The sequence below is a fragment of the Rhizobium terrae genome (genome assembly GCF_003425685.1).
In the GTDB taxonomy this organism is placed as follows: Bacteria; Pseudomonadota; Alphaproteobacteria; order Rhizobiales; family Rhizobiaceae; genus Neorhizobium; species Neorhizobium terrae.
Map to the genome: position 1 here is coordinate 341360 of NZ_QJKM01000006.1, position 56278 is coordinate 397637.

The window sequence follows — 56278 nt, forward strand, 5'->3', positions numbered from 1 at the left end:
CCGGGCTGGCGCTCGACGCGGACGAGGACGCGGTTGTTGCCGCCGAATTCCTGCAGCGCCACTTCGCCCAAGCCCAGTTCGCCGAGGCCGGATCGGAAGGCTGCGAGGTCCGTCTCGTGCGCAGTGGTGACTTCCATCTGGATGCCGCCGCGGAAGTCGACGCCGTAGTTGAGGCCCGGCGCGAAGAACAGCACGACCGATGCAACCGACAGGATGACCGAGACGCCGATGCCGATGAAGCGGCCCTTCATGAAGTGGATATGGGTGCCGTCCGGAACGAGGTTGATCGGCAGGAGCGGCTTGATTTCGATCTTCTTCAGCTTGCGGCGGGCGGCAATGAAGACCATCACGACGCGAACGACCGAAACGGCGGTGAACATCGAGATCATGATGCCGAGGCCCATGGTGACGGCGAAGCCGCGCACCGGACCGGAACCGAACCAGAAGAGCAGCACGGTGGCGATCAGGCTGGTGACGTTCGAATCGACAATGGTCGAATAGGCGCGCTGGAAGCCTGCATCGATCGCGGCAAAGGCACTCTTGCCCTTGCGGGTTTCTTCCTTGATGCGCTCGTTGATGAGGACGTTGGCGTCAACCGCAAGGCCGATGCCGAGCACGACGCCGGCAATGCCGGGCAGCGTCAGCGTCGAGCCGATCAACGTCAGGCCCGCAAAGGTCAGGATGACGTTGATGAACAGCGCGATGTTGGCGAGGATGCCCCAGGCTCCGTAGAGGAACAGCATGAAGCCGACCACGAGGCCGAAGCCGATCAGGCCGGTGAAGATGCCCATTTCGATGGCGTCCGAACCGAGGTCGGCACCGACGGTGCGTTCTTCGATGACGGTCAGCTTGGCGGGCAGTGCGCCGGCGCGCAGCAGGGCGGAAAGCGTGTTGGCTTCCGAAACCGAGAAGCCGCCGGAGATCTGGCCCGAGCCGCCGGTGATCGGTGTACGGATGACCGGCGCGCTCAGCACCTTGTTGTCGAGGACGATCGCGAAGGGGCGGCCGACATTCTGCTGGGTGATCTGGGCAAAACGGTTGGCGCCGGCCGAATCGAAGCGGAAGTTGACGACCGGTTCGTTGGTCTGCTGGTCGAATGCGGCGCGTGCATCGGTAAGGCGGTCGCCGGAAAGCTCGACGCGGTCGAGGACCGGATACTGGTTGCCGCGCTCGTCGGAGAGCATGGTGACGCCGGTTTCGCCCTGCTGACCGAGCAGGTGGAAGCTCATCTTGGCGGTGGAGCCGAGGAGTTGGCGCAGCCGCGACGGGTCCTGTTCGCCCGGAAGCTGGACGAGGACGCGATCGGAGCCGACGCGCTGGATGGTCGGTTCGGCGACGCCCACCTGGTCGACACGCTGGCGGATGATTTCCAGCGACTGATCGACGGCTGCGGTGATGTGCGAATTAATGCCGGCTTCGGTCTGGGCGATCGAGATCGTGTTGTCGGTCGGCGTCGTGATGTTGAGATCGCTGCCGCCGACCGTCGTGCCGAAGCCGACCGGATTGGCGAGCGTCTGCAGTTCGGTGACCGCAGCACCGCGCTGGGCGGGGTCGCGGAGCGCGACAGTCACCGTCTCGCCGGCGCGGCGGATGGCGGTCGTGCTGATGTTCTTGTCGCGCAGCACGCGGCGGGCGTCCTGCAGGAGGCTCTGGACACGTTCGTTGATCAGGTCGGCACGGTCCACTTCGAGCACGAGGTGGGAGCCGCCGCGCAGGTCGAGACCGAGCGAGACGCGGTTATGCGGCAGCCAGCCGGGCAGGCGGTCGAGCGCCGACTGGGGAATGACGTTCGGAAGCGCGATCAATATGCCGACCAGGATGACGATGATGTAGGTCGTCACCAACCATGGGGAATTTCTCATGTATCTAATCCTGCTGAGCCCGCATCAAGCTTCGTGAGCGACGGGCGGGAAATCTTGTCGTCTGGGCGCCGAAGCGCGGTCTCTCAGGCAGCAGCCGGCGGGGCGCGCGGCAGCGGGGCGGGCCAGTGGGAAAGGGCCGGGTGGATGATGGAGAGAGCCGGCGCGATCGCCGCGGCATAGACGGGAAAAGTGGGGCTGATCGTGCCCGCGAGCAGGGCGCCGTCGCTGCTCGATGCATAAGCGCCCGCTCCGTCCTTGCGGTCAGCGGCGGCGAGTGCCCTGATCGGCTCGCGTTTCGAAAGATGCGGGGTTTCCGTTCCCTTGCCGGCCGACTGCAGGCCGCGCGGAAACTGTGCGTCCTTGACGGCGCCGGAAAGAATTCCGAAGAGGGCGGCGATCAGCAGGGCGGCGGCAAAGACCGGCCAGCGCGACCAGAGGCGATCCTCTTCGCGTTCGCGTCTCATCCGCTTGTCCCGCGGAAACGGCGCCATCCGCATCAGCTCCGGAGCTTGAATGTTCCGAAGCCATGCCTTCGGAACGAATTGCCGCCTTCTAAAGGAGAGGCTTGAGGCGGTCAATCGCAAGTCGTCGCGAACTTAAACGCCGATTGCGGCGGCATTTCAGACGGTCGCGGCCTTTCCCGCCGGAAACGGCGGTTACCGGTGGATCGGGTCCTTCCACAGGACTGCCTCCGGCTTTTCGACCGGCTCTATGTCGAGGTTCACCACGACCGGCTCCTGGCCGGAACGTACCAGCACGCATTCCAGCGTCTCGTCGCGGCTGGCGTTGATTTCCTGGTGCGGCACATAGGGCGGTACGTAGATGAAATCGCCGGGACCGGCCTCGGCGACGAATTCCAGGTTGTCGCCCCAGCGCATGCGCGCCTTGCCCTTGACGACATAGATGATGCTTTCGAGATCGCCGTGATGATGAGCACCGGTCTTGGCGTTGGCATGGATCGTCACCGTGCCGGCCCAGATCTTTTCCGCCCCGGCACGGGCATTGTTGATCGCCGTCGCACGGTTCATGCCGGGGGTCTGCGCCGTGTTCGGATCGAGCGAATTGCCGGGAATGACCTTCACGCCGTGCTCGCGCCAGTCCACGTGATGGCCGTCATCGTCATGATCGTGGGAATGATGATCGTCGTCGTGGCTATGGCTCAAGGTCCGCTCTCATTCGCTTGGACGGGGCTCACCAACTCTCGCGAGAAGGGGGTCCGCGAGCCCCTGACCGGCTTCATGCCGGCTGGGCGCCCACGTAGCTTTGCTTCCCCCGCATGATCAACGGGAACCTGGCGAAAGTCAAAGACTTGGTAAGAAAAGGTTGACCTTGCCGTTCCGGATCGGCACAGGCCGGAGGGTGTGGGACAGGTTCACCGATCAGCTCCGGGCTTGTTCTTCATGCGTTGCCGGCCCCCAATGGAAAGACCCTGCCGATGCAATGGGCATCGGCAGGGTCCAAAGAGGGGCCTGAGATTGGTTTGTGGGGCTTGTTTCGCTCAGATGTTTCGAATGAGCGGCAGGACTTCAAAGATGCCGTGATAAATCATTTCGACGGCTACGTAGACGATGACGGCAAGACCGAGATAGGCGATCCAGCGGAATCGGGAGAGCAGCTTGGCGACGAAGTTGGCAGCGACGCCCATCAGCGCAATCGAAACGATCAGGCCGATGACAAGGACAATCGAATGTTCCTTGGCGGCGCCGGCGACCGCCAGAACGTTGTCGAGAGACATGGAAACGTCGGCGACGACGATCTGGGTCGCTGCCTGGAGGAAGGTTTTCTGAGGCGTATTCTCTTCCGCGACGGCGACGGCATGGGCGTCGCCGTCCTGGCCTTCGCGCAACTCGCTCCACATCTTCCAGCAGACCCATGAAAGCAGAAAGCCGCCGGCGAGCTGAAGCCCCTTGATCGCCAGAAGGTAGGTGGCGACGACCGCAAACACGAGGCGCAGCACGGTGGCGGCGGAAATGCCGAACAAGATTGCTTTCTTTCGCAGCGAAGCGGGAAGACCGGCTGCGGCGAGACCGATGACAATGGCATTGTCGCCGGAAAGAACGAGGTTGATGGCAATGACCTCGATAAGGGCAGCAAAGCCGGCCGCTGTGAAAAGTTCCATCATGAAGCTTGAACCTGAAGGCGTGAATGGACGAAATGAAGGCTGGAATTCTAGTCACATTTTAGTGGCGATTGGTACAGGATGTTTCCAGACGTTTCGCAAGATAATTTTGCATTCTATCAAATCGCATTATCCATGATCGAAGAGAAGATCGCGGCATCGGGCCTCGCCGCCGGCGTGACGGCGTCCCCGCTCCGCAACCGCCTATGCTTGCCGCCGACTCACCAGTCTCCTATATGGCCGTCGGTAAAGCAGGACGGGGTTGCTCGTCCGCTGCGATCTGCAGGGAGACTTCCATGCCGCAAAATGCCGTGGTTCTGATCGTCGAAGATGAGCCGCTGATCCGATTTACGACGCTCGACGCTCTGGAAGAGGTCGGGCACAGGGTTCTGGAAGCGGGCAATGCCGATGAAGCCATGGTGTTGTTCCGCAACCGAACGGATATCGACATCGTCTTCACCGACGTCAACATGGCCGGCTCGATGGACGGCATTCAGCTCGCACAGCGCATCCGGGCCATCCGTCCAACGGTCGGCATCATCATCACCTCTGGTGTCGTCAATCTCGATCCCATGCTGTTGCCGGCCAATACCGTTTTCCTGCCGAAACCCTATCGGCACGACAGGCTGCTGTCGTCGATCCACGAAATGATGCCGTGAAGAGGCCAAGGCGGCGGAACCAAGCGGGGCCGATTTCGGTTATCGTCCGATCAACCGGAGGCATCAAAAGATGTTCATGAGGTTTGCCGTATTTTCTCTCATCACGCTGGCTTTTACCGGCGCTGTTTCGGCGCAGACGTCGGAAGGAGATCCGGCGACATTGCCGGGAGCCGCTCCGACCGCCCCCGGCGCCGGTCCGACCCGTTCGAACGCGCCCCTTCCGCCCGGCGTGACCGACCCGATGGCGACCAACAGCACGACGGGCACTGTCGATCAGGAAGATCACTGTCAGCCGCCGGGCACAGCCGCCAACAGCAATCCGAGCGCCGAGGCGCCGACGCTGCCGCGGCCTGAGCCGGCCTGCAACTGAGGTTCTCAAAAACCTCTTTACTCTTCGGTAATCTCTAGTAACTTAGTAGAGATTGAAGCGATGCCGGGGGAAGCATGTGTCCCGCGTCCCGGCGGCTTGCAAGACGACCCTTTCGCCCAATCTGAAACGGACGAGGAGTGTGTGCTTGATGACCTATGATGTCGCAGTCGTCGGTTCCGGTTTTTCCGCGATCGCCCTTACCATCAATCTCCTAAGGTTCCTGCCGTCATCCGCCTCGATCGCGGTTGTCGGAGACGATCCGGGTTTCGGCCGCGGCACCGCCTACCGCACCGAATTCTATCTGCATCGGCTCAACGTGCCTGCGGCGCGCATGAGCGCCTTTCCGGACAGGCCTGACGATTTCGTCGAATGGCTGCGGCGCCAGGGCAGGGCGGTCTTTGCGGAGGATTTTGCCTCGCGCGGCGATTACGGGCTTTATCTGCGCGATACGCTGGCTTCGCTGCTGAGGCCGCGTGAGCGGCGGGCGCATGTCGATTTCATCAAGGCGAAGGCGACGGCCTGTGTCGAATGTGAACGCGACGGCCTTGTCTTCTGTCTCGACAATACCGGAGAGCTGAAAGCGCGCAACGTCGTCCTGGCGCTCGGCGTCGGCAATGCCGACCTACCCTTGCCGGCGACGCGCATCGATCGGGACGTCCATTCGAGGATCGTCGAGAACCCCTGGCGACTCGGCTGGCTGTCGCGTGTCGGACGCGAGGACGAGATCTGCATATTCGGTTCGGGCCTGACGATGATCGACCAGGTGCTGTCGCTGCGCGCCCAGGGCCACCGCGGCCGTATCCACGTCCTGTCGCGCCGCGGGCTCGTGCCGCATGCCCATCCCTTGCGGCGCGCGGCACCGGTGCCCCCTGAATTGGCGGAAAGCCGGGAGATCAGCGCACTGCTGCATGCCCTGCGCCGGCAGGCGAGAGCGGGTGCCGACTGGCGGGGTGTCGTGGACGGGCTGCGGCCGCAGACCCAGGCTTTGTGGCAAAGTCTCAGCCGGGACCAGCGTTCAAGATTTCTGCGCCATGCGCTTGCCTGGTGGAATATCCATCGCCACCGGATCGCACCGGACGTTTCTGCCCGCTTCGACGCATTGCTGAAGGATGGTACCGTCACGGTTCATGCCGGTTTCCTGCAATCCCTCGATCGCGAGGGCGAGGGGGCCGGTATCCGCTACCGCAAGCGCGGAACGAAGGAGATCGTTTCTTTCCGCGCGGACTGGATCGTCAACTGCACCGGCATGGAGCGGGCCGGCATCGGCCATTCGCCGCTTCTGCGGGCCATGCGAGATCGTGAGATGATCGCAATGGACGATCTCGGCCTCGGCATTTCCGTCGATGCTCAGTCGCGTGTCGTCGATCCGCAGGGAAAACCGCAGCCTGGCCTTTTTGCGGCAGGCGCGCTGACTGCGGGGCAGTTCTGGGAAATCACGGCAGTGCCCGATATCCGCGTTCAGGCCAAGGCACTTGCCGAGACGATCGCCGGCGATATCGCCCGGAACTTGCCGTGGCCGGCCCGTATCGCGTGATTCTTCGCCTGTATAGGATGATTTTCTCCCAAGCCGATGCAGGCGGCAGGTTCCTTGCTTTCATATAGCAATGTGCGCGCTAATCTTGAGCAAGTCATTGCGCAGAAAGGAATTTTCATGGCTCTGAAACTCATCGGCCTCGCGGGTAGCTACAACCGTCCCTCCAAAACCTTTGCGCTGGTCAATCATGTCGCGGCAATCGCCGCCGATCACTATGGTTTCGATGCAAAGATTTATGATCTCGCCGATGTCGGACCGTCGCTCGGACAGGCCCAGCGTCAGAGCGATCTCGAGGCGGACGCCAAGAGCGTGCTGGCGGATGTCGTCACCGCGGATTTCCTGATCGTCGGGTCGCCCACCTACAAAGGCAGCTATCCCGGCCTCTTCAAACATTTCATCGATCTGATCGACCCGGAACAGCTGCGCGCCAAGCCGATCCTGATCACGGCGACAGGCGGTGGCGACCGGCACGCGCTGATGGTGGAGCACCAGCTTCGCCCGCTCTTCGGTTTCTTCATGGCGCATACGCTGCCGACCGCGATCTATGCGTCCGACCGCGATTTCACCGATTACCGGGTCGCATCGGAGGCTCTGCAGCAACGGATCGGCTTTGCCGTAAAGGAGCTTGCCGCCTTCTTTCCCGGCCGTGCCCTGGAGGCGGCCGAGTAACTTTACTTTCCCCCGCTTTGCCGTCATCAATGCCCGCGCAATGGTGAGCGAGAGGGGAAGTCGATGACGACAGCTGAAGAACGGGATATGGCCAAGATCGCCGAACAGGAGAAGGCGCTCGTCTTCGACCGGTTCGATCTGACGACCGCCTGGGAACTCGGGTCGATGCTGCGCGACATGGCGCTGGAACGAGGGGTCGGCATCGCCATCGATGTGAAGCTGCATTCCATGCCGGCTTTTTATCTCGCCATGCCGGGCACGTCCGCCGACAACGAGGGCTGGGTGCGCCGCAAGCGCAATCTCGTGCTTCGCTTCTTCCAGTCGAGCTACGCGATCGGCCGCAAGCTTGCCCATTTCCAGGATACGGTGGAAAACCGCTACGGCCTGTCTTCGGCGGATTATGCGCCGCATGGCGGCAGCTTTCCGATCACCGTGGCGGGCGTCGGCTGCATCGGCGCCGTAACCGTCTCCGGGCTGCCGCAGCGCGAGGACCACAATATGGCGGTCGAGGCGCTTGCCCGTTTGCTGAACAAGGATATTTCCTCCCTTCGTCTCGATTGAGTGAGGTGGATGATGGCCGGCCCGAATATAAAAACACCGAGGGAAGTCTTTTCCTTCTGGTTCAAGGAACTGACACGCAAGGACTGGTTCGAGAAAAACGACGCGCTCGACGAGGCGATGCGCAGGCATTTCTCAGCCACGCATCTGTCGCTCGCCCGCGGCGAACTCGATGCCTGGCGTGGATCGCCCGAGGATCGGCTTGCCGCCGTCGTCGTGCTCGATCAGTTTTCCCGCAACATGTATCGCGCGACGCCGTTGGCGTTTGCGGCAGACTGGCTGGCGCTGCGAGAAGCCAAGCTTGCGATCGAAGCGGGGGCTGACATGGCGGTTACCGCAGATGAGCGCTGCTTCTTCTATCTGCCGTTCGAACATTCCGAAGTGCTCGCCGAACAGGACCGCTCGGTCGAACTGTTCACGCTTCTGGGGGATGCCGATTATCTGGATTACGCGGAACGTCACCGGGCGGTGATCCGCGAATTCGGCCGCTTCCCGCATCGCAATGCGGTCCTCGGCCGGGAATCGACCGGCGCCGAGCTGGAATATCTTTCGAAGCCCGGCGCCGGTTTTTGATGCTTGTAATTTAGCGTCTGAACATTCGCGCAACGGCAATCAGGATGCAGGCGCCGATGAAGCCGGCAATGAGATAGCCGATCCAGCCGCCGAGCACGATGCCAAAGACGCCGAGAATGGCGTTGGCGATGATGGCGCCGACGATGCCCAGAATGATGTTCATGATGAGCCCCATGTTGCTCTTCATGAACTTTTCGGCGAGCCAGCCGGCAATGCCGCCGATGATGATGGCTGCGATCCAGCCGATGCCTGCTTGTTCCATGATCCTGCCCTCCATTTTGTTGGCACAAGGAAACGCGGGGAAATGTTCCCGGTTCCCGATTTTGTTCCAATTCCGTCGAGCGCGATAGTGGTTTCCTTTTCTTCGCCCAGAAGTCACTCTATTTTTGCCTTGCGAATCCGATCGAAAGACAAAGAGCAGACAGTTGGCAAAACCTTTCACGACCGGCCCTTCCTCCATATTGCGCCAGTTCCGCATCGCTTTCATGACCGTCGTCATGGGAGTTTTCGTCGCCGCGCTCCTGAATGCGGCCCCTGCGGTGGCGCAGGCTCAGGCGCCGCAGCAGCAGGCTGCGGATGTGACGATCGACTCCATCAACATGGAGATGAAGAACAAGATCGACGTCATCCGCAAGCGGCTCGATTCCTTCAGGAACCGCATCCAGAGCGACACGCAGGACGATGCGCGGCTTGCCGAACTCAGGGTTCAGGCGGAAGAGATCGTCGCCGAAATGCGGGCCGCCTCGGATGCGATGAAAACCCGCGTCGAGCAGATCCAGGCGCGTCTCACCAGTCTCGGCGACCCCCCCAAGGAAGGGCAGCCGCCGGAGGCGCCGGCCGTCGTAGAGGAGCGCAACCGGCTTCTCAACGAAAGGTCGGAGCTCAATCTCATCGTCGATGATGCCGGCAGCCTGTCGAACAGCGCCACGCAGATCGCCAACACGATCACCAATCTGCGCCGTACGCTGTTCACCCAGACGCTTTTCCGCCATACCGAACTGACGGGCGAGCTGTTTTCCGATGCCGGCAAAGCCTTCGTGGTCGAAGTGCGCAATTTCGGGGCGACGTTCGGAAGCTGGATCGGCTTCGTCTGGAAATTCAAGAAGCTGCAATTGCTGGGCGCGATCGCGTTGTCGATCGCCGCAGGCATGCTGTTCCTCTCGGGCGGCTATCGCCTCTTCGGGCGGTTCATCCGCCGCAACGGCCAGGAAACCCCGTCCTATATCCGCAGGCTTTCGGTCGCCTTCTGGTCGACGGTCATACAGACAATGTCGCTTGCGGCGTTCCTGCTTGCGTCCTTCCTTTTCCTCGACGGCTTCAACGTCCTGCGCGCGGACGTGTCGCCGATCGTCGCGACATTCTTCGGTTTCGTGTGGTTCGTCTATTTCGTATGGAAGCTCACTTACGGTGTTCTGGCGCCGGGTGAGCCGGAATGGCGGCTGGTGCGGATCACCAATCGCGGCGCCCGCCTGCTGACGGTCGCAGTGCTTGCGATGGCCATCGTCAACGGACTCGACTACCTTCTCGGAGCCATCAGCGAGGCGCTCAATTCGCCGCTGGTACTGACCATCGTCAAGACGCTGTTCGCCTCTGTCATCATCGGCCTCATCCTCATCGCGATCTCCTTCGTCAAACCGCGGCTTGTCGAAGGCGAGGATCCGGACGGGCCGGGGCATCAGTGGCCGCGCTTCTTCCCGCTTCTGCTGCGGCTCATGGGCGGATTGCTGATCCTTTCGGTCCTGACGGGCTATGTGGGCCTGGCGCGCTTCGCCTCGACCCAGATCGTGCTGACCGGCGCCGTCCTCGTCCTCATCTATGTCGGGCTTCTCTCCGGCAAGGCGATCTCCAAGCAGGGGGCGTTCACCGACACGTCCGCGGGGCGGAGGCTTGCGGAGCGGTTCAAATTCAACGAGGTGGCGCTCGATCAGGCGGGCCTTGTGGCGGGCCTCGGCATCTATGCCTTCGCGCTTCTCTTCGGCATCCCGCTGATCCTGCTCACCTGGGGGTTCCAGATCGCCGACATCGAAGCCTGGATCTATCGCTTCTTCACGGAGATCCGCATAGGTAACATTTCGATCTCGATCGTCGGCATACTTGGTGGCGTGCTGCTCTTCGGCGCAGGTTTCGTGCTGACCCGCTGGGTACAGAAGTGGATCGACGGCAATGTGCTGGCCCGCAGCCAGGTCGATCTCGGGGTCCGCAATTCGGTCAAGACCGGCATCGGTTATCTCGGCGTGGGACTTGCCGTGCTCGTCGGCGTTTCGGCGGCCGGGATCGATCTGTCGAGCTTTGCGCTCGTCGCCTCGGCTCTTTCGGTCGGCATCGGTTTCGGCCTGCAGAATATCGTGTCGAATTTCGTCTCCGGCCTCATCCTGCTCGTCGAGCGGCCGTTCAAGGTCGGAGACCACGTGGTGACGGGGGCGACGGAAGGCATCGTCAAGCGCATCTCCGTGCGCGCGACCGAGATCGAGACCTTCCGCAAGCAGTCGATCATCGTGCCGAATTCGGACCTCATCAATTCGCCGGTCGGGAACTGGACGCACCGCAACAAGATCGGCCGTTCCGAAGTGCCGGTTTCCGTCAGCGTTCATGCCGATCCGCAGAAGGTGATGGACATCCTGCTCGAGCTCGTGGATCAGGTTCCGGAAGTGCTGCGCAATCCCGAGCCGCATGTGGAATTCCTGAGCTTCGGTCCCTCGTCGCTGAATTTCGAGCTGCGCTTCCATCTGGCCGACATGGGGGACGGCTTGCGCATCCGCAACGATCTCAGGATCGCCATCCTGAAGCGCTTCCGGGAGGAGGGCATCGAGATTCCGTTCCCGCAGCAGGAGATCGTCCTGCACCGCGGCAGACCGATCCTGCCGGAGGAGGGCGACAGGCGGGGCGGGGCGTGAGCGCTTCCGTTTCCACCATTGTCACGGTCGTCGCGGGCGGGCTTTTCGCATGTCGTAATCAGGCGTTTGGACTGCCTGCCGGAATTGCATAGTCCCCAAAAGTTTTCGACATGGCCCGCAAGGCCGAAAAGGGGTTCATTCCATGAAGACACATGCACGGGCGGTGGTGATCGGCGGCGGCGTGGTCGGTGTTTCGACGCTCTATCATCTGGCCCGAAAGGGCTGGAACGACGCGGTGCTGATCGAGCGCAAGGAACTGACTTCCGGCTCGACTTGGCATGCGGCAGGCCTTCTGCCGCTTTTCAACCTCTCCTATTCGGTCGGCCAGTTGCATAAATATTCGGTGCGGTTCTATCAGGAACTGCAGGAGGAGACCGGCATGAATGTCGGTTTCTCGAAGGTCTCCAACATCCGTCTCGCCCGTACCAAAGATCGCTGGGACGAATACATGTATTATGCCGGGATTGCCGAGACGATCGGGGTCAAGGTGAACCTGCTCACGCCGGACCAGGTGAAGGAGATCTGGCCGCTCTGCGAGACCGACGGCCTGCTCGGCGCCATCCAGCATCCGGACGACGGGTATATCCAGCCGGCGGATCTCACTCAGGCGCTCGCCAAGGGTGCGCGTGATCGCGGCGCCACGATCTACCGCAACACGACCGTCACGGCGATCGAGCAGCAGCCGGACGGCCTCTGGAAGGTGACCACCGACAAGGGCGAGATTACCGCCGAACACGTCATTTCCTGCACCGGCAATTTCGCCCGCAGGACCGGCGAGATGGTCGGCATCAATATCCCGGTCATTCCCGTCGAACACCAGTATATCGTCACCGAGCCGCATCCCGCAATCCAGGCGCGCAAGGCCCAGGGCCTGCCCGAAATGGGCGTGCTGCGTGAATCGGACAGCGCTTGGTACATGCGCGAGGAGGCCGGTGGTCTGATCCTTGGGCCCTACGAAGTCGGCGCGCCCGTGTGCTACGTCGACGGTCCGTCCGACGAGAGCGAATACGAACTTTTTCAGGAAGATCTCGATCGGCTCATGCCGCATATCGAAGCGGCGATCGCCCGCGTCCCGGCCTTCGGCGACGTCGGCATCAAGAAAGTCTACAACGGTGCGATCGCCTACACACCGGACGGCAACCCGATCGTCGGCCCGGCGCCAGGCCTCAAGAATTTCTGGCTCAACGAAGGCCATTCCTTCGGCATCACCGCCGCCGGCGGCGCCGGCTGGCAGCTCGCCGAATGGATCATCGACGGCGAACCGACCGTCGACCTAATGGGGGTCGATCCGCGCCGGTTCGGGCCTTACGCAACGGAAGGTTATCTCATCGCCAAGAACGAGGAAGCTTATTCCAACGTCTTCACCATGCACTATCCGGACGAGGAGCGGTCCGCTGCGCGGCCGCTGAAGACCACGCCGATCTACGACCGTCTCAAGGCGCTCGGCGGTGTGTTCGGATCGGTCTATGGCTGGGAGCGCGCCAATTGGTATGCGCCGGCCGGTTATGAAGTACCGAAGGATCAGCTAGGGGTCGGGGCCGACGTCATCACCAATCACAACTACGCCGCTCCGCTGGAGGACGGTCGTATCGTCGAAAAATGGTCGTTCCGTCGTTCGAACTATTTCGAGCATGTGGGCAACGAGGTGAGACACGTGCACGAGAATGTCGGCGTGCTCGACATGTCGCCCTTTGCCAAGATCGAGGTCTCCGGTCCCGGTGCGCGGACCTGGCTGGACTCGATCTTCGCCAATGCCATTCCGAAAAAGCGCGGCCGCATAGCGCTCTGCCACATCCTGACGCCCGCGGGCGGCGTCAAGGCGGAGTTTACCGTCTACGAGTGGGCTCCCGGCCGTTTCTACATGGTTTCCGCCGGTGGCCTCGAAGCGCATGACCATGATCTCCTTTATCGCCTGGCGCCGAAGGACGGCGGCGTCATCCTGCAGCCGATCACCCAGAAATATGGGGTATTGGTTCTCGCCGGCCCGAAATCGCGTGATCTGCTCAGGAAGCTGACCCGCACCAGCCTGGACAACAAGGATTTCCCCTGGTTGACGGCAAAGCAGATTTCCGTCGGCGTGGCGACCGCCCATGCGCTGCGGGTCAATTTCATCGGCGAACTCGGTTGGGAACTGCATCACCCGATCGAGATGCAGACCTATATCTTCGACAGGCTGATGGAAGCGGGCGCCGAGTTCGGCATCAGGCCGTTCGGCATCCGCGCCATGAACGCCATGGCAGTCGAGAAATCCTATCGCAACATGGGCCGCGAACTGTCGATCGAATATAACGCCTATGAGTCGGCTCTCGATCGCTTCATTCGCCCGGAAAAGTCCTTCATCGGCCGCGATGCATTGCTGGCCTACAAGGAAAAGGGCCTGAAGTGGAATTTCGTGACGCTGGTGGTCTCCGGCAACAACGATGTCGATGCGCGCGGGTCCGAGGCGATCTACAACGAGGACGGGGAACTCGTCGGCCGGGCCACGGGCGGCGGCTTCGGCTGGCGTATCGGCAAGTCCGTGGCGCTCGCCATGGTCAAGCCGGATTATGTCGCGGCCGGCACCAGACTGAAGATCAAGATACTCGGTACCCGCTACGATGCGACGGTCGTGCCCGAAAGCCCCTTCGATCCGGACAACGCGGTGCTGCGTGCCTGATGTCCTCCGGCAGGGCTATATCCGGCTAAAAGTAAGAAATCATTGACGTTAACGGGCGGTCTTCAAGCCGCCCGTTCTATTTCGGGACCGGAGGCGCCCCCGATTAACGGTTCTGCAAATCGTTTGCATTACGGATGTTCCAGAGGGGATAATATCTGATCGATAGGGGCACCATGACATTCCTCGGCATTTCCGGGATGCAGTATTCCGGCCAATCACTGGCAGACTCCCGCATCCTGCTTGCGGAGGATTCCAACGTCTTCACCTCGATGATCGGCACCCGTCTCAAGGAGCTGTTCGGTATCAGCGTCGAAATCTGCCGGAATTTCGAGGATTTGCAGCTTGCCTACGACCACTCCTCGGAGCCGGTGACGCTGGCGATCTCCAATATCAACCTGCCTGGCGCCGAAAACGGCGAGGCCTTGGAATACCTGGTCGATCTTTCGATCCCGACGATCGTTTTTACCGGCACGTTCCATCAGGAAACGCGCGACAAGCTTCTCGCCAAGGACATCGTCGACTACATCCTGAAGGACAATGTCTTTGCGGTGGAGATGCTGGCCGAATCGGTTTGCCGTTTCCTCACCAACCACCGACATCACGTGTTGATCGTCGACGACAGCCCGACTGCGCGGGCGCTGCTTTCGAGCCGCCTGAAGCGCTACAATTTCCGCGTCAGCGTCGCCGAGAGCGGAGCCAGAGCCCTTGAGATTCTCAAGAAGAGCCCGGATATCGGCCTCGTCGTCACCGACTACAACATGCCCGACATCGATGGTTTCGAACTGACGCGCCGCATCCGTTCGGTGCGCGGCTCCCACGAACTCAGGATCATTGGTGTGTCGTCCTCCTCGAACCGGCTGCTTTCAGCCCGTTTCCTGAAGGCCGGCGGCAACGACTTCATGCTGAGGCCCTTCATCGACGAGGAATTCTACTGCCGCGTCAATCAGAACCTGGATACGCTGATCCAGATCTGGTCGATGCAGGCCAAGCGTCCCGAGTCGGTGGTCAAGAGCGTCGCCTGACCCCGAGGAAATTCGCATGCCCTATCTTCAGAGCCAGCATTTTCGCGACACGGAACGTCTGGCCTATGGCTGGGCTGCACCTTCGCCGGTGCAGATGGAAGCAGCGAATCTGACGGCCGATCCGCTGACGGGATTCCCCAACCTCAAGGAGTTTTATCGGCTTGGACCTCCCATGATCGCAGAATGCCTGACGGAGGAAACGCCCTGCGCCGTGGCGATCATCGATATCGACCACTTCCGGCGACTGAACGACAGTCACAGCGAGGAAATGGTCGGCCGGGTGCTGAAGGCGATCGCCGGAAAGCTCAGCGCGGCCTGTGCCGGCAGGCGCCATCTGCTGGCGCGTCTCGGTGACGAGGAGTTCGGCTTGATGGTCGTCGGCCTCGACGGCGCCTCGGCCACGGCATTGTGCGAAAAGCTGAGGCTGGAGATCGCCGCCATGCGGATGGAGGGCGGCAACACCGATTTCTCGATCACCGTCTCCATCGGGCTGGCGGATGTGTACGGTCCGGAAAATTTCGACAATTACCTCAACGCCGCCGAACAATTCCTATTCATGGCCAAGAACTACGGCCGCAACCAGGTTTTTTCGGATCACACGATCGTTTTGCAGGCGGCCGACTGAACCGCCGCCCTTGGTCTGAACCGCTTCCGCTCAGACGACCACGCCGGTCCGCGACGTGTTCATGTTGAGCTTGCGTTCGGCGCGCTCCTGCTGGGGCGAGCGGTTATAGACCTCGCGATAGCATTTCGAGAAATGCGAGGCGGAGACGAAACCGCAGGCGACCGCCACCTCGACGACCGGCATGGAAGATTGCACCAGCAGGTGACGAGCCCGATCCAGCCGGATTTCCAGGTAATAGCGAGCCGGCGAGCGGCCCATTTCCTGGCGGAACAGACGTTCTATCTGGCGGCGGGAGAGCCCGGCATCGTCGGCGATCTCCACCAGCGACAGCGGCTCGGACAGATTGTTTTCCATCAGTTCGATGATCGACAGAACCTTGGCGTTCTGCACGCCGAGGCGTGCACGCAACGGCAGGCGCTGTCGGTCATGCGGGTTGCGCACCCGGTCCGTCAACTGCTGCTCGCAGACGCGGTTGACGAGGTTTTCGCCGAAATCCTGGCCGATCAGGTTCAGCATCATGTCGAGCGAGGCCGTGCCGCCGGCGCAGGTGTAGAGGTTCGAATCGACCTCGTAGAGGTCCGCATAGACTTCCGCCTGCGGGAAGGCTTCCGCAAAACCCGGCAGGTTTTCCCAGTGGATCGCGCAGCGCTTGCCGTTGAGCAGGCCGGCCTGGGCGAGCACGTGCGCGCCGGTGCAGAGGCTGCCGACCGCGATGCCGCGATTGTAGGTCTCGCGCAGCCAGGCGTTGACGGACTTGTTGTGGAATTCCTCGACATAGATGCCGGAGCAGACCAGAACCATATTCGGCCGGTTCTCGCCGGAAAGGTGGCGGCGCTCGTCGGCCAGCGAGGAGTTGACCTCGAGGCCGATGCCGCTCGATGAATAGACCTTCTCGCCGTCGGCGGAACAGAGACGCCACGTATAGGCCGAATAACCGAGCATCCGGTTGGCGATGCGCAAGGTTTCGACGGCTGCCGCAAACGGCAGCATGGTGAAATGCGGAACGAGGAAGAAGACGAGGGAACGCTTCTTCGCCGGGCTTTTGCTCATCAAGTCCATGCAGTCTTCCCCTTCGCCATGGCCGTACATCGCGGCCTGCTTCTACTTCAAAAGCGACACTGGCACGAAAAAAGACAGGGGTGAAGGACTTTTGGCGACGAGCCGATGATATTTTTGCGACATCGACGTGTCGCAGGCATGTGCGGCGGCGAAAAGCTGGACAGAGCGGAGATCGGCTGGAGGCTACATGGCCCGCAGAACATTACAATCGGCGGACCATGTTCGGGAGGATATTCGCATAGGCTTATTTGCGGTGCGTGGCCACGTCCGTCGTCGGCCAGCCGATATCCTTGCGAATTTCCGGATCGAGGCCTTCGAGCATTCTCTCCGTCTGGCGGCGACGCCATTGATCGCGAAGCTTCAGGATCGGCAGAAGGGCCGAGCTGGGGAACGAGGCGAACGAGGACGACTGATGCCGCGAGCGGTCGCTCTCCTGATAGGTGATCATGGTCATGACAGTTCTCCTTGGGTCTTCATTTGAGGGGTTTCATGGCAGCGCAGACTGGGAGAATGAGCGCCACCAATCCATCAATCAATCGAATGCATGGAATGCGTCTCATGAAATTATGTTGCGTATCGACGCCTGCTTCCGATGGTTTGGACTATGCTCCGTATTTGACATTCAATCAAACGAAATGATATGGTCTTTAAGTTCAGATTTTTTGAATGGAGACTGTCATGACCATTCCGTTCCGTCCGCCGCTGCCGCTGCTCGACAACGACGTGCTGCGCACATTCGTGGCGATTGCCGAGACCGGCAATTTCTCGACCGCCGCCGATGCGGTGCTGCGCACCCCCTCGGCCGTTTCGATGCAGATCAAGAAACTCGAAGAGCAGTTGAAGACCACGCTCTTCCTGCGCGATGCCCGTTCGGTGTCGCTCACCCAGCATGGCGAAATGCTGCTCTCATACGCGCGGCGCATGCTGGCGCTCTCCAACGAGGCCGTGTCGCGCTTCGTGATGCCAGAGCTTTCCGGCGTCGTGCGCCTCGGTGCGCCGGACGACATCGCCGAGCGGCTGCTGCCGAAGGTGCTCAAGGATTTCGGCGAGAGCTTTCCGGGCATCATGGTCGATGTCACCGTCGACATGAGCCTCGCGCTGAGGAAGCGGATGGACGAGCAGAGGCTCGACCTGGCGCTGATCAACTGCGCGACGCGGCCGTTCCCGACGGTCGGCGAGATCATTCATACGGAAAGGCTTGTCTGGGCAGGCGCCAAATGCGGAACCGCCTATCTGCGCGATCCGCTGCCGATCTCCATTTGGGAAGACGGCTGCATCTGGCGCCAGGATGCCATCGCGCAGCTCGAAAAGCACAAGCGGACCTATCGGGTCGCCTATGCCAGTGCGCACACGATGGCGCAGCGCGCGGCCGTCCTTTCCGACCTGGCGATCGCGCCGTTCCCGCGCTCCTATGTCACCGAGGACATGCAGGTGCTGGGGCCTAAGGAAGGCCTGCCGGAACTGATCAGCTTCGACATCCGTCTTTTGACCGCACCCCAGCTTTCGATCCCCGCCAAGGCGGTGGCCGAAAGCATCCGCGAATCCTTCGGATCGCTGGTCGCTGCCGCCGCCTAGTCGCGGCTTCTGCGACGCCGGCGGCCGCCTTCACCGGAGGCGTCCGCAATCACCTTGCGCTCGGGCAGGGTGACGACCGTGCTCAGCTGCGGGAAAGCGTCGACCTTGTTGGGCAAGGCCATGGCAGCCACGAAATGCTCCTGAAATTTCGGCTCCAGTGCCGTCTCGATCTTTTCGATCTTCCGCACCGTGTCCTCGATCTCGCGACGATAGCCCCGGTTCAGCAGGCACATGCGCGCGCCGGTTCCGGCCGCGTTGCCGACGGATTTGACGCGGGCGAGATCGCAATCGGGAATGAGTCCCAGCACCATCGCATATTTCGGATCGATGAAGGTGCCGAATGCGCCGGCAAGCCCGATGCGGTCGACATTGCCAATACCCTGCTTGTCCATCAGCAGCTTCACGCCGGCATAAAGAGCTGCCTTGGCCAATTGGATGGCGCGGATGTCGTTCTGAGTCACCGTGATGCGTTGCTCGCCGTCGTGGACCAGATAGGAGAAGGTGCGCCCGTTTGGCAGGATGCGCGGGCTACGCGCGGCCAGCGAACCGTCCACGACGCCGTCTTCCGAGATGATGCCGGCGAGATACATTTCGGCCACGACCTCGATGATGCCGGAGCCGCAGATTCCGGTGACGCCGGTCGCAGCGGCGCCTTCGGCAAAGCCGGTTTCGTCCGACCAGGGCTCGACCCCGATGACCCGGAAACGCGGCTCCAGCGTCTCGGGATCGATTCGGACGCGCTCGATGGCGCCCGGAGCAGCCCGCTGACCGGAGGAGATTTCCGCGCCCTCGAAAGCCGGGCCGGTCGGCGAGGAGGCGGCCACGACGCGGGCGGAATTGCCGAGCACGATTTCCGCATTGGTGCCGATGTCGACCATCAGCATCATCTCGTCCTGACGGTGCGGGCCTTCCGAGAGGGTGGCGGCCGCGGCATCGGCGCCCACATGGCCGGCAATGCAGGGCAGCACATAGGCGCGGGTGCCTTCGTTCATCGGCAGGCCGATATCGGCGGATTTCACGTCGACCGCTCCGGAGACCGCCAGAGCGAAGGGCGCGCCGCCGAGTTCGGTCGGGTCGATGCCGAGGAAGAGGTGGTGCATGATCGGATTGCCGACGAAGACGCTGTCGAGAATATCCGTGCGCGAAACGCCACCTTGCTCGCACACCCTGTCGATCAGGCCGTTCAGTGCCTCGCGCACGGCCGCCGTCATCGCCTCGCGCCCGTCCGGGTTCATCATCACGTAGGAGACGCGGCTCATCAGGTCTTCGCCGAAGCGGATCTGCGGGTTGGACGTGCCGGCGGAGGCAACCGTGCGGCCCGAAAGCAGCGAGGAAAGATGCATGGCGATGGTCGTAGAACCGATGTCGCAGGCGATCCCGTAAGCCTCGTTCTTGAGACCTGGATAAAGGGCGATCAGGCGAGGGCGATCGTCATCGCGATCCCGATGGATCGCCGCCGTCACCTTCCACTCGCCCTTGCGGAGGATCTGTTGGACCTTGGGAATGAGATGGAAATCGACATCGATTTCATCGAAATGCCAGTCGGCGGCGAGTGCCGCCTTCAGCCGGTCGAGGTCGCCGAGCGGCTTTTCCATGTCGGGCTCTTCAACCTCGACATAACACATGCGGACCGCGGCATTGCGATCGAAGACGCGTTCGTCGGCCGCCTTGCGCACCACCTGCGCGTTGATCACCGTATCCTGCGGCACGTCGATGACGAGATCGCCGAGGATCTGCGCCGAGCAGGAGAGGCGGCGTCCTTCGGGAAGGCCGCGCACGCGGTCGTACCGTTCTTCCTTCGGACCAACGGGCGAGAGATGATCGTCGGAGGAGGTGATGCCATGCTTGGCGAAATTACCCTCCTGCACCGACACCTGACAGCGCCCGCAGGTCGCCCGGCCGCCGCAGACGCTCTCCACATAAACGCCGAGCTGGCGCGCGGCATCCAGCACCGGCGTGCCGACCGGAAACCGGCCGCGCTTGCCGGACGGCATGAAGAGGACAAGGGGATGGGCGGTGTTGGCGTTCATTCTATCGGTTCACGCGGGATTCATGGCCGGTTCTACTCCATTCTCGCAGCAGCGCCAGCCCGTGCTGCGCGACCACCACGGCGTCCAGCGGATGCAGCAGAGGCCGGCGATACCGCTGCAGGACCGCCTTCGGCCGACTTGTAGTCGCGATAGGTCATGATCCAGGTGCCGCAGTTCTGGTCGGTGCCGTTCAATACGTTGGCGGCGCGGACCGCTTCCATTTCCTGCGGCCGGCAGGGGTTCATGATGGCGCTCGTCATGCCGGCGCCGATCACCATGGGGATAAAGCCGGCATTGATGCCGTGGCGGTGCGGCAGACCGAAGGAGATGTTGGAAAGGCCGCAGGTCGTGTTGACCTTCAGTTCCTCGCGAAGGCGCCGCAGCAGCGCAAAGACCTGCAGGCCGGCCGAGCCGAGCGCACCGATCGGCATGACCAGCGGGTCGACGACGATGTCGTGCGGCTTGATGCCATAGTCGGCGGCGCGCTCGACGATCTTCTTCGCGACCGCGAAGCGCACGTCGGGATCCATGGAAATGCCGGTCTCATCGTTGGAGATCGCCACGACCGGCACGTCGTATTTCTTGCAGAGCGGCAGGATGGCTTCGAGCTTCTCCTCCTCGCCGGTGACGGAGTTGATGAGGGGCCGGCCTTTCGCAACCTTCAGCGCTGCCTCGATCGCCGCTGTTACCGAGGAATCGATCGACAGCGGCACATCGACGAGGTTCTGGACGATTTCCAGCGTCTGCACGAGAAGCGGCGGTTCGGTTTCATTGGGATTGACCGCCGTCACCCCGGCATTCACGTCGAGCATGGTGGCGCCGGCGGCCACCTGTTCCAGCGCATCCTTGATGACCGTGTCGAAATTGCCCTCGATCATTTCAGCCGCGAGCTTCTTGCGGCCGGTCGGGTTGATGCGCTCGCCGATCACGCAGAAAGGCTGGTCGAAGCCTATCACGACCTCGCGGGTTGCGGATGCGACGATGGTGCGGGTCATATGTTCCTGGCTCCCTGGTTCCTTGGGCGCTCCCTGCGGCGCCGAAATTCTTGTTGTCTTGCCTCAGGCGGCTTCGCGGCCGCCGGCCTTCACCAGCGCCACGAGCCGTTCCTTGTCATAGGCGGCTTCAAGTTCCGTCATCGCCTTGTCGGCCTCGGCCTCCAGATCGTCGGAAACCGGCACCGGATCGGCCTTGCGCCATTCGGCGAGATAGTCGTCGGTCTCGGACGCGCCGGTGCGCATGGCACACATGTCGATCGCTTCGGTGAAGCGCAGCGACAGTTCCCGCTTGGCGGTCTGGCGACCTTTTTTGATGATCACCTGCGCCGGGATATCCCGCCAGTAGACGACGATGCGGTCAGCCATGAAATCCTCCGTGTCGAGAACAAGCATGCACGGCCGGGAGGCACGGGACTGCGCTTGCCACGACGTCGCACAGAGCAAAAAGCGACGTGCTTCGCCATGACCGGTTTTATAGAATGTGCCCGGTCACCAGACGCGCTTGGTGAAACCGTGATAAAGCCAGGTCCAGATCGGCGGCGGATAACGCAAAGTGGAGAGACCTTGCGGCTGGTAAGGTTTCAGCGTTCCGCCGACTGCGTCCCGCAACGCCTGGACGCTGATGTCGATGCAGGCTGCCGTCATCAGGAGCGGATAAGTGGCGAGGCTGTCGGCACGTGATGGCGTCAGGCGCTTTTCATAAAGCGTGCCGCCGGTGTCGATGCCCTTGTCGACGAGATGCACGGTGGCGCCGAAGTTTTTTTCGTCGCGCTCCACCAGCGACCAATAGCCGCCCATCTGGCCGCGGTACATGGGATTGATCCCGGCGTGAAAATTGATGACCGGGCAGGGGATGACGGCAAGCGTCGCCGGAGAGAGGATGCGGCAGGAAATCGTGAAGACGGCCGCCGGTTTCAGGCTTGTCACCATGGCGTGACAGGCAGGGTCGTTGAGGGAGGGGACGTGGGTCACGGAAACCGCTCCGTCGGGCTCGGCGGAAAGACCGTAGTCGCGGATGATCTCCTCGGATCGTTTCGCCGCGACGCTCTTGCCGAGCCGCGAGGCGATCATGGTGGCCAGCTGGCCGAGGGCTACGAACCAACCGAAACGTCTGGCGCGGCGTTTCAGCAGAACGCCTTTCGATTCCGGCTCTTCCTGAATGACGTGCAGGTCGGGGAAATGTTTGGCCAGTGCGTTGATCATCACCTGCGGGTTCACCCCGCCGGCCGTCATTACCACGATCCGAGAATTCTGGTCCGGCATGTGCCACCCCGCTCAAGCGTCGTCGGCACTCTTCTCCCGAAGATCAAATAAACGGTTAAGCCGACTGTAACGCCTGCGTGAGGTCGCCATAGCCGGTGAAGCGGTATTCGTAAGCGAGGCCGAGGTAGCTGGCGGCGGCGCGCGCCTTTTCCTGCAGGGTCTCGTCTTCCTCCTGAGAGAGGTAGACGAGCTTCCGGTAATTGCCGAAATACATCTCCTTCAACTCAGGATGCCGGTCGAGCCCGAGCGGTTCGATAACGAAGGCCTCGAACTGGCGGGCGAGGAAATCTGTCAGGAAGAAGGAGAAGATGTCGTCATCGCTCGTCTTTGCGAAGGCCTCGTTGCCGGAGAAGAAGGAATAACAGTGCGGGCCTTCGATTCGCGCTATGCCTTCGCGCTCACAAAGCCTGTCGATATCGCCGCCCGTGCCGCAATCCGCATACGCGAAGAAGATCTTTCGAAAGCCCGCGGCGCGGGCCTCGGCAACGGCCTTTTCCAGCCCGGGAACGATTTTTTGCGGATAGGCATGCCAGATTGCCGGCAGGCAGTTCAGGTCGATATGGCCGAGCCCGCCCTGCCTGCAGACGGCAAGGATTTCCCGCGCGATGGCGCCGCAGGCGATCACGTGAACTTTTTCGTGATTGGCACGTTCCTCAGCCGGGAAATCGTCTTCCGCCGGAAGCGGGTTTTCCGGAGCCATTCGATCCATATCCATCGGAGTATTCTATCATGACGGCCAAGACAGTCACGGTGATCGCCGCGCTTTTCGCGACGGTGGTTTCGCTTACCTCCTGCGGCAACACGATCCGCGGCATGGGTCAGGACACGGCGAATGCCGTCGACGCAACGCAGTCGGCAGGCAAGAGGGTCGATCGCGCCGCCCGGAACTGACCGGTCGTCGACATCTCGGCCGGCGGCGCGCTCAGGCGCCGGCGGCGAGGCTGTTGTGCTTGCGGCGAATATATTCCTTCGCGGTTTCGACCGCCACCGCCGCATCGCGGCAATAGGCATCCGCGCCGACCGCCTTGCCGAATTCCTCGTTCAAAGGCGCGCCGCCGACAAGCACGATGTAATCGTCGCGCATGCCCTTTTCCTTCAAGGTGTCTATGACCACCTTCATATAGGGCATGGTCGTGGTCAACAGCGCGGACATGCCGAGGATATCCGGCTTTTCCCGTTCGATCGCGTCCAGATAGTTCTCGACCGGATTGTTGATGCCGAGATCGACGACATCGAAGCCGGCGCCTTCCATCATCATGCCGACGAGGTTCTTGCCGATATCGTGGATGTCGCCCTTGACGGTGCCGATCACCAGCTTGCCGAGTTTCGGCGCACCGGTTTCTGCGAGCAGCGGTCGCAGGATCGACATCCCGGCCTTCATCGCATTGGCCGACAACAGCACTTCCGGAACGAAAAGAATGCCGTCGCGAAAATCGATGCCCACGATGCGCATGCCTTCGACCAGCGCCTGAGTCAGGATGTCATAGGGCGTCCAGCCGCGTTCGAGAAGGATGTTGGTCGCCTCCTCGATCTCCTCCTTCAAGCCGTCGTAAAGGTCGTCATGCATCTGCTGCACAAGTTCCTCGTCTGAAAGTTCCGCCAGGATGATTTCGTCGTCGGACATGGAATGCTTCCCTTTGGGTTCGAGGGGGCAAATCGGAAAATTGTTGCGCCTTCGAATATCTGTACCTTCAATTCGTTTCGCAATTTCTTTCGTATGCGACAGAGGCGCGTCGGAAAAACGACGGAGACCAATCGCGAAATGTCTGTCCTGTACAAACCCGTGACGCAGAAAGGCAGGGCTCGGCTTGCGCTTGCGCCTAGCATGGCGCATCAGAATGACAGGCGCGGGAAGGCGCGAGACGAGGAACATCATGGACGATCTGACCCAGCAGACGGAACCGGCAGGCGGCGCGGGACGACGCGGCCGCGGCGAACGGGGGGCAGCGGGCCGCCGGGCGGCCCGCTCCGGCAGCGGACCCGGCCCTTCGCTTCCCTATATCACCCGCAGGATCAACGTCTATGAAGTGCTGGACGAGGAAGGCCTTCAACTCATCGAGCGGAATGCCGACCTGATTCTCGAGGAGATCGGCATCGAATTCCGCGACGACGAGGAGGCGCTCGACCTCTGGGCCAAGGCCGGCGCGGATGTCAGGGGCAGCCGCGTGCATTTTCCGAAGGGGCTGTGCCGCGAACTCCTGAAGACCGCACCGAGGGAGTTCACCTGGCATGCGCGAAATCCCGAGCGCAGCGTGCATATCGGCGGCAAAGCCACCGTCTTCGCGCCGGTCTACGGTCCCCCCTTCGTCCGCGATCTCGACGGCAACCGCCGTTACGCGACGATCGAGGATTTCCGCAATTTCGTGAAGCTCTCCTACCTGGCGCCGTCCATGCATTCTTCGGGCGGCACGGTCTGCGAGCCGGTCGACGTGCCGGTCAACAAGCGGCATCTCGATATGGTCTACAGCCATATCAAATATTCCGACAAGCCGTTCATGGGCTCGGTCACCGCGCCGGAACGCGCCGAGGATACGATCGCCATGGCAAAGCTCGTGTTCGGCGACGAATTCGTCGAGAACAATTGCGTGACGCTCAACCTCATCAACGCCAACTCGCCTATGGTGTTCGACGGCACCATGCTCGGCGCGCTGAAGGTCTATGCACGCCACAATCAGGCATCCGTCGTCTCGCCCTTCATCCTTTCCGGTGCGATGAGCCCGGTGACGGTCGCCGGTACGCTCACCCAGATCCTTGCCGAGGTTCTGGCCGGGGCCGCGACGACCCAGCTCATCCGCAAGGGTTCGCCGGTTCTGTTCGGCACGTTTGCGGCCTCGATCTCGATGCAATCGGGGGCGCCGACCTTCGGCACGCCGGAGCCGTCGCTGGTCTCCTATGGCGCGGCCCAGCTTGCCCGGCGTCTCGGCCTGCCGTTCCGGACCGGCGGTTCGCTCTGCGCTTCCAAGGTGCCGGATGCGCAGGCGGCGCATGAATCGGCCAACACGCTCAACATGACGCTGCTTGCCGGCACCAACTTCGTGCTGCACGCGGCCGGTTGGCTGGAGGGGGGCCTTGTTTCCTCCTACGAGAAATTCATGATCGATCAGGACCAGCTCGGCATGATGCAGAAAATGGCGCAGGGTGTCGATCTTTCCGAGGAAGGCCAGGCGCTTTCGGCGATCCGTGAGGTCGGGCCGGGCAGCCATTATCTCGGCTGCACCCATACCCAGGCGCATTTCCAAACCGCCTTCTACCGCTCGCCGCTCGCCGACAACAACTCCTTCGAACAGTGGGAGATCGAAGGCGAGAAGCGCATCGAACAGCGCGCCAATGCGCTTTGCCGCGCCTGGCTCGACAACTATGAAGCACCGCCTCTCGACCCAGCGATCGACGACGCGCTCATCGCCTATATCAAGGCGCGCAAGGATTCGATGCCCGACGCGTTCACCTGAAGAGAGCCCGAGGCCGCCAGGGAGCAAGGCGGCGCCAGACTGGTCGCCGACTTTATCCAGGAAGGGGTCTGGCGCCCGCACTACAAATATGAGGGGCCACGTTGATCGGCCCTTTATCCCATTTGGAGCGGATATCCGAGGCGCTCGGACCATACGGCATTCTTGTGCGGGGCGTCGTGAATTTCGACGCGGGCGAAGGCCCGATGCTGGCAGATGGCTCCCGAGCCCTTTCGGTCGTTCTGCTCGGCAATGCCGGGAGTTCCATCTGGCCTGCTTTTTCCCGTTGGCGAAAAACATACCAAGGCACCGATCCGCTTGATACGTGGTCGAAGCAGCTGATCCGTCCACTGGCAGGCAAACTCGGAGCCTCTGCCTATTTTCCCTCCGATCCGCCCTGGCAGCCGTTCCAGCAATGGGCGACGAAGGCGGAGGGGCTGAAACCTTCACCGCTCGGCATCCTCATCCATCCGAAATACGGGCTCTGGCACGGTTATCGCGGCGCATTGGGTTTTTCGTTCGAGATCGAAGCTGCGCCGGCAGAGGCCAGCCATCCCTGCGATCGCTGTCTGGAAAAGCCCTGCCTTGCTGCCTGCCCGGCGGATGCAGTCGGCATTGTGGGTTTCGATGTCATGCGCTGCCGCACTTATCTGAAGCGTGGATCGGAGGGCGTGTCCTGCATGATCTCCGGCTGCCTCGCTCGAAGCGCCTGTCCGGTCGGTGCAACCTATCGCTATGAACCCGAGCAATTGCGCTTCCACATGCAGGCGCTGTTCTAAAAGCGGGTTTTGCCGGGTTGCCCATTTTTCGCGCCGACCTATCCTATAGGCGGCAGATCGCAGCGGCGGGGCAGGGCATGGCGCGGGTACCGGAAATCTGGAAGACGGCTTCAACAGCGGACGACCGACAATTCAACGCCAATTTCACAATACTCTTTGAGGACCAATATGCCGCCCGGCATTTGCGTGCCTCGGAGTTCACGTTCCGGAAATATCTTGGGGCGATCGGCGCTTTGGTTCTGCTTATGGGGCTGGTTGTCGCCTATCAGCAATGGAAGGCCGGGGAGCACCTGTTTGCCGTCGGTGCGATCCTATTGGTTCTGCCGGCAAGCTATCTGCTGGCGCGGTTGACGTTCGGTTTCGTCAAAGGCGTCGAACAGGGGTTCTGGCGCGGCTTCTATGAAAGGCGGGGGATGATCAACCGGCCGATTGCGCTGCATATGAATGCCGGCGGCTATTCGATGGATGCCGTATCCCACAAGATCAACAGCGGATGGGACAAGGTCCTCGCCGTGGAAGAGGATGCCGAGCGCTACTTTCTGTTTTACGAGCAGGATTACGTCTACATCGTCCCCAAACGCGCCTTTGAAGGGAACGATCTGCAGGCCGTGGATGAGGCCTTGCGCGACTGGTGCAGCGGCAAGTTCCGTCAGACCAGGCGGGACTGAATTTTTCTCAAATCGACCCAAGGATCTTTCCGCTTCGAACGCCTAAGGTGCAGTCGACGGAAATGCGGACACGACATTGAGCGCGGAACTGGTTCAAAGAGCTTGTGACGGCGACCGAAACGCCTTCGGTGCGCTGGTCGAGGCGCATTACGATTTCATTCACTCCGTCGCGTGGCGCTGGTGCGGCACGCAGATCGATGCCGAGGACATTGCCCAGGAGGTCTGTATTCGGCTTGGCAAGTCGATCCGCACCTTTCGGGGCCAGTCGGCATTCCGCACCTGGCTCTACACGCTGACGCTGAACGTGGTGCGCGATCACCAGCGAAAACTTGCCCGCCGGCGGCGAGACGAGGACCGGATCGCCAACGATCCCATCTTTTTTGCGCATGTGGCGCAGGAGGAGGACGACCGTGGCGACTGGCTGTGGGCGGCCGTGCGCCGCCTGCCGGACAAGCAGCGCGATGCGGTGCTGCTGGTCCATAGCGAAGGTCTCAGCCATGCGGCCGCGGGAGAAATCCTCGACTGCAGCGAAAATACGGTCTCCTGGCATCTGCACGAGGCACGCAAACGATTGAAGGACCTTCTGAAAAAGGAGGCGGTCTGACCATGACGGACGAATTCGACACTTTGAGGCGCATTCCGTCTCCGCCGCCGGCGTCCGGCGCGGCGCGTGCCCGCGCGCTTGCCGCCGCCGTTCAGGCATACGATGCGGAAGAAAAAAATGCGGCCCGCGCCCAAGGAAAATTCCGGTGGTCGCGTCCAAGCTCCATCTTCAACCGGATTTGGAGCAACAAGATGGTTACCCAGCACCGCTATCTCGCCGGCTCGGCGCTTGCGACGATGCTCATCATTCCAACGGCGGCCCTGCTTACTTTCGAACTGACCCGCGGCAACCTGCCGAATTCCGGGCAGGTGGCTCTGCCGCAGGTCGCGGATGCGCCGCGCGTCGAGCCTGTTGCGCCGAAGACGCCGGCCCAGCCGACGGGTGCCCGGCCGAGAAACGAGCAGAGCATGGCGGCTCCCGAAGCCGAAAAGAAGCTCGAATACACTCCGTCGGACGTTGCGCGTCTTTCGAATGAATATCGAGTATCCGGCGCTGCGGCAAAGCGTGCGGCTGAACCCGCTCCACCGCCGGTCTTGGCCCCGATGCCAGCACCTGCGGCTTCCGTGCTTGCGGAGCGTGCGCCGCCGCTTGCCGCCGCGCCGCGTTACGCTCCGGCTAAACCGGAACTCCTGCCGCCGCTCGAGCAGAGCCGCGACCGGTTCGCCAATGCAGACACCAATCCGGTGAAGAGCGTGACGACCGATCCGGTCTCGACCTTTTCGGTGGACGTCGACACGGCATCTTATTCCTTCGTCCGTCGCTCGCTGATGGATGGGCGGCTGCCGGAGCCCGACAGCGTGCGCGTCGAGGAGATGATCAACTATTTCCCCTACGACTGGCCGCGGCCGCAATCCGCATCTGAGCCGTTCCGCACGACGGTCACCGTCACGCCGACGCCCTGGAGTACGGGTACCCGGCTGATGCAGGTGGCAATCAAGGGCTACGAGACCGCGCCGTCTGCCGCACTGCCGGCCAATCTCGTCTTCCTGATCGACGTGTCGGGCTCGATGAATGCACCGGACAAGCTGCCGCTCCTCAAGAGCGCCTTCCGCCTGCTGGTCGGCAAGCTGAAGCCGGAGGACAAGGTATCGATCGTCACCTATGCCGGCAATGCCGGCACGGTGCTGGAGCCGACGTCGGCGCGGGAACGTGAGAAAATCCTGGCGGCGATCGACAACCTGCAGCCGGGCGGTTCAACCGCCGGTGCGGAGGGCATCGACGCGGCCTACCGGCTCGCCCGCCAGGCCTTCATCCAGGGCGGCGTCAACCGGGTGATGCTCGCGACCGACGGCGACTTCAATGTCGGGGCATCGAGCGACGAGGAGTTGAAGCGGATCATCGAGCGGCGCCGGAGGGACGGCATATTCCTGTCGGTGCTGGGTTTTGGCCAGGGCAATCTCAACGACAGCCTGATGCAGACGCTCGCCCAGAACGGCAACGGCACAGCCGCCTACATAGACACGTTGGCCGAGGCTCAAAAGGCACTGGTCGACGAGGCGGGTTCGACGCTTTTCCCGATCGCCAAGGATGTCAAGATCCAGGTCGAGTTCAATCCGCAGCAGATTTCCGAATATCGCCTGATCGGCTACGAGACCCGCGCCTTGAGGCGCGAGGATTTCAACAACGACAAGGTGGATGCCGGCGACATCGGCTCCGGCCATGCGGTGACGGCGATCTACGAGGTGACCCCGAAAGGCAGCGCCTCGGCGTTCAACGACCCGCTTCGTTATGGTCCTGCTGCCACCTCGGCTCCGGCTTCCGTTTCGGACGAGATGGCATTTGTGAAGATCCGCTACAAGCAGCCGGACGGCGAGACGAGCAAGCTCATCACCACGCCGGTGACGGAGATGAATGCGGTGCGTGATTTCGCTTCCGCGCCGCAGGATGTGCGCTTCGCGACGGCTGTCGCGGCTTTCGGGCAGAAGCTCCGCGGGGCCAATGCGCTGGATGCCTATCCCTATCGGGCAATCCTCGATGTGGCGCGCAACGCCCGCGGCGAGGATGCCTTCGGTTATCGCGGCGGTTTCATCGACCTGGTAAGGCTCGCCGAAGCGCTCGACCGCCGCTGACGCAATTCCGGCCAGGGCAAGAAACGTTCCTGAGGTGCTATGGCGTCAAGGCACCTTCAGATCTTTGCCTGAGGGTAGGCCCGCTCCAGACCGCCGGAGCGGGTCAATCCGTCCTTGAAGGCCTGGTAGGCGGGATGCTGGCTGGATTTCGCCGCTTCCATCAGCCGGATCTGCAGCCGGGCGGGGGCGTTGTTGCCGACCCACTCGCCGCATTTGCCGAGCTTCAGCGAGTTCAGGAATTTAGCCTCGGACGCCTGGTCCAGATAGAAATGCAGGCCTTCGAGCAGAAGATCGTCGGAGGTCGGGTTGTCCATCAGGAGCTTCAGCCAGGACTGGTTTTCCGGCGCAAGACCGGCAAGGCTTTCGGCTACTGTTTCGCGGCTGCCGATCGGCGATATGTTCGACATCTTGTCTTCCTCGGCTTGAAAAAATTCAGCCTCGGCGGCGGCGCCGTTCCCGGCCTGAATCGCCGCCCGATTCGCTGGCGGTCTTATTGCGCAGCGGTCCGATCTTGTCGACGATTTCCTCGATCGTCGGCCGAGGGCGCGGTGTGTAATTGTCGAGTGCCTGCCGCATGGCCGCCAGATGTTCGCAGGACGTGCCGCAGCAGCCGCCGATGATTTTCGCGCCGGCATCGCGGGCGAGACGGGCATATTCGGCCATCAGCGGCGGCGTGCCGGAATAGAAAATCTCGGCACCGCGATATTCCGGGATGCCGCAATTGCCCTTGACGATGGTGACGGCGTCCGGATCGGCGGCTGTCATGTCGAGCAGGCTGGACAAAATGTCCGAAGCGCCGACGCCGCAATTGGCGCCGACTGCGACAGGGCCTTCGCCGACATCCTTCGCGACGCCGTGAATATCCTTCGGGTCGAGGCCCATCATCGTCTTGCCGGCGGTATCGAAGGAACCGGTATAGGTATAGGGAAGACCGACCTTCGCGGCCGCTTCCGCCGCGGCGCGAATCTCTTCCGGCGAAGACATGGTCTCGATCCAGGCAATATCTGCACCGCCTGCCTTCAGGCCTTCCATCTGTTCGGCAAAGGCGGCGACCGCTTCCTCATAGGACATGGCACCGAGCGGGATCAGCAGCTCGCCGGTCGGGCCGACGGAGCCTGCCACGATGACCTTGCGGCCGGCATTGTCGGCGACCTTGCGGGCGATCTCGGCGGCTCGCCTGTTCAATTCGTGTACCCGGCCTTCCGCCTTGTGCAGCTTCAGCCGCTGGCGTGTGCCGCCGAAGGAATTGGTGAGGATGATATCGGCCCCCGCATCGACGAAATCCTGATGCAGTTTCTCGATCTTTTCCGGTGCCGCCTCGTTCCAGAGCTCCGGCGCTTCGCCGGCCTCCAGGCCCATGGCAAAGAGGTTGGTGCCGGTTGCGCCGTCGGCGAGCAATACGCCTTTTTCATTCAGAAGTTCGGTCAGCACGTTGGCGGTCGGCATGGTGGCACTCCTTGCTGCAGGATTCGTCATATAAAGATTGCTTTATATGATTTCAAGCCACGCCGATCCGCCTCTGCGCGACACTCGGAACCGGTATTGCGGCTCCTAGTCTATTCCGCAGCCATCTTCTCGGCACTGTGGCTCGCCGGCGTCACCATAGCGGCGATGATGGTCGGCAGATCGAGCAGGCCGACCGGCGCGCCATTCTCGTCGGCCACGATCGCCCGCGACTGGCCGGCCTCCGTTATCTGCTTCGCAGCCGTTTCGAGCGTGGCATTCGCTGCCAGCCGCACACCGTCCATGATGCCGTCGAACGGCCGCATCACCGTGCGCGCCTGGATGACGCGCCCGCGGTTCACTTCCTTGACGAAGGCGGTGATATAGTCGTCCGCCGGCGACAGGACGATTTCCTGGCCGGTTCCCTGCTGGATGACCTTGCCGTCGCGCAGGATGGCGATCTTGTCGCCGAGCCTCAGGGCTTCGTCCAGGTCGTGGGTGATGAACACGACCGTCTTCTTCAATTCCGCCTGAAGGTCGAGGAGAACGGTCTGCATATCGACGCGGATCAGCGGATCGAGCGCCGAATAGGCTTCGTCCATCAGCAGGATGTCGGCGTCGTTGGTCAGCGCCCGGGCAAGCCCGACACGTTGCTGCATGCCGCCTGAAAGCTGGTTCGGATAGTGGTTCTCGAAACCCGACAAACCCACCCGCTCGATCCAGTAACGCCCGCGCCTGGTGCTTTCGGCACGCGGCACGCCCTGTATGTCGAGGCCGTAGACGGTGTTCTCGATCACGGTCCGATGCGGCAGGAGCGCGAACTTCTGAAAAACCATCGCCGTCTTGTGGCGGCGGAACTCACGCAGGTCCTTTTCGTTCATCCGGCAGATATCGGTGCCGTCATAGACGACCTCGCCGATGGTGGGTTCGATCAGCCGGTTGATGTGGCGGATCAGCGTCGATTTGCCGGAGCCCGAAAGTCCCATGACCACCGTGATGCCGCCGGCCGGCATGGAGATGCTGATGTCCTTGAGGCCAAGCACGTGGCCGTGCTTCTCGTTGAGCTCGGCCTTGGTCATGCCGGCCTTGACGGACTCCACATAGTCCCGACCGCGTGGGCCGAAAATCTTGTAGAGGTTCCTGATTTCGATCCCGTGGCTAGCCATGCACGACCTCCGAGTGTTTCTGCAGCCGTTTGCCGAAGGCCTGGCTCGCGCGGTCGAAGATGATGGCGATCGCCACCAGCGCAAAGCCGTTCATGAAGCCGAAGGTGAAGAACTGGTTGTTGATGGCCTGCAGCGTGTTCTTGCCGAGCCCCCCGACGCCGACCATGGACGCGACGACGACCATGGCGAGCGACATCATGATCGTCTGGTTGATGCCGGCCATGATTGTGGGAAGGGCGAGCGGTATCTGGACGTTCCACAGCTTCTGGCCGGGCGAGGAGCCGAAGGCATCGGCTGCTTCGAGGACTTCCGCATCGACCAGCCGGATGCCGAGATTGGTCAGCCGGATCATCGGCGGCACGGCATAGATGACGACGGCGATCAGGCCCGGCACCTTGCCGATGCCAAAGATCACCACGACGGGGATGAGGTAGACGAAGCTCGGCAGGGTCTGCATCACGTCGAGGATCGGATTGACGGCACCCTGGATGCGGTCCGAACGGGCCATCAGGATGCCGATCGGCAGGCCGATGACGATGGCGATCAGGGTCGCGACGGTGACGATCGCAAGCGTCACCATCGTGTCGGCCCAGAGTCCCATGACGCCGATCAGGAGCATGCCGACGACCGTACCGATCGTGATGCGCATGCTGCGGCTGGCAAAATAGACGATCACCAGCATGACCGCGAGCACGACGATCCAGGGCGAGCTGGTGAAGAGCCGTTCCAGATAGTTCAGGAACCATTGCAGCGGCTGGGTCACCACATCGATGAGGCCGGCATATTCGCGCACGAGGCCTTTGAAGCCATCGTCGATCACCTTGCGGGCATCGCGGATATATTGGTCGCTCATCGCCGGGAATTTACAAAGAACGCCCGGCAGAAAATCGCAGCTTGCCATGCTTTTCCCCTTGTCGATTCTATTTTTGGCGGCGGCGGGCCGGCATGGCTTTCCGGGCGCGGGAGGCAGATTTTAGCAGTCTCTGCGATGGAAGTATCGCGTCATGGCGACCTTTGCATCCGACTGCCTGCGACATCGCCAGACGCCCTCGACATATCCGCCGAGCGGAAGGCGGCGCCGAAACGCCGCCTTTGGGCATCGCTTCAGAGCGATGCCTTGATCTTTTGGGCGATCTCAGGGGTAACCCACTTCGTCCAGACATCCGGCATGGTTTCGAGGAAGTGCTTGGCGGCATCCTCGTTGGTGCCCTGGTTGTCTGTCTGCCAGGCAAGAATGCTGTTGACGGTGGCGTTGGTCCACTTGCGCTTCTTGACGTAGTCCATCGCCACGCTCGCCTTTTCGGCGAACTGCTTGGTGACGACGGTGAAGGCCTGGGAGGTCGGGTAGGAATTGACCTTGGGGTTCGGGCAATCCGGCACGGCGGTGCAGGCATCCCAATCGCCCTTGTCGTGCGGCACGTCGAACGAAAGCTTGACCATCTCGTATTTGCCGAGGATGGCGGTCGGAGCCCAGTAATAGCCGAGCCAGCCGGTTTTCTTTTCGAAGGCTCCAGCGATCGAGCCGTCGAGGCCGGCTGCGGAACCCGTGTCGATCAACTCGAAATTCTTGTCCTTCGCGCCGAGCGCCCTGTAGAGGTTGGCGGTCGAGACCTGGCAGTTCCAGCCCGACGGGCAGTTGGTGACGGCTCCCTTCGACTTGTCCTCCGGCGCAGGGAAGAGCTCGGGATGGGTCAATGCCTGCTGCACCGTCTTGATGTCCGGATGAGCGTCGGCCAGGAATTTCGGGATCCACCAGCCTTCGACCGCGCCGTCCGCCAGAATCTCGGCGGCGATCACCAGGCGGCCTTCGGCAACTGCCTTGTCGAGCGGCGTGCGAACCGCGTTGACCCAGAATTCCGGCGCCATGTCCGGCTGGCCCTTTTCGTTCATGGAGGTAAAGGTCGGCATGGTGTCGCCGGTCACCAGTTCGACGGTGCAGCCATAACCTTCTTCCAGGATGATCTTGTCGACATTGGCCGCGACGCCCGCAGAGGCCCAGTTCATTTCGGCGATCGAGACCGAGCCGCAGGCTGCCTGCGCGGCAGAACCGCCAAGCGCATAAAGACCGGCGGCGAAGACGGCGGAGCAAAGGAGCTTTTTCATTTTAAGACCTCCCAGTCTTATATTGTTGCAGTGTTCATTTCGGTGGATGCGGCAACCGTATCCGATGGCTGGGGACGCAAGGTGATCAACCATGAGATGTAGTCACGCGCGGCCTGCTGAGACAATGCGTCTTGTTCGCATCCACGAAACCCTGTCACGGATACTGCGCATTTATATGTCAGCTTGAGGCAGGGTACGGTTTCCGCTTCAGAAATCAACAGGCGGTGGGTAAACGTGGCCCGCGCGGGCAAATATCAAGTGCCTGGAAGCGCGGGACTTCCGGTCGAAAAATCATCATTTGCCGCCAATCTCGGCGCCGATTGCAGCTTATGGTGGATATGGTTCACCAACCGCAAAAAAGTCACGCCTCAGGTTTGACGTTTTCTAGCCGATTAGCGGCGGTTTCTCCGAACGGATTTTTTTCGAAAAAAAAGCGAAAAAAGAGAAATTCGGATGGCTTACTCCCGGCAATAACCATCCGGTAAGAATGTCGCGTTATTGATTTTCCTGCGAGCGGTTGAGCTCGTCCTCGGCACCGGATCAGGTAGTGCGTACCGGTTGCCTTTGTCATCCCATGTCGGGTCGTGCGTTCGATCCCGGGATGTTTCATCTTCCGATTGTTATCGTATGGAAGCTGCCGCGCGAGATTGGGCTGCGGCATAGTGTCGGCTGGCCTGGTTGGTCAGCCGATGCTGTTCGTGCGGATGAAGCCCAGGAGAGAGAAGCGCGTGTCGAGCTGCCGGGAGCGGTTTTCGGCGGCGCGGTGAGGGGCCTTTGCGTTCCAGGCGATCTGAACGCCGTTCCGGTTTCTGAAAATGTAGAGCATCTGTGTATTTCCGAGATGACCGGCAAAGGCCGGCCGCTGTTCTTGTCGGACGCGGAAATAAGATCAATCCGCCTCCCGTTCAACCGAGGCGGCCGCCGTCTTATGTCGCAAACAGAATATCTGTCGCGAACGGTGAACAATGTCCTGTCGCGGCTTGCGGCCGCGCCGATTGACACCCATATGCAAAGCCTGCACCATCGTCGTGCAATGCGAATCCAGAGTTATCACCGCCAACAGGGCCGGACGCCTCTTCTCTCTACGAATCGTCCGGTCCCCTCTGGTTCAGGTCAAACTTTTCCATGACACGCACCGGCCACGTTACGCTCGTCCTCGGCGGCGCCCGCTCAGGCAAATCCGGCTTTTCCGAACGCCTCGCGAAGGAGAGCGGCCTCGAACGCCATTACGTGGCCACCGGCCGCGCCTATGACGACGAGATGCGCGAGCGTATAGCCCGTCACAGGGCCGATCGCGGCGCCGGCTGGACGACCTACGAGGTGCCGGTCGATCTCGTGTCGCATCTGGAAGATACCGACGGTCGGGGCAGGGTGGTGCTTGTCGACTGCCTGACGCTGTGGGTCACCAACCTGATGATGGAGGAGCGGGATGTCGATGCGGCAGGCGGGGCGCTGGTGCGCGCGCTCGGAACGCTCTCCTGTCGTATCATTCTCGTGTCCAACGAAGTCGGGCTCGGCATCGTGCCGGATAACAAAATGGCGCGAGAATTCCGCGACCATGCCGGACGGCTTCACCAGCGTATCGCGGCGGAAGCCGATGAGGTGTTCTTCGTGGCGGCCGGCTTGCCCCTGAAGATGAAAGGCTAGAAGCCGAGCCAGACGCGTACGGGATGCGCAGGATCGGCGATCAGCTTCAAGGCAAGCGCCAGGCAGGAAAGGACAAGCAGCGGCTTGATCAGCTTGGCGCCGTTCTTCATCGCCAGCCGCGAGCCGATCTGGGCACCGAGGAACTGACCGACGCCCATCAGAAGCCCGATCTTCCAGAGCACCGAGCCGGTTGCCGCAAAGGCGAGGAAGGAACCGAAATTGGAGCCGAGATTGATAAGCTTGGTGTGAGCCGTCGCCTTCAACATGCCGAAACCCGCGAGCAGGACGAAGCCCAGCATGTAGAAAGAGCCGGCGCCCGGTCCGAACACGCCGTCGTAAAGTCCGATCAGCGGCACGATGGTCAGTCCGAACAGGAGAGGCGTCACCCTGCGGTGACTGTCGACATCGTTGAGGTTCGGCTTCAAGGTGAAGAATATGGCGATCGCGATCAGCAGGAAGGGGATCGCGGCCGCCAGAAACGTCGCCGGAACCATGGAGGCGAGGAAAGCGCCGATCGCGCCGCCGATCAGGGCCACGCCGGCCATGGGCAATTGGCTTTTGAGATTCACATGTCCGCGTCGGGCATAGGCGATCGTTGCCGACGCCGCGCCGAACTGCGACTGCAGCTTGTTGGTGGCAAGCGCCTCCAGTGGCGGAATACCGGCGATCAGCATGGCTGGGATGGCGATGAGGCCACCGCCGCCTGCGATGGAATCAACGAAGCCGGCGAAGAAAGCGGCAAGCAGGAGAAGCAGGACGAGATGGGTGGCGAGATCATGCAAGGGAGAAAACTCGGTAAGCGTCAGGTCACGCTCACGTAAAGCGCGGGGTGCTTCTCGCACCGAACTGTCCTGGCCGCAACCGTTTGCTTTGATCGGCAGCCATGTCGCTTCCGGGATTGCACATGCGGTGTTTGGCGCTATTGTGCGCGGCTTTCAAAAGAACCGATACAGGGATGAAGCTGATGCACAAGGTCATTTTCGACACGGATCCCGGCGTTGACGACGCCATGGCGCTGCTCTTCCTGCACCGTCACCCGGAAGTCGATCTCTTGGGCGTGACGACGGTCTTCGGCAACGTGGCCGTCGATCTCACCACCCGCAACGCGCAGTTCCTGCATCGGGAATGGAAAATCCCCGCGCCGATCGCCAAGGGAGCCGGCGAGACCATCGATCCGTCGCGCCGCGATGATCGTGCGGCTTCCGTGGTGCACGGCGCCGACGGGCTTGGCAATATCGGCGTGCCGGAAGCAATCGACTGGCCGCTCGACCCCCGCCCCGCCCACGAATTCATCATCGATACCGTGCGTGCTCATCCCGGCGAGGTGACGCTGGTGGCCGTTGGGCGCATGACCAACCTTGCACTGGCCGTGAAGGCCGACCCCGAGCTTGCCGGTCTCGTCAAGGACGTCATCGTCATGGGCGGCGCCTTCGACGTCAACGGCAACGTGACGCCGGCGGCGGAAGCCAATATACATGGCGATCCGGAGGCGGCCGACCTCGTCTTCATCACGCCGTGGAAGGTGACGATCGTCGGTCTCGACGTGACGATGAAGACCATCATGTCCGCAGACTATCTGGCCGAAATGGTCGAGGCCGGCGATCAGCCGGTCAAGCTGCTCTCGGATCTTTCTCAATATTATATCGACTTCTACAGGAGCCGGGTCGGCATAGCCGGGATGGCGGTGCATGACAGCACGGCCTGCGTCTACCTCGTCCGTCCCGATCTCTTCACGGTGCGCAGCGGGCCGGTCAGGGTCGTCTGCGGCGGGCTTGCCGACGGCGGGACGATTCAGGCGCCCGACCGCGGCCGCAGGTTCGTCGGCACGCCCTGGGACGGCCAGCCGAGCCAATGGGCCTGCACCGGGGTCGAGGCCGAAAGGGTGCTTGAGGTGATCCGGGCAGCCATCGTTGAAAGCCAGGCAATCCCGGCGTAAAGAGCCCTGATCCTTCGCTCCGGGACTGCGGTTCGGGACATCTGACAAGGGGCGGCACGCGGCGGGCAATTGCTGTTTGGGCAACAGTTCGCACGCAAATTTTTGCCCGAGAACACGAGGCCATTGGCATTTGAGATCGATTTGCCTATGTGGAACCTTGATTTTGATATTCTCTAGAGGACATGGGCGTGACTGCTACATTCGACAAAGTTGCCGACATCATCGCTGAGACCAGCGAAATCGATCGCGAGACGATCACGCCGGAAAGCCATACGATCGATGATCTCGGCATCGACAGCCTGGACTTCCTGGACATCGTCTTCGCGATCGACAAGGAATTCGGCATCAAGATCCCGCTGGAACAGTGGACGCAGGAAGTGAACGAAGGCAAGGTTTCGACCGAGGAATATTTCGTTCTGAAAAACCTCTGCGCAAAGATCGACGAGCTGAGGGCGGCGAAGGGCTGATCGTCGCTGATCGCCCGGCCGGCAATTTCATGCTGCTCGAATACTTCCAGATGATCGATCGCGTCGAAGCGGTCGATCTCGGGACAAAGGTCTTGAAGGCGCGATCTGTCGTGCCGTCGAAGAGCCCGGTCTTTGAAGGCCATTTCCCCGGCATGCCGCTGGTGCCGGGCGTGCTTCTGATCGAAACCATGGCGCAGGCCTCCGGCTTCCTCGTACTGGCGGCCACCGATTTTGCCGCCATGCCCTTCCTGATGTCGGTCGACGGAGCCAAGATGCGCACCTTCGTGGAGCCGGATGCCGTGCTCGACATCGAGGCATTCCTGGAGCACGAAGGGTCGGGTTATGCCGTCACCAAGGCAAAGATATCGAGCGCCGGCAAGAAGGTTTGCGACGCCCAGCTGAAGCTGCGGACCATGCCATTCAGCGATATTCCGCTGGCGCCGATCGTCCGCAAGCGCGCCGAGGAAGTCGGCCTTATGGACGCGATTGCCGCAAGCGCCTAAAACCGGTCCGGAGAATCCGGTGGGTATCAAGAGGACATGATGAAATCTGACAATGACGTCGTGATTACCGGCATCGGCATCGTCACCTGCCAGGGCGTAGGCAAGGAGCCGCACGTGGCGCTGCTGTCGGCTGCCGACGCGGGTGCACCGAAGGTCGAAACCGAGCGTTTCAAGCCCTATCCGGTCCATCCGATGCCGGAGATCGACTGGTCGGCGCAGATCGCCAAGCGCGGTGATCAACGGCAGATGGAGAACTGGCAGCGGCTCGGCGTGTTTTCCGCCGGTCTGGCGCTGGACGATGCGGGACTAAAGACGGATGCGGAAGCCTGCGCCTCGATGGACATGATCGTCGCGGCGGGCGGCGGCGAGCGCGACATCAAGGTCGATTCACTGATCGTCGACGAGGCGCTGAAGCGCAACGACCGCGAGATGCTCTTGAACGAGAAGCTGACGACGGAACTGCGCCCGACGCTGTTCCTCGCCCAGCTTTCCAACCTCGTCGCCGGCAATATCTCGATCGTCCACAAGGTCACCGGCTCTTCGCGCACCTTCATGGGCGAGGAGGCGGCGGGTATTTCCGCCGTCGAGACCGCCTTCCACCGCATCAAGTCCGGCCAGTCCACCCACAGCCTCGTCGGCGGCGCCTTCGTTGCGGAACGCGCAGACATTATCCTGCTGGTCGAAGGCATCCGCGCCCATGCGACGGGCGGGTGGCATCCACTCTGGTCCCGTTCGCCGCATAATGGGGGCGGCATGATCATGGGTTCGGTCGGGGCGTTTCTCATCCTGGAGTCGCGCGCGCATGCGCAAGCCCGAGATGCGCATGCCTATGCCACGATCGATGCGATCGAAGGCGACCGCGGCAACCGCGACGAGGGCCGTCTGGAAAAGCGGCTCGCACGTCTTGCCGCGCATGCATCCGGCATTTCGAAATCCGATACGGTCGTTTTCTCCGGCGCAAGCGGCCTCGTGGACCTCGCTGCCCGCGAAAAGTCGGTGCTGGAAGAACAATTCGCCGGGGCCGCGATCCGCGGTTACGGCGGCGTGACGGGCCACGGCATGGAAGCACAGTTCCCGCTCGGGCTGGCGCTTGCCGCGCTCGCCTTGGACGGGGCTGCCCGCGTGCCTGCGTTCGATGCTGAGAACGAAAAGCCGATGACGGCTGCGGCGAAACACGCCGTGGTGACGACGGTCGGTTACACGCGCGGCGAGGGCCTTGCGGTCCTGTCTGCCGCGTAAGGAGATTTTGATGAGCGACAACCGCTTCAAGGATCATCTCGGCCGGCCGATCGTGGCGGTCACCGGCATGGGCGTCATCACCTCGCTCGGCCAAGGGCTTGCCGACAACTGGGCCGCGCTGACCTCCGGCACGTCCGGCATTCACAAGATCACCCGCTTTCCGACCGAGGGCCTGTCGACCCGCATTGCCGGCACGGTGGATTTCATCACGGTGCCTGCCAACAATTCCGTCGAGCGCTCCTTCGCGTTCGCCCGCGAAACCACGAGGGAGGCGCTGGCGCAGGCTGGGCTTTCCGGCGATTTCGATGGTCCGTTATTCCTCGCCGCACCGCCGGTCGAGCCGGAATGGAGCGACCGTTTCGCGCTTGCCGACCGCGCGCCGCCATCGCAGGTCGAAGGCGATGCCTATGACCGCTTCCTGGCGGCCATGCGCGAGCGTCCCGATCCCGTCTTCCTCGAAGCCGTGCAGTTCGGTTCGATCTCCGAACGCCTCGCCGACACCTTTGGCACACGTGGATTGCCGGTGACGCTGTCGACGGCCTGCGCCTCCGGCGTCACGGCGATCCAGCTCGGCGTCGAGGCGATCCGCCAGGGTCGCACGGATCGTGCGCTGACGGTTGCGACCGACGGTTCGGTCAGTGCCGAGGCGCTGATCCGCTTCTCGCTGCTGTCTGCGCTTTCCACTCAGAACGACCCGCCGGAAAAGGCCTCCAAGCCGTTCAGCAAGGATCGTGACGGTTTTGTCATCGCCGAAGGGGCGGCGACGCTGGTGCTCGAATCGCTCGAATCGGCGATCGCCCGCGGCGCGAAAATTTTAGGCATCATGAAGGGTTGCGGCGAAAAGGCCGACCATTTTCACCGTACCCGCTCGTCGCCGGACGGAGGACCTGCGATCGCCACGATCCATGCGGCGCTTGCGGATGCCGGCGTGGACGAAAGCGGCATCGGCTACATCAACGCGCATGGCACATCCACGCCCGAAAACGACAAGATGGAATATGGCGCGATGCTGGCCGTCTTCGGCGACCGATTGAAGGAAATTCCGGTTTCCTCCAACAAGTCGATGATCGGCCATACGCTGACCGCGGCCGGCGCCGTGGAAGCGGTTTTCTCGATCCAGACGATGCTGACCGGCACCCTGCCGCCGACCATCAACCATACCAATCCTGATCCGACGATCATGCTCGACGTAGTGCCGAACAAGAAGCGGGACGGGCAGCCGAAGGCGGTGCTTTCCAATTCATTCGGTTTCGGCGGACAGAACGCTAGCCTTGTCATGACGCTGGAACCGGCGTAAGGCCAGCGCCATTGATCGGGACGTCATCCTCGGCCTTGTGCCGAGGATCTACCAACGTCGGTTAAATGAAAGTTAGCAGATGCTCGGGACAAGCCCGAGCATGACGGCGGGGCTGTGGCGAGGTCCTCGTCAGCTTGGTGGATCTGGAAGGAAATATAAAATCATGCGCGCTCTGCAATTGATCGACGACCGCAAGCTCGAGGCGGTGGATATTCCGGAGCCCGAGGCGCCGGGTCCGGGCGAGGTGACGCTGCGTGTCAAGGCGGTTGCGCTCAATCACATCGACGTCTGGGGCTGGCGCGGCATGGCATTCGCAAAGCGCAAGATGCCGCTGACGATCGGCGCGGAAGCTTCCGGCGTCGTGGAAGCGATCGGCCCGGGCGTTTCCAATGTGCTGCCCGGCCAGCTCGTGTCGATCTACGGTGCGCGCACCTGTGGCCTCTGCAAGCCCTGCCGCGAGAAGCGCGACAATCTCTGCGAACACGTCTCCGGCGTGCACGGCTTCCATCTTGACGGTTTTGCGCAGGAAAAGGCCAACCTGCCGGCCCGTCTGCTGGTTCCGGCTCCGCCGGGCGTCGATGCAGTGGCCGCAGCCCTTGCACCGGTCACGTTCGGCACTGTCGAGCACATGCTGTTCGACAATGCCAAGCTGCAGCCGGGCGAAACCATTCTCGTGCATGCCGGCGGCTCCGGCATCGGCACGGCGGCCATCCAGCTCGCCAAGAAGATGGGCTGCACCGTCATCACGACGGTCGGTTCCGACGACAAGATCGAGAAGGCCAAGGCGCTCGGCGCCGATCACGTCATCAACTACCGCACCGACCGTTTCGAGGGCGTCGTCCGCAAGCTCACCAGGAAGAAGGGTGTCGACGTGGTCTTCGAACATGTCGGCAAGGATACCTGGGCCGGTTCGATGCTCTGCATGAAGCGCGGCGGTCGTCTCGTCACCTGCGGCTCCACGTCCGGCGTCTCCACCGAGATGAACCTGATGATGCTTTTCCAGCAGCAATTGAAGCTGCTCGGCTCCTTCGGCTGCCGGATGGAGAATATGGCGGACGCGATGCAGAAGATGGCGCAAGGCATCGTCCATCCGGTCATCGATACGGAAGTCACCTTCGACGAGATCGACAAGGCCCTGGAACGGATGGAAGGCCGGCAGATCTTCGGCAAGATCATCCTGCGCATGGACTGAGGTTATCCCGGTGAAGATGTTCATCACCCGGATCGTGCTTTCGCTGCGGAATTTCCAGCAATGGCTGGTGGCGCAGCTTGCTTTCGGCCTGCTCAATTTCCTGAAGATATTCCCGGCCGATCCGGCAATCCGCTTTGCCGACCGCATGGCGCGCCGCATCGGCCCGAAGCTTGGCCGTCACAAGCTGATGCTGGTCAACCTGCGCAACGCCTATCCGGAAAAGACGGACGAGGAACTGGAGGAGATCGCCGTCGCGAGCTGGGGCCATATGGGGCGGCTCGCCGCCGAATACGTCTTCCTCGACAGGCTTTTCGACTTTGACCCCGAGCGGACCGGGCCGGGCAGGGTGGAGGTCTCCGGCATCCCGATCTTCGTCGATCTGCGCGACAACCCCCGTCCATTCATCGTCTTCACCGCCCATACCGGCAATTTCGAACTGCTGCCGGTGGCCGGCAAGGCGTTCGGCCTGGAGGTCATGGTGATGTTCCGGCCTCCGAACAACCCCTATATCGCCCGGAAGATTTTCGATTTCCGGGCTAGCCGCATGGGTCAGCTCGTACCCTCGCACGCCGGCTCCTCCTTCGCGCTGGCGCGCAGATTGGAAGAAGGGGGCGGCGTCGGCGTGCTGGTCGACCAGAAATTCCGGAAAGGTCTTCAGACCTCTTTTTTCGGACGCCCCGTACAGACCAATCCGCTGCTGGCCAAGCTCGTCCGGCAGTTCAACGCGGAAGTCTATCCAGCCCGCTGCATTCGCTTGCCCGGTAACCGCTATCGCCTAGAGATCGAACCCAAGATCGAACTGCCGCGCGATGCCAAGGGCAATATCGACGTTCAGGCGACGGGTCAGATCCTGAACGACAAGGTGGAGAGCTGGGTGCGGGAATATCCGGAGCAATGGCTCTGGTATCACGACCGCTGGCATATCAAACGCTACCTGTAGCGCCGCCTCATAAAATCTGATTACATCTCGGGATTGTAGAGCCGAAATTTACGTTAAGTCATCGGCCACAAATTGGGTCCGATTTTGTAAAAAGAATTAATGTGAATCGGGTTTCATTGCGGAGGCACGGTCCTTGGGAAGGATCGCCGGCATGTCTCCGGCAAGCGGGAGAGGGTGGTCTTTTGGAAGCGCTGATCGATCTTTTCTGGTCCAAATATGCGGATTTGCGTCAGGCGGTCGAGCGCAACGACACGCCCGCGACCGCGGTGCTCGATCGCGAACTCGATCCGCTGCTGCTGGCGATTTTTTCGAGCCAGGGAAAGGATCCGGCAAGCATTCAGGCGCAGTTCCGGTTCGCTCTCGATCTTCTGAACGAGGAGGCCGACGACCGCGGTTGCGTACGCCGCAACGCACATCTGCTGCAGATGCTCGTCGAACGCTACGTGGCGCCCGAAACAGGAATACCGGCCAACCGGCGGCCTGATCCGGACCTAAGCGACAGTGCCGCGATTGCCGACGCGACAGCCGACGGTTTTCTGGATGACGCCCTTCTCAACCGGCTCTCGGATCGTATCATGGTGATCGCGCCAGGTTACCGCATCTTCTACACCAACGAAACGAATGCCCGCCGCCTTGAACTGCCACGCGACGCGCTGATCGGCCGGCATTTCGCCGAGTTCATCGGCATTCACCGTTTCCGCAACGAGTTCAAGTCCAGCCTCGACCGCTGCTTCGACGGCGAGAGCATTTCGCTCACCTATGCCGACCAGGTCGACGGGCAGACAGTAGTCATCCGTTGCCGCATGTCGCCTTGCGTCTCGGGATCGTCGCAGCTGATCGGAGCGCTTCTCGTCATGCAAGAAACCGCCGACCGCCGGCGGCGGCCAGCCGCCTGACCCTTTATTTGTCCGACCAGACAGCCAGCTCATACCCTTCCGGATCGGCGAAATGGAATCTCCGGCCGCCGGGGAAGGTGAAGATCGGCTTGACGATCCTGCCGCCCGCCTTCTCGACACGCATCAGCGCGTCCTCCAGATCATCGGCGAACAGAATGATCAGTGCGCCGCCCATGGCGGATATGTTCGTCGATTTGGCAAAGCCGCCTGTCAGGCGACCGTCCTGAAACTCGCAATAATCGGGACCGTAGTCGGTAAAGGTCCAGCGGAAGGCGGAGCCGTAAAACGCCTTGGCGCGCTCCACGTCGGCCACGTTGAATTCGATATAGTCGATCTTGCGATCCGCGCCGCGATTTCCCATCGAGGCCTCCTCTTATTTGTTTTCCAACAGGTCCTTCAGCGTCTTCAGATCCTTGGAGACATGGGCGGCGTCGGCTTCAAAGCCGGCGTCGTCCATGTCCGGACGCTTCAGGAGCATGAACGAGATTTCGGCCCCGTCGCCGTTTGCCACGACGCGCATCGAGTTCTCGACCGTGAGGCCGTTTGCCATCGTCACCGTGTGGTCGAGGATGCCGAAAGGATTTTTCTGCGAAAACCGCACGCGAATCTCGCCCAGCGGCCCACCATCGCCGACCCAATCCTCGCCATCGGGCCTGAGGCCGCTTGCGAGGCCGGATGCCCATCGGACCATGTTTTCCGGCTGTGCGGCGAAGGCATAAACCTGCTGCCACGGCCTATTGATGCCGATATGAATGAAGCGTGCGGGAAGAATGGTCATGGAAAACCTCCATCGATTTTTTCCGAATCTAGCCTAAGTCGATCCGCGGCTCTTGAAGAAAACGGACAATCAGGCGGAAAGCTGCCTGCGGATGTCGAGCGGCGTCATGGTCGTGAATTCGCGCACGTCCCGTGTCATGTGGGCCTGGTCCGCATAACCGGTATCGAGCGCAAGAATGGCGAGGCTGTTGGCTTCGGGGTCGCGGGCGCGTTTCAGGAACCGCTGAAGGCGGAGGACGCGGTCGAGCGTCTTCGGGCCGTAGCCGAAGTGGTCATGCGCCCTGCGACGCAGCGTCCGTTCGCTGAAGGCAGAGCTGATATCGCCGGCAGCCGCCCGCCCGTCCAGCAGGAAGCCGAAGAGCGATTCCATTTCCTGCGGGGCGTCGGTAGCCGTTAAGGCTTCGCGTATCGCCCAGCCTTGCAGAAGCCTCATCCTCGCTGCGGTTTCCGGCACGGCCGCAAGCCGTTCTTCGATGTCCCGAACGTCGTCGCGCAAAACGCCGAGCGGCACGGCCTGCCCGACGAGCTCGCAAAGCGGCAGGTCGAGCCAGCCAAGCGCAGCACCCGGCCGGAAACGCAAACCGAGAACCGTTTCTCCGGGCGCGAGACGCGGAAAGGCCGCGGTGCGATCCGGCCCGATGACCATCAGCCGCCCGCCCGACCAAACGAGTTCGCTGCATCCATCGGGAACGACCGCCAACCGGCCTTTGAAATCATGCGGCATGCGGTGCATCCAGGCACAGCAGAACAGCCGGCAGAGCGCGCCAGTCAGCCGCCGTTCCCGGTAGATCCCGAAGCGCGCGGCAAGCAGGGTCGCGTCATTTCTTGCGAGCGGGTTCAGAGCATCCATAAAGGCATATCTAGCATCGAAAATCGGCGCTGCCATGGCATGCCGGTTGGAGGTAGGAGAACGCCGCACGGCCATGCGGCGGAGACGGAGTGTCATGGAAATTTAATCGTTTAGCGTCGCCTCCGCCTTGCCGTTTACCTATATGAGTGCGACAACATCCCGCGAATCTTCAAATGGAGGCACATCCGTGGAACAGGCAGAAATCGGCCTTATCGGGCTCGGCGTCATGGGCTCTAACCTCTCCCTCAACATTGCCGAAAAAGGCAACAAGATCGCCGTTTTCAACCGATCTCCGGAAGCGACCCGCAAATTCTACGCCGAGGCCGGCGACCTGCAGGGCCAGATCGTCCCCTGCGAGACGCTGGAAGAATTCGTTGCCGCCATCCGCCCGCCGCGGCCGATCATCATCATGATCAAGGCCGGCGACCCGGTCGACCAGCAGATGGAGCTGCTGAAGCCTTATCTTTCAGCCGGCGACATCATGATCGATGCCGGCAACGCCAATTTCCGCGACACGATGCGCCGCTTCGACAACTTGAAGGATTCGGGTTTTACTTTCATCGGCATGGGCGTGTCGGGTGGTGAGGAAGGGGCCCGCCATGGACCGTCGATCATGGTCGGCGGCACCGAGGACAGCTGGAAGCGCGTCGAGAAGGTGCTGACCTCGATCTCCGCCAAGTTCAACGCCGAACCCTGCGTCGCCTGGCTTGGCGAAAACGGCGCCGGCCATTTCGTCAAGACTATCCACAACGGCATCGAATATGCCGACATGCAGATGATCGCCGAAATCTACGGCATCCTGCGCGACGGCCTCGGCATGAGCGCGTCGGACATCAGCGAGGTCTTCGGCAAGTGGAATACCGGCCGCCTCAACTCCTACCTGATCGAAATCTCCGAAAAGGTGCTGAAGGCCGTCGATCCGATTTCCGGAAAGCCGATGGTCGACGTGATCGTCGATGCCGCCGGCCAGAAGGGCACCGGCAAATGGTCGGTCATCGAGGCGCAGAACATGGGCGTCGCCGCGACTGCCATCGAAGCTGCCGTCGCCGGTCGTATTCTCTCCTCCCAGAAGGGCGAGCGCGAAGCGGCTGAGAAGATCTTCGGCCTTCCGAAAGTCGCCGCCGTGCCGGGCGACAAGGCTGCCTTCATCGACGATCTCGAAAACGCGCTGCTCGCCGCCAAGATCGGCGCCTATGCGCAGGGCTTTGCGGTCATGGCCGCGGCATCCGCCGAATATAGCTGGAACCTGCCGATGCCGACCATCGCCAAGATCTGGCGCGCCGGCTGCATCATCCGCTCGCAGTTCCTCGACGAGATCACCTCGGCCTTCACCAAGGATCCGCATGTGGCGAACCTGATCGTCACGCCTGCCTTCGCCCAGATGGTCAAGGATACGGACGCCCCGCTGCGTCGGGTCGTTTCCTATGCGACGCTCTCCGGCCTGCCGGTTCCGGCACTCGCTTCGGCGCTTTCCTATTTCGACGCCTATCGCCGCGGCCGCGGCACGGCGAACCTCATCCAGGCACAGCGCGACTTCTTTGGGGCTCATGGCTTCGACCGTCTCGACGGCGTCGACAAGCATCACGGCCCGTGGGGCAGCGGTCTTGCCGACTTCGCCTGATCGGCTCGTCCTTCTGGGAACCAAGGGCGGCCCGGCCATCCGGCCGGGCGGTCCGTCTCCGACCTCGATGCTGCTCGATCTCGGTGGACGCCGGATCATCATCGATTGCGGCCTCGGTGTGACGCGCGGGCTCGTGGAAGCCGGCATGCGGCTTTCCGAACTCGACCTCGTCTTCGTCACCCACCTGCATTCCGATCACGTGCTGGAACTTGGGCCGCTCATCCATACGGCATGGACCACAGGGCTCGCCAAGCCGGTCACCGTTTATGGTCCGGCGGGCACGCAAGCAGTCTGGAAGGGTTTTCTGGCGTCGCTCTCCTACGACATCGCAACCCGGATCGCGGACGAAGGGCGGCCCGATCTCGAACGTCTTGCGACGGTCCGGGAATACGGCCCGGGTGCCGTGATCGAAACGGAAGGTCTGAGGGTCACGGCGTTTCGGGTCGATCACCCGCCGGTGACGGATTGTTTCGCGCTGAAGGTGGAAGGCGAGGGGCGTTCGATCGTCTTTTCTTCCGATACAGCCTATTTCCCGCCGCTTGCCGATTTCGCGCGGGGCGCGGATATCCTCGTCCACGAGGCCATGCTGCCGGAGGGCGTCAACAGCATCGTGGCCCGCACGGGAAACGGTGCTCGGTTGCGCGAACATCTCGTCGCCTCCCATACCTTCGCCGCGGATGCGGGGCGGATCGCAACCGCCGCCGGCGTCGGTCGGCTGGTTCTCAACCATCTGATCCCGGCTGACGACCCGGTCTTCGATGAAGGACACTGGCGCGCGGCGCTTGCGGATACGTTTGCCGGCGAACTGATCGTCGGCCGCGACGGCCTTTCGATTTCGCTCTGAAACGGCCCCTTCTTGCCCGTTACCGGTCCCTCGGCGCCATCTTCGAGGGTACGGGTTTGGCAACGCTCTGCAGCAGTTCGGATCCGACGCCGTCGATCCGGGCCATCAGCGCCTTGGCGAGTTCGCGTCCGGCCTGGCGGATGTCCTCGCTCACCGCATAGATTTCCGGACGGATCCAGTTCAGCACCTCGGCGGACTGTTTCGAAACCATGTCGACGTCCGTGCCGAGTTTCTTTCCGGCGGCCTCCAGGCCTGCGACCAATGCTATCGTCGCCGAACCGCTGATCGACATGATCCCGTCCGGCGGCTCGACGGAACGCATCATTCGCTCGGCATAGGCGCGAATTTCGTCGAGCGGCGTCTCGCTCGTCACCCGGCCCATCGGCACCTCGGTGGCGCCGAAATCCGCCAGCCCGCGTTCGAAGCCGATCCGACTGTGGACGTAGAAGGCGAAGCGGCTCTGCGGCGCCAGGAAGGCGATGCGCCGGCGGCCCTTTTCCACCAGCTTCTGGACGGCCTGGTAGGCATAGGCCTCGTTGTCGTAGTCGTGATAGGGGTGGACGATCCCCATATCGGTGCGACCGTGCGTAACGAAGGGCAGGTTGCGTTCCGTCATCAGCCTGACGCGCGGATCGTCGGGTTCTATGCGCGAGATGATCACCCCGTCGGCCGAGCCGGTGTCGAGGATGTAGCGCACCGGCACCATGGGATCCTTCTCGAAGGAATGCGGCGTCACCACAAGGTGATATTGCGTGCCGCCGAGAACTTCCGAAATGCCGCGCACCATCTGGCTCGTGAAGCCCATCAGTTCGTCGTCGATACTGAGAACGAGAGCGATGACGTTGGTCTTGCCGGTTCTCAGGCGCACGCCGGCGCGGTTCGGCTGGTAGCCAAGCTGGTTGGCGACGAGGCGGACGCGTTCCTTGGTGTCGGCGCCGATATCCGGTGCGTCCTTCAACGCCCGCGAGACCGTGGTGATGCCAAGTCCCGTCATGTAGGCGATCGTCTTCAAAGTGGGGCGCTCTCGGACCGCCGTCTGCGTTCCGCCCGCCCTTGATCTTCCGTTGTCGTCCATTATCTGCCGTCGCTGCCCCCGAGTCAGTGGCCACTATAAAGAGCCGAAGCTTGCCTGGAAACGTTGCGACACTCCCTTCTCCTCCATCGCAAATTCAATAACTGAAACGATACAGGTAAAATGTCGAGGGGAATTTTTGAGCCTGCGTAAAATCCGTATCCGAAAGTTGTACAACGCAGGTGCGAAATCACTATATGCAGCTGCGAACGTCAGGTTGCCTTAATCGCCGAATCTTCTCCGAAATTCTGCGATCTTTTTGCGATTGCACGCGTAACGCCGGCTACTTGGCCGGCATCCCATTTTCTTCCTAGAATTGTATTTTCTCGACTCTCGAATTTTTTCATGCAAATCCGGTTGCGTGTCTGGAGAGATTGGCTTACGTTTTTACGGCAACGTTTCAGTGAGGGAGGAGACTCATGAATATCCGTTCAATCGCGGCTGTATTGGCCGCCACCGTGGCGCTGCCGCTCGGCGCGGCGCATGCAACCGATCTCGAAGTCACGCATTGGTGGACCTCCGGAGGCGAGGCTGCGGCGGTCAAGGAACTCGCGACAGCCTTCGACGCGACGGGCAACAAGTGGGTCGACGGCGCCATCGCCGGTTCGGGCGGCACCGCCCGCCCGATCATGATCAGCCGCATCACCGGCGGTGCGCCGATGGGCGCCACGCAGTTCAACCACGGCCGCCAGGCCGAGGAACTGGTCCAGGCCGGCCTGATGCGCGATTTCACGGATCTCGCCAAGAAGGAAGGTTGGGACAAGATCGTTCGCCCCGCGAGCCTTCTCAAATCCTGCACCTTCCAGGGCAAGATTTACTGCGTGCCGCTGAACATCCATTCCTGGCAGTGGCTGTGGCTTTCCAACGACGCCTTCAAGAAGGCCGGCGTTGCCGTCCCGAAAAACTGGAATGAATTCGTCGCGGCGGCTCCGGCCCTCGAAAAGGCCGGCATCGTGCCGCTCGCCGTCGGCAGCCAGGCCTGGCAGTCGACTGGCTTGTTCGCCGTGCTGACGGTCGCGATCGGCGGCAAAGACCTCTATCAAAAGGTCTATGGCGACAAGGACGCAAAGGTCGCGGCCGGTCCTGAAATGGCGAAGGTGTTCAAGGCAGCCGACGACGCCCGCAAGATGTCGAAGGGCACCAATGTGCAGGACTGGAACCAGGCGACCAACATGGTGATCACCGGCAAGGCCGGCGGTCAGATCATGGGCGACTGGGCGCAGGGCGAGTTCCAGCTCGCCGGCAAGAAGGCAGGCGTCGACTATACCTGCCTTCCGGGCCTCGGCGTCAACGAGGTTATCTCGACCGCCGGCGACGCCTTCTACTTCCCGATCCTGAAGGATCCGGCGAAGACCGCGGCTCAGGAGCAGCTCGCCTCGGCTCTGCTCGCTCCGAAGACCCAGGTCGCCTTCAACCTGAAAAAGGGCTCGCTGCCGGTTCGTGGCGACGTCGACCTTGCCGCCGCCAACGATTGCATGAAGAAGGGTCTCGACATCCTCGCCAAAGGCAATGTCGTCACCAGCACCGACCAGCTCATCACGCAGGATACGCAGAAACAGCTGGAAGACCTGATGTCGCAATTCTTCGCCAACGCGTCGATCACGCCCGAAGACGCGCAAAAGCGCTTCGCCGCGATCTTCTCCAAGGCCGACTGATTGGCCTGAAGAGTGTTCCGACAACCGGCTCCGTCCTCATGGAGCGTCCTTGGGGACGGAGCCGGTGATGGCTTGTCTGAAGCAGGCTTTGCGAAGAAGAGGAGTTGACCATGGCGGCGCATACTCAGCCCGGCCGACCCAACCAATTGTTCCGCAATCTCAATTCGAAGGTTGCCTCGATTCCGATGATCCTGACGGCCGTGGTGATCTTCCTCGGCGGCACGATCTGGACCGTCACCTATTCCTTCACCAATTCCAGGCTCCTGCCGCGGCTTTCCTTCGTCGGCCTCGACCAATACGAACGCCTCTGGGATACGCCGCGCTGGGTCGTCTCGATCCAGAATCTGGCGACCTACGGTTGCCTTTCGCTGATCTTTAGCCTGACGATCGGTTTCATCCTGGCGGCGCTGATGGATCAGAAGATTCGTTTCGAAAATACCTTTCGGACGATTTTCCTCTATCCCTTCGCGCTCTCCTTCATCGTCACCGGCCTTGTCTGGCAGTGGATCCTCAATCCGGAATTCGGCGTGCAATCCGTCGTGCGGTCGCTCGGCTGGACGAGCTTCACCTTCGATCCGCTCTATAATTCCGACATCGTCATCTACGGCATCCTGCTTGCCGCCCTCTGGCAAGGCACCGGTCTCGTCATGTGCCTGATGCTCGCGGGGTTGCGCGGCATCGACGAGGATATCTGGAAAGCTGCGCGCGTCGACGGCATCCCCATGTGGAAGACCTATCTCTTCATCATCATCCCGATGATGCGGCCGGTCTTCATCACCACGCTGGTACTCATCACCAGCGGCATCGTGCGCGTCTACGATCTCGTGGTGGCGCAGACGAGCGGCGGGCCGGGCATCTCCTCCGACGTGCCGGCAAAATACGTCTACGACTACATGTTCTTCGCCCAGAACCTCGGCCAGGGTTTTGCCGCATCCTCGATGATGCTGCTCACCGTCGCCATCATCATCGTTCCCTGGGCCTATCTCGAATTCGGAGGGCGCAAGCGTCGTGGCTAACACTTTCACCATCACCGCCGATCCGTCCGGCACAAGGCTACAGCCAGGCCCGCAGGGCGCAAGACCGCGCAAGGTGCTGTCGCCCCGCAATATTATTGTCTACGGCACGCTCACCGTCGCGGCGCTCTATTACCTCGTGCCGCTCTATGTGATGGTCGTGACCTCGCTCAAGGGCATGCCGGAAATCCGTCTCGGCAACATCTTTTCGCCGCCGATGGAAATCACTTTCGAGCCTTGGGTGAAGGCCTGGGCGCAAGCCTGCACGGGCCTCAACTGCGACGGGCTTTCGCGCGGCTTCTGGAATTCGGTGCAGATCACCGTGCCGTCGGTTCTGCTGTCGATTGCGATCGCCTCGGTGAACGGCTATGCGCTGGCCAACTGGCGGTTCAAAGGTTCGGAGATCTTCTTCACGATCCTCATCGTCGGCGCCTTCATTCCCTATCAGGTGATGATCTATCCGATCGTCATCGTGCTGCGCGAAATCGGCCTCTACGGCACGCTTTACGGTCTGATCCTGGTGCATTCGATCTTCGGCATGCCGATCCAGACGCTGCTGTTCCGCAATTACTTCGTCTCGCTGCCGGAAGAGCTCTTCAAGGCGGCACGTATCGACGGGGCAGGGTTCTGGCAGATCTATTTCCGCATCATGCTGCCCATGTCGCTGCCGATCTTCGTCGTCTCGATGATCCTGCAGACCACCGGCATCTGGAACGATTTCCTGTTCGGCGTGGTGTTCACCCGGCCGGATACCTATCCGATGACCGTGCAGCTCAACAACATCGTCAACTCGGTCCAGGGCGTGAAGGAATACAACGTCAACATGGCGGCGACGCTGCTGACGGGTGCGGTTCCGCTGATCGTCTATTTCGTTTCCGGCCGGCTTTTCGTCCGCGGCATCGCGGCCGGCGCAGTCAAAGGGTAAAATCTGATGCACGACACCGTTTCCACGCGCACTCAGAACAGTGTTTCCATTCGCGACCTGTCGCTCTCCTTCGGCTCGGTGAAGGTTCTCGAAACCCTCAACCTGGATATCCGCGACGGCGAGTTCCTGGTCCTGCTCGGTTCCTCCGGCTGCGGCAAGTCCACGCTGCTCAACTGCATCGCCGGCCTTCTGGAGCCGACGGAAGGGCAGATCTTCATCAAGGACAAGAACGTCACCTGGGAGGAGCCGAAGGACCGCGGCATCGGCATGGTCTTTCAGTCCTATGCGCTCTATCCGCAGATGACGGTCGAGAGGAACCTTTCCTTCGGCCTACGGGTCGCCAAGCTGCCGAAGGACGAGATCGACCGCCGCGTGGCGCGCGCCGCTGGCATCCTGCAGATCGAGCCGCTCTTGAAGCGCAAGCCGTCGGAACTCTCCGGCGGTCAGCGCCAGCGCGTCGCGATCGGCCGCGCGCTCGTGCGCGACGTGGACGTCTTCCTGTTCGACGAGCCGCTTTCCAACCTCGACGCGAAACTGCGTTCAGAGCTTCGCGTCGAGATCAAACGGCTGCATCAGGCGCTCAAGAACACGATGATCTACGTGACCCACGACCAGATCGAGGCGCTGACGCTCGCCGACCGCATCGCCATCATGAAAAGCGGCGTGATCCAGCAGCTCGACGATCCGGTGACCATCTACAACAAGCCGAGGAACCGTTTCGTCGCCGGCTTTATCGGTTCACCTTCGATGAATTTTTTGAAGGGCGAGCTAGCAGAGGAGGGCGGCCGGACCGTCTTCAGGACGAACGGCGTCAGCTTCTCGCTGGACGGGTATGACGCGTCGGAACCGCTGAAACCCGGCCGCAAGGTCATTCTCGGCGTCCGTCCGGAGCATATCAAGGTGGATGGCGACATTTCCGGCGGCGAGGTGCATGAAGCTGTAGTCGATATCGAGGAGCCGATGGGGGCGGATAACCTCCTCTGGCTGAAACATGCCGGCCATGTGATGTCGGTCCGCATCGGCGGCGCGCGGCGTTATGCGGTCGGTGCGAAGGTGCGTCTTGCCTTCGACATGTCGATGGCTTCGCTATTCGATGCGGAAACGGAAGAGCGCATCTGATGTCTGCCGCATTCCGGCTACCCCCATCTGTCCTGCCGGGCATCTCCCCCACAAGAGGAGAGATCGGCTTGTGGCTAGGTTTCGCCATGCTCGACATCTGCGATGTGACAGGTGACGATGCGTCTATCCGATCTCTCCATGTGTGGAAGGGATGCCCGGCAGGGCAGAGGGGGGCGGACACGGGACGACGTGAATTGTCTGGGCCGATCCGATGACCGCCACCAGCCTCTCCGGCCTCTGGCAGCTTTCCTCATCCACCGGACCGCATCGTACCGATATACCCATTCCGGGCGACATCCATACCGCGTTGAAATCCGCCGGCATCATACCCGATCCCTATTTCGGCCGAAACGAAAACGAGGTGCAATGGGTCGCCAAACAAGACTGGATCATCGAACGCCACTTCACGCTCGATGATCCAGCCGGTTCCTGGTATCTCGACATCACCTATCTCGATACGGTCGCTACCGTCTTCGTCAACGACATCACCGTTCTGCGCGCAGACAATTGTTTCCGCCGCTACCGTCCGGATGTCTCCAAGGCGCTCAGACCGGGCGACAACACGATCCGCATCCTCTTCCGCTCCTCGATCGCGGAGGGGGCGGAGCGGCAATCCCGCCAGCCTTTCTACATTCCCTACCACGCCGGCAACTCGCCTATTCCGAACGGCAACATGCTGCGCAAGCCGCAATGCCATTTCGGCTGGGACTGGAATATCGCGCTTGCGCCTCTCGGCCTCTATGGCGAGGTCGCGCTGAAGAGGCTCGAGACCGCCCGCATCGAGCACGTCGTTACCAGCCAGAGGCATGAGGAGGGCGCGGTAGACCTGACCGTTTCCGTGACGCTATATGCCGAGGGACAGGGTGTTGTGCCCATTCATTTTTCGCTCGGCGACGAGCGGGTGCGGCTCGATTGCGGCGTGCGCGGCGGCGAAACCACCGTCACCCATGTCTTCCATATCGAAAATCCAAAATTCTGGTGGCCAGCCGGCAGCGGCAACCAGCCCCTCTACACGCTGACGGTCGAAATCCCGACCGAGGCGGTCACCCGCCGGATAGGTCTCAGAACCGTCGAACTCATCACCGATCGGGACGCGGCCGGCAGCCGCTTTGCCTTCCGCATCAACGGCCGCGAAATTTTCTGCCGCGGCGCCAACTGGATCCCGGCCGACGCGCTTTTCTCGCTCTCCAGCCCGGAGAAGACCGAGGATCTGCTGCGCTCGGCCGTCGATGCGAACATGAACATGATCCGCGTCTGGGGCGGCGGCTTCTACGAGCCGGACTGGTTCTACGACCTCTGCGATCGGTTCGGTCTGATGGTCTGGCAGGATTTTCAGTTCGCCTGCAACCTTTATCCCTCGACACCGGATTTCCTCGAAAACGTCGAGGCGGAAGTCGAATATCAAGTCCGCCGGCTCGTCTCGCATCCGTCGATCGTGCTCTGGTGCGGCGACAACGAACTGGTCGGCGCGCTCACCTGGTTCCCGGAATCTCGTAAGAACCGTGACCGTTACCTCGTTTCCTACGACCGGCTGAACCGGACGG

57 protein-coding genes (2 of these 57 cut by a window edge) are annotated in these 56278 nt (G+C 61.8%); 33 read left to right on the plus strand and 24 right to left on the minus strand.

Going from position 1 to position 56278, the window contains the following annotated elements; genetic code table 11:
* From secD to DMO26_RS13645, 4 genes are all read right to left on the minus strand, one after another.
* Window positions 1-1862 carry the 5' portion of a protein translocase subunit SecD gene (gene secD, locus DMO26_RS13630; RefSeq protein WP_117192623.1) on the minus strand. The gene continues 679 nt to the left of window position 1, outside the view, so 1862 of the gene's 2541 nt are visible here — the first part of the coding sequence; it begins with the start codon at window positions 1860-1862; the stop codon falls past the left edge of the window.
* Window positions 1863-1945: 83 nt separating this feature from the next.
* On the minus strand, window positions 1946-2326 hold the full coding sequence (locus tag DMO26_RS13635; protein WP_162894879.1) for a hypothetical protein: 381 nt from the start codon (window positions 2324-2326) through the stop codon (window positions 1946-1948).
* A 192-nt stretch (window positions 2327-2518) separates the two neighbouring features.
* A complete protein-coding gene (locus tag DMO26_RS13640) occupies window positions 2519-3025 on the minus strand; it encodes a cupin domain-containing protein (protein WP_226951285.1) in 507 nt (168 codons plus the stop codon).
* 335 nt (window positions 3026-3360) lie between these two features.
* Window positions 3361-3981, minus strand: a complete 621-nt coding sequence (locus DMO26_RS13645; protein ID WP_117192764.1) for a TerC family protein — start codon at window positions 3979-3981, stop codon at window positions 3361-3363.
* A gap of 296 nt (window positions 3982-4277) precedes the next feature.
* Here DMO26_RS13645 and DMO26_RS13650 point away from each other — a divergent pair, with 296 nt between their 5' ends.
* From DMO26_RS13650 to DMO26_RS13675, 6 genes are all read left to right on the plus strand, one after another.
* Entirely contained in the window at window positions 4278-4640 is a 363-nt protein-coding gene (locus DMO26_RS13650; RefSeq protein ID WP_117192628.1) for a response regulator, read from the plus strand.
* A gap of 70 nt (window positions 4641-4710) precedes the next feature.
* Entirely contained in the window at window positions 4711-5010 is a 300-nt protein-coding gene (locus DMO26_RS13655; protein ID WP_117192630.1) for a hypothetical protein, read from the plus strand.
* A 148-nt stretch (window positions 5011-5158) separates the two neighbouring features.
* On the plus strand, window positions 5159-6544 hold the full coding sequence (locus DMO26_RS13660) for an FAD/NAD(P)-binding protein (RefSeq protein WP_117192631.1): 1386 nt from the start codon (window positions 5159-5161) through the stop codon (window positions 6542-6544).
* Between the two features lie 117 nt (window positions 6545-6661).
* Window positions 6662-7213 carry an FMN reductase gene (msuE, locus tag DMO26_RS13665; protein WP_117192765.1) on the plus strand — a complete coding sequence of 184 codons (552 nt, stop codon included), beginning with the start codon at window positions 6662-6664 and terminating at the stop codon, window positions 7211-7213.
* Between the two features lie 63 nt (window positions 7214-7276).
* Complete coding sequence (locus DMO26_RS13670; RefSeq protein ID WP_117192633.1) at window positions 7277-7774, plus strand: heme-degrading domain-containing protein; 498 nt, start codon at window positions 7277-7279, stop codon at window positions 7772-7774.
* Window positions 7775-7783: 9 nt separating this feature from the next.
* On the plus strand, window positions 7784-8344 hold the full coding sequence (locus tag DMO26_RS13675) for a DUF924 family protein (RefSeq protein WP_117192634.1): 561 nt from the start codon (window positions 7784-7786) through the stop codon (window positions 8342-8344).
* A gap of 10 nt (window positions 8345-8354) precedes the next feature.
* On the opposite strand, the gene DMO26_RS13680 is transcribed toward DMO26_RS13675, so the two are convergent.
* Window positions 8355-8606, minus strand: coding sequence for a GlsB/YeaQ/YmgE family stress response membrane protein (locus DMO26_RS13680; protein ID WP_117192766.1), 252 nt, complete (start codon window positions 8604-8606; stop codon window positions 8355-8357).
* Between the two features lie 235 nt (window positions 8607-8841).
* Between DMO26_RS13680 and DMO26_RS13685 the strand changes: the two genes are divergently transcribed.
* From DMO26_RS13685 to DMO26_RS13700, 4 genes are all read left to right on the plus strand, one after another.
* Window positions 8842-11238, plus strand: coding sequence for a mechanosensitive ion channel family protein (locus DMO26_RS13685; protein ID WP_404947051.1), 2397 nt, complete (start codon window positions 8842-8844; stop codon window positions 11236-11238).
* A 142-nt stretch (window positions 11239-11380) separates the two neighbouring features.
* Complete coding sequence (locus DMO26_RS13690) at window positions 11381-13894, plus strand: GcvT family protein (RefSeq protein WP_117192636.1); 2514 nt, start codon at window positions 11381-11383, stop codon at window positions 13892-13894.
* A gap of 173 nt (window positions 13895-14067) precedes the next feature.
* Window positions 14068-14916, plus strand: coding sequence for a response regulator (locus DMO26_RS13695; RefSeq protein ID WP_117192638.1), 849 nt, complete (start codon window positions 14068-14070; stop codon window positions 14914-14916).
* Window positions 14917-14932: 16 nt separating this feature from the next.
* On the plus strand, window positions 14933-15541 hold the full coding sequence (locus DMO26_RS13700) for a GGDEF domain-containing protein (RefSeq protein ID WP_117192639.1): 609 nt from the start codon (window positions 14933-14935) through the stop codon (window positions 15539-15541).
* A 30-nt stretch (window positions 15542-15571) separates the two neighbouring features.
* Here DMO26_RS13700 and DMO26_RS13705 read toward each other — a convergent pair whose 3' ends face one another.
* Together DMO26_RS13705 and DMO26_RS13710 are read right to left on the minus strand one after the other, a co-directional pair.
* Window positions 15572-16591, minus strand: a complete 1020-nt coding sequence (locus tag DMO26_RS13705; protein WP_117192768.1) for a GlxA family transcriptional regulator — start codon at window positions 16589-16591, stop codon at window positions 15572-15574.
* A 253-nt stretch (window positions 16592-16844) separates the two neighbouring features.
* Entirely contained in the window at window positions 16845-17054 is a 210-nt protein-coding gene (locus DMO26_RS13710) for a hypothetical protein (protein WP_117192641.1), read from the minus strand.
* 224 nt (window positions 17055-17278) lie between these two features.
* Here DMO26_RS13710 and DMO26_RS13715 point away from each other — a divergent pair, with 224 nt between their 5' ends.
* A complete protein-coding gene (locus DMO26_RS13715; RefSeq protein WP_117192643.1) occupies window positions 17279-18175 on the plus strand; it encodes a LysR family transcriptional regulator in 897 nt (298 codons plus the stop codon).
* Here the strand turns inward: DMO26_RS13715 and DMO26_RS13720 are convergent.
* The 5 genes from DMO26_RS13720 to DMO26_RS13740 form a co-directional block, all read right to left on the minus strand.
* The gene (locus DMO26_RS13720) at window positions 18172-20205 is read right to left on the minus strand and encodes an ASKHA domain-containing protein (protein ID WP_117192644.1); all 2034 of its coding nucleotides are present in this window, start codon (window positions 20203-20205) and stop codon (window positions 18172-18174) included. The genes DMO26_RS13715 and DMO26_RS13720 overlap by 4 nt on opposite strands.
* Before the next feature lie 32 nt (window positions 20206-20237).
* Complete coding sequence (locus DMO26_RS13725; RefSeq protein WP_117192646.1) at window positions 20238-21200, minus strand: methyltetrahydrofolate cobalamin methyltransferase; 963 nt, start codon at window positions 21198-21200, stop codon at window positions 20238-20240.
* Window positions 21201-21263: 63 nt separating this feature from the next.
* Window positions 21264-21566, minus strand: a complete 303-nt coding sequence (locus tag DMO26_RS13730) for a virulence factor (protein WP_117192769.1) — start codon at window positions 21564-21566, stop codon at window positions 21264-21266.
* Window positions 21567-21689: 123 nt separating this feature from the next.
* Window positions 21690-22463 carry a formyl transferase gene (locus DMO26_RS13735; RefSeq protein ID WP_117192648.1) on the minus strand — a complete coding sequence of 258 codons (774 nt, stop codon included), beginning with the start codon at window positions 22461-22463 and terminating at the stop codon, window positions 21690-21692.
* Between the two features lie 55 nt (window positions 22464-22518).
* On the minus strand, window positions 22519-23178 hold the full coding sequence (locus tag DMO26_RS13740; RefSeq protein WP_162894881.1) for a DUF1638 domain-containing protein: 660 nt from the start codon (window positions 23176-23178) through the stop codon (window positions 22519-22521).
* A gap of 14 nt (window positions 23179-23192) precedes the next feature.
* Here DMO26_RS13740 and DMO26_RS13745 point away from each other — a divergent pair, with 14 nt between their 5' ends.
* A complete protein-coding gene (locus DMO26_RS13745; RefSeq protein ID WP_117192652.1) occupies window positions 23193-23354 on the plus strand; it encodes an entericidin domain-containing protein in 162 nt (53 codons plus the stop codon).
* Window positions 23355-23385: 31 nt separating this feature from the next.
* Here DMO26_RS13745 and DMO26_RS13750 read toward each other — a convergent pair whose 3' ends face one another.
* Window positions 23386-24087 carry a corrinoid protein gene (locus DMO26_RS13750; RefSeq protein ID WP_117192653.1) on the minus strand — a complete coding sequence of 234 codons (702 nt, stop codon included), beginning with the start codon at window positions 24085-24087 and terminating at the stop codon, window positions 23386-23388.
* Window positions 24088-24337: 250 nt separating this feature from the next.
* On the opposite strand from DMO26_RS13750, the gene DMO26_RS13755 reads away from it, so the two are divergent.
* From DMO26_RS13755 to DMO26_RS13775, 5 genes are all read left to right on the plus strand, one after another.
* Window positions 24338-25912 (plus strand): trimethylamine methyltransferase family protein, encoded by a 1575-nt coding sequence (locus tag DMO26_RS13755; protein ID WP_117192655.1) that lies wholly within the window; start codon window positions 24338-24340, stop codon window positions 25910-25912.
* Window positions 25913-26013: 101 nt separating this feature from the next.
* Window positions 26014-26688, plus strand: a complete 675-nt coding sequence (locus DMO26_RS13760) for a 4Fe-4S dicluster domain-containing protein (protein ID WP_226951286.1) — start codon at window positions 26014-26016, stop codon at window positions 26686-26688.
* 17 nt (window positions 26689-26705) lie between these two features.
* Window positions 26706-27356, plus strand: coding sequence for a YcxB family protein (locus tag DMO26_RS13765; RefSeq protein ID WP_162894883.1), 651 nt, complete (start codon window positions 26706-26708; stop codon window positions 27354-27356).
* 76 nt (window positions 27357-27432) lie between these two features.
* Window positions 27433-27960 (plus strand): RNA polymerase sigma factor, encoded by a 528-nt coding sequence (locus tag DMO26_RS13770; RefSeq protein ID WP_117192659.1) that lies wholly within the window; start codon window positions 27433-27435, stop codon window positions 27958-27960.
* Window positions 27961-27962: 2 nt separating this feature from the next.
* Window positions 27963-30029, plus strand: coding sequence for a vWA domain-containing protein (locus DMO26_RS13775; protein WP_205421214.1), 2067 nt, complete (start codon window positions 27963-27965; stop codon window positions 30027-30029).
* Window positions 30030-30085: 56 nt separating this feature from the next.
* Here DMO26_RS13775 and DMO26_RS13780 read toward each other — a convergent pair whose 3' ends face one another.
* The 6 genes from DMO26_RS13780 to DMO26_RS33685 all read right to left on the minus strand — a co-directional run bounded on the left by DMO26_RS13780 (window position 30086) and on the right by DMO26_RS33685 (window position 35567).
* Entirely contained in the window at window positions 30086-30436 is a 351-nt protein-coding gene (locus DMO26_RS13780; RefSeq protein WP_117192662.1) for a hypothetical protein, read from the minus strand.
* A 25-nt stretch (window positions 30437-30461) separates the two neighbouring features.
* Window positions 30462-31475 (minus strand): betaine--homocysteine S-methyltransferase, encoded by a 1014-nt coding sequence (bmt, locus tag DMO26_RS13785; protein ID WP_117192664.1) that lies wholly within the window; start codon window positions 31473-31475, stop codon window positions 30462-30464.
* A 110-nt stretch (window positions 31476-31585) separates the two neighbouring features.
* On the minus strand, window positions 31586-32638 hold the full coding sequence (locus DMO26_RS13790; RefSeq protein WP_117192666.1) for a quaternary amine ABC transporter ATP-binding protein: 1053 nt from the start codon (window positions 32636-32638) through the stop codon (window positions 31586-31588).
* On the minus strand, window positions 32631-33539 hold the full coding sequence (locus DMO26_RS13795; RefSeq protein WP_117192669.1) for an ABC transporter permease: 909 nt from the start codon (window positions 33537-33539) through the stop codon (window positions 32631-32633). The genes DMO26_RS13790 and DMO26_RS13795 overlap by 8 nt, the downstream gene beginning before the upstream one ends.
* Before the next feature lie 203 nt (window positions 33540-33742).
* Window positions 33743-34741, minus strand: coding sequence for an ABC transporter substrate-binding protein (locus tag DMO26_RS13800; RefSeq protein WP_117192671.1), 999 nt, complete (start codon window positions 34739-34741; stop codon window positions 33743-33745).
* Between the two features lie 682 nt (window positions 34742-35423).
* Window positions 35424-35567 (minus strand): hypothetical protein, encoded by a 144-nt coding sequence (locus DMO26_RS33685; RefSeq protein ID WP_162894885.1) that lies wholly within the window; start codon window positions 35565-35567, stop codon window positions 35424-35426.
* A gap of 299 nt (window positions 35568-35866) precedes the next feature.
* Here DMO26_RS33685 and cobU point away from each other — a divergent pair, with 299 nt between their 5' ends.
* Window positions 35867-36388 carry a bifunctional adenosylcobinamide kinase/adenosylcobinamide-phosphate guanylyltransferase gene (cobU, locus tag DMO26_RS13805; RefSeq protein WP_117192672.1) on the plus strand — a complete coding sequence of 174 codons (522 nt, stop codon included), beginning with the start codon at window positions 35867-35869 and terminating at the stop codon, window positions 36386-36388.
* Here the strand turns inward: cobU and DMO26_RS13810 are convergent.
* Entirely contained in the window at window positions 36385-37170 is a 786-nt protein-coding gene (locus DMO26_RS13810; RefSeq protein WP_117192674.1) for a TSUP family transporter, read from the minus strand. The genes cobU and DMO26_RS13810 overlap by 4 nt on opposite strands.
* Before the next feature lie 182 nt (window positions 37171-37352).
* Between DMO26_RS13810 and DMO26_RS13815 the strand changes: the two genes are divergently transcribed.
* From DMO26_RS13815 to DMO26_RS13850, 8 genes are all read left to right on the plus strand, one after another.
* Window positions 37353-38324 (plus strand): nucleoside hydrolase, encoded by a 972-nt coding sequence (locus DMO26_RS13815; RefSeq protein ID WP_117192771.1) that lies wholly within the window; start codon window positions 37353-37355, stop codon window positions 38322-38324.
* Window positions 38325-38506: 182 nt separating this feature from the next.
* Entirely contained in the window at window positions 38507-38791 is a 285-nt protein-coding gene (locus DMO26_RS13820) for an acyl carrier protein (protein WP_003495848.1), read from the plus strand.
* Between the two features lie 29 nt (window positions 38792-38820).
* Window positions 38821-39294 (plus strand): 3-hydroxyacyl-ACP dehydratase FabZ family protein, encoded by a 474-nt coding sequence (locus DMO26_RS13825; RefSeq protein ID WP_117192676.1) that lies wholly within the window; start codon window positions 38821-38823, stop codon window positions 39292-39294.
* A 36-nt stretch (window positions 39295-39330) separates the two neighbouring features.
* Window positions 39331-40533, plus strand: a complete 1203-nt coding sequence (locus tag DMO26_RS13830) for a beta-ketoacyl-ACP synthase (protein WP_162894886.1) — start codon at window positions 39331-39333, stop codon at window positions 40531-40533.
* Window positions 40534-40543: 10 nt separating this feature from the next.
* Window positions 40544-41830, plus strand: coding sequence for a beta-ketoacyl-ACP synthase (locus tag DMO26_RS13835; RefSeq protein ID WP_117192678.1), 1287 nt, complete (start codon window positions 40544-40546; stop codon window positions 41828-41830).
* Window positions 41831-41993: 163 nt separating this feature from the next.
* A complete protein-coding gene (locus DMO26_RS13840) occupies window positions 41994-43022 on the plus strand; it encodes a zinc-binding dehydrogenase (RefSeq protein ID WP_117192680.1) in 1029 nt (342 codons plus the stop codon).
* Window positions 43023-43032: 10 nt separating this feature from the next.
* Entirely contained in the window at window positions 43033-43962 is a 930-nt protein-coding gene (locus DMO26_RS13845) for a lipid A biosynthesis lauroyl acyltransferase (protein WP_117192681.1), read from the plus strand.
* Window positions 43963-44144: 182 nt separating this feature from the next.
* Window positions 44145-44858 carry a PAS domain-containing protein gene (locus DMO26_RS13850; RefSeq protein ID WP_117192682.1) on the plus strand — a complete coding sequence of 238 codons (714 nt, stop codon included), beginning with the start codon at window positions 44145-44147 and terminating at the stop codon, window positions 44856-44858.
* 4 nt (window positions 44859-44862) lie between these two features.
* On the opposite strand, the gene DMO26_RS13855 is transcribed toward DMO26_RS13850, so the two are convergent.
* From DMO26_RS13855 to DMO26_RS13865, 3 genes are all read right to left on the minus strand, one after another.
* A complete protein-coding gene (locus tag DMO26_RS13855; protein WP_117192683.1) occupies window positions 44863-45219 on the minus strand; it encodes a VOC family protein in 357 nt (118 codons plus the stop codon).
* Between the two features lie 12 nt (window positions 45220-45231).
* Entirely contained in the window at window positions 45232-45636 is a 405-nt protein-coding gene (locus DMO26_RS13860) for an SRPBCC family protein (protein WP_117192684.1), read from the minus strand.
* A 69-nt stretch (window positions 45637-45705) separates the two neighbouring features.
* Window positions 45706-46581, minus strand: coding sequence for a helix-turn-helix domain-containing protein (locus tag DMO26_RS13865; protein ID WP_117192686.1), 876 nt, complete (start codon window positions 46579-46581; stop codon window positions 45706-45708).
* Between the two features lie 91 nt (window positions 46582-46672).
* Between DMO26_RS13865 and gndA the strand changes: the two genes are divergently transcribed.
* Window positions 46673-48106: an NADP-dependent phosphogluconate dehydrogenase gene (gene gndA / locus DMO26_RS13870; RefSeq protein WP_117192687.1), complete on the plus strand. Its 1434-nt coding sequence runs from the start codon at window positions 46673-46675 to the stop codon at window positions 48104-48106.
* Window positions 48090-48950 (plus strand): MBL fold metallo-hydrolase, encoded by an 861-nt coding sequence (locus DMO26_RS13875; protein ID WP_226951287.1) that lies wholly within the window; start codon window positions 48090-48092, stop codon window positions 48948-48950. The genes gndA and DMO26_RS13875 overlap by 17 nt, the downstream gene beginning before the upstream one ends.
* A gap of 19 nt (window positions 48951-48969) precedes the next feature.
* On the opposite strand, the gene DMO26_RS13880 is transcribed toward DMO26_RS13875, so the two are convergent.
* Window positions 48970-50025 carry a LacI family transcriptional regulator gene (locus DMO26_RS13880; RefSeq protein ID WP_117192690.1) on the minus strand — a complete coding sequence of 352 codons (1056 nt, stop codon included), beginning with the start codon at window positions 50023-50025 and terminating at the stop codon, window positions 48970-48972.
* Between the two features lie 416 nt (window positions 50026-50441).
* On the opposite strand from DMO26_RS13880, the gene DMO26_RS13885 reads away from it, so the two are divergent.
* From DMO26_RS13885 to DMO26_RS13910, 5 genes are all read left to right on the plus strand, one after another.
* Window positions 50442-51677, plus strand: coding sequence for an ABC transporter substrate-binding protein (locus DMO26_RS13885; RefSeq protein ID WP_117192691.1), 1236 nt, complete (start codon window positions 50442-50444; stop codon window positions 51675-51677).
* Window positions 51678-51787: 110 nt separating this feature from the next.
* Window positions 51788-52693 (plus strand): carbohydrate ABC transporter permease, encoded by a 906-nt coding sequence (locus DMO26_RS13890; protein ID WP_117192693.1) that lies wholly within the window; start codon window positions 51788-51790, stop codon window positions 52691-52693.
* A 10-nt stretch (window positions 52694-52703) separates the two neighbouring features.
* Complete coding sequence (locus DMO26_RS13895) at window positions 52704-53615, plus strand: carbohydrate ABC transporter permease (RefSeq protein ID WP_404947052.1); 912 nt, start codon at window positions 52704-52706, stop codon at window positions 53613-53615.
* A 6-nt stretch (window positions 53616-53621) separates the two neighbouring features.
* The gene (locus DMO26_RS13900; protein ID WP_117192696.1) at window positions 53622-54734 is read left to right on the plus strand and encodes an ABC transporter ATP-binding protein; all 1113 of its coding nucleotides are present in this window, start codon (window positions 53622-53624) and stop codon (window positions 54732-54734) included.
* A 211-nt stretch (window positions 54735-54945) separates the two neighbouring features.
* Window positions 54946-56278, plus strand: the 5' portion of a protein-coding gene (locus tag DMO26_RS13910; protein WP_117192699.1) for a beta-mannosidase. Its footprint extends 1100 nt past the window's final position; only the first 1333 of its 2433 coding nucleotides appear in the window; its start codon is at window positions 54946-54948; its stop codon lies off the right edge, out of view.

Coding starts and splice junctions, on each gene's coding strand:
- DMO26_RS13755 (WP_117192655.1), top strand. CDS start 24,338: ATGGACGATCTGACCCAGCAGACGGAACCGGCAGGCGGCGCGGGACGA.
- DMO26_RS13795 (WP_117192669.1), bottom strand. CDS start 33,539: ATGGCAAGCTGCGATTTTCTGCCGGGCGTTCTTTGTAAATTCCCGGCG.
- DMO26_RS13670 (WP_117192633.1), top strand. CDS start 7,277: ATGACGACAGCTGAAGAACGGGATATGGCCAAGATCGCCGAACAGGAG.
- DMO26_RS13900 (WP_117192696.1), top strand. CDS start 53,622: ATGCACGACACCGTTTCCACGCGCACTCAGAACAGTGTTTCCATTCGC.
- DMO26_RS13685 (WP_404947051.1), top strand. CDS start 8,842: ATGGGAGTTTTCGTCGCCGCGCTCCTGAATGCGGCCCCTGCGGTGGCG.
- DMO26_RS13840 (WP_117192680.1), top strand. CDS start 41,994: ATGCGCGCTCTGCAATTGATCGACGACCGCAAGCTCGAGGCGGTGGAT.
- DMO26_RS13735 (WP_117192648.1), bottom strand. CDS start 22,463: ATGCCGGACCAGAATTCTCGGATCGTGGTAATGACGGCCGGCGGGGTG.
- msuE (WP_117192765.1), top strand. CDS start 6,662: ATGGCTCTGAAACTCATCGGCCTCGCGGGTAGCTACAACCGTCCCTCC.
- DMO26_RS13890 (WP_117192693.1), top strand. CDS start 51,788: ATGGCGGCGCATACTCAGCCCGGCCGACCCAACCAATTGTTCCGCAAT.
- bmt (WP_117192664.1), bottom strand. CDS start 31,475: ATGCCGACCGCCAACGTGCTGACCGAACTTCTGAATGAAAAAGGCGTA.
- DMO26_RS13675 (WP_117192634.1), top strand. CDS start 7,784: ATGATGGCCGGCCCGAATATAAAAACACCGAGGGAAGTCTTTTCCTTC.
- DMO26_RS13800 (WP_117192671.1), bottom strand. CDS start 34,741: ATGAAAAAGCTCCTTTGCTCCGCCGTCTTCGCCGCCGGTCTTTATGCG.
- DMO26_RS13855 (WP_117192683.1), bottom strand. CDS start 45,219: ATGGGAAATCGCGGCGCGGATCGCAAGATCGACTATATCGAATTCAAC.
- DMO26_RS13790 (WP_117192666.1), bottom strand. CDS start 32,638: ATGGCTAGCCACGGGATCGAAATCAGGAACCTCTACAAGATTTTCGGC.
- DMO26_RS33685 (WP_162894885.1), bottom strand. CDS start 35,567: ATGCTCTACATTTTCAGAAACCGGAACGGCGTTCAGATCGCCTGGAAC.
- DMO26_RS13695 (WP_117192638.1), top strand. CDS start 14,068: ATGACATTCCTCGGCATTTCCGGGATGCAGTATTCCGGCCAATCACTG.
- DMO26_RS13650 (WP_117192628.1), top strand. CDS start 4,278: ATGCCGCAAAATGCCGTGGTTCTGATCGTCGAAGATGAGCCGCTGATC.
- DMO26_RS13885 (WP_117192691.1), top strand. CDS start 50,442: ATGAATATCCGTTCAATCGCGGCTGTATTGGCCGCCACCGTGGCGCTG.
- DMO26_RS13860 (WP_117192684.1), bottom strand. CDS start 45,636: ATGACCATTCTTCCCGCACGCTTCATTCATATCGGCATCAATAGGCCG.
- DMO26_RS13750 (WP_117192653.1), bottom strand. CDS start 24,087: ATGTCCGACGACGAAATCATCCTGGCGGAACTTTCAGACGAGGAACTT.
- DMO26_RS13815 (WP_117192771.1), top strand. CDS start 37,353: ATGCACAAGGTCATTTTCGACACGGATCCCGGCGTTGACGACGCCATG.
- DMO26_RS13705 (WP_117192768.1), bottom strand. CDS start 16,591: ATGAGCAAAAGCCCGGCGAAGAAGCGTTCCCTCGTCTTCTTCCTCGTT.
- DMO26_RS13645 (WP_117192764.1), bottom strand. CDS start 3,981: ATGGAACTTTTCACAGCGGCCGGCTTTGCTGCCCTTATCGAGGTCATT.
- DMO26_RS13715 (WP_117192643.1), top strand. CDS start 17,279: ATGACCATTCCGTTCCGTCCGCCGCTGCCGCTGCTCGACAACGACGTG.
- DMO26_RS13740 (WP_162894881.1), bottom strand. CDS start 23,178: ATGGATATGGATCGAATGGCTCCGGAAAACCCGCTTCCGGCGGAAGAC.
- DMO26_RS13880 (WP_117192690.1), bottom strand. CDS start 50,025: ATGGACGACAACGGAAGATCAAGGGCGGGCGGAACGCAGACGGCGGTC.
- DMO26_RS13655 (WP_117192630.1), top strand. CDS start 4,711: ATGTTCATGAGGTTTGCCGTATTTTCTCTCATCACGCTGGCTTTTACC.
- DMO26_RS13820 (WP_003495848.1), top strand. CDS start 38,507: ATGGGCGTGACTGCTACATTCGACAAAGTTGCCGACATCATCGCTGAG.
- DMO26_RS13865 (WP_117192686.1), bottom strand. CDS start 46,581: ATGACACTCCGTCTCCGCCGCATGGCCGTGCGGCGTTCTCCTACCTCC.
- DMO26_RS13830 (WP_162894886.1), top strand. CDS start 39,331: ATGATGAAATCTGACAATGACGTCGTGATTACCGGCATCGGCATCGTC.
- DMO26_RS13635 (WP_162894879.1), bottom strand. CDS start 2,326: ATGAGACGCGAACGCGAAGAGGATCGCCTCTGGTCGCGCTGGCCGGTC.
- DMO26_RS13720 (WP_117192644.1), bottom strand. CDS start 20,205: ATGAACGCCAACACCGCCCATCCCCTTGTCCTCTTCATGCCGTCCGGC.
- DMO26_RS13745 (WP_117192652.1), top strand. CDS start 23,193: ATGACGGCCAAGACAGTCACGGTGATCGCCGCGCTTTTCGCGACGGTG.
- DMO26_RS13780 (WP_117192662.1), bottom strand. CDS start 30,436: ATGTCGAACATATCGCCGATCGGCAGCCGCGAAACAGTAGCCGAAAGC.
- DMO26_RS13700 (WP_117192639.1), top strand. CDS start 14,933: ATGCCCTATCTTCAGAGCCAGCATTTTCGCGACACGGAACGTCTGGCC.
- DMO26_RS13710 (WP_117192641.1), bottom strand. CDS start 17,054: ATGACCATGATCACCTATCAGGAGAGCGACCGCTCGCGGCATCAGTCG.
- DMO26_RS13835 (WP_117192678.1), top strand. CDS start 40,544: ATGAGCGACAACCGCTTCAAGGATCATCTCGGCCGGCCGATCGTGGCG.
- DMO26_RS13825 (WP_117192676.1), top strand. CDS start 38,821: ATGCTGCTCGAATACTTCCAGATGATCGATCGCGTCGAAGCGGTCGAT.
- DMO26_RS13775 (WP_205421214.1), top strand. CDS start 27,963: ATGACGGACGAATTCGACACTTTGAGGCGCATTCCGTCTCCGCCGCCG.
- DMO26_RS13690 (WP_117192636.1), top strand. CDS start 11,381: ATGAAGACACATGCACGGGCGGTGGTGATCGGCGGCGGCGTGGTCGGT.
- DMO26_RS13725 (WP_117192646.1), bottom strand. CDS start 21,200: ATGACCCGCACCATCGTCGCATCCGCAACCCGCGAGGTCGTGATAGGC.
- DMO26_RS13660 (WP_117192631.1), top strand. CDS start 5,159: ATGACCTATGATGTCGCAGTCGTCGGTTCCGGTTTTTCCGCGATCGCC.
- DMO26_RS13730 (WP_117192769.1), bottom strand. CDS start 21,566: ATGGCTGACCGCATCGTCGTCTACTGGCGGGATATCCCGGCGCAGGTG.
- cobU (WP_117192672.1), top strand. CDS start 35,867: ATGACACGCACCGGCCACGTTACGCTCGTCCTCGGCGGCGCCCGCTCA.
- DMO26_RS13680 (WP_117192766.1), bottom strand. CDS start 8,606: ATGGAACAAGCAGGCATCGGCTGGATCGCAGCCATCATCATCGGCGGC.